Source organism: Streptomyces sp. TLI_053, from assembly GCF_900105395.1.
In the GTDB taxonomy this organism is placed as follows: domain Bacteria; phylum Actinomycetota; class Actinomycetes; order Streptomycetales; family Streptomycetaceae; genus Kitasatospora.
In genome coordinates this window covers 5433810-5491480 of record NZ_LT629775.1, presented here as the reverse complement: position 1 = coordinate 5491480, position 57671 = coordinate 5433810, and the positions used below count along the sequence as shown (strand labels likewise).

General features: G+C 73.8%; 52 protein-coding genes (2 of these 52 cut by a window edge). 29 read left to right on the top strand and 23 right to left on the bottom strand.

Annotated elements, in window-relative coordinates; translation table 11 throughout:
* Window positions 1–760, top strand: the 3' portion of a protein-coding gene (locus BLU95_RS22410) for an HAD family hydrolase (protein ID WP_093865048.1). The gene continues 287 nt to the left of window position 1, outside the view; the window shows 760 of its 1047 coding nt (coding positions 288–1047); its start codon lies beyond the left edge, outside the window; it ends in the stop codon at window positions 758–760.
* 131 nt (window positions 761–891) lie between these two features.
* Here BLU95_RS22410 and BLU95_RS42415 read toward each other — a convergent pair whose 3' ends face one another.
* Entirely contained in the window at window positions 892–1119 is a 228-nt protein-coding gene (locus tag BLU95_RS42415) for a hypothetical protein (protein WP_159424973.1), read from the bottom strand.
* 307 nt (window positions 1120–1426) lie between these two features.
* On the opposite strand from BLU95_RS42415, the gene BLU95_RS22405 reads away from it, so the two are divergent.
* Together BLU95_RS22405 and BLU95_RS22400 are read left to right on the top strand one after the other, a co-directional pair.
* Complete coding sequence (locus tag BLU95_RS22405; RefSeq protein WP_400755474.1) at window positions 1427–2203, top strand: ECF subfamily RNA polymerase sigma factor, BldN family; 777 nt, start codon at window positions 1427–1429, stop codon at window positions 2201–2203.
* Window positions 2204–2483: 280 nt separating this feature from the next.
* Window positions 2484–3839, top strand: coding sequence for a DUF5667 domain-containing protein (locus BLU95_RS22400; RefSeq protein ID WP_093861606.1), 1356 nt, complete (start codon window positions 2484–2486; stop codon window positions 3837–3839).
* A gap of 114 nt (window positions 3840–3953) precedes the next feature.
* On the opposite strand, the gene BLU95_RS22395 is transcribed toward BLU95_RS22400, so the two are convergent.
* From BLU95_RS22395 to BLU95_RS22370, 6 genes are all read right to left on the bottom strand, one after another.
* Window positions 3954–4967 (bottom strand): lysophospholipid acyltransferase family protein, encoded by a 1014-nt coding sequence (locus BLU95_RS22395; protein ID WP_093861605.1) that lies wholly within the window; start codon window positions 4965–4967, stop codon window positions 3954–3956.
* A 6-nt stretch (window positions 4968–4973) separates the two neighbouring features.
* Window positions 4974–6104, bottom strand: a complete 1131-nt coding sequence (locus BLU95_RS22390; protein WP_093861604.1) for an NAD-dependent epimerase/dehydratase family protein — start codon at window positions 6102–6104, stop codon at window positions 4974–4976.
* 227 nt (window positions 6105–6331) lie between these two features.
* A complete protein-coding gene (locus BLU95_RS22385) occupies window positions 6332–6430 on the bottom strand; it encodes a 30S ribosomal protein bS22 (protein ID WP_003948845.1) in 99 nt (32 codons plus the stop codon).
* Between the two features lie 190 nt (window positions 6431–6620).
* Window positions 6621–6830, bottom strand: a complete 210-nt coding sequence (locus tag BLU95_RS22380; RefSeq protein WP_045937940.1) for a helix-turn-helix domain-containing protein — start codon at window positions 6828–6830, stop codon at window positions 6621–6623.
* Window positions 6831–7079: 249 nt separating this feature from the next.
* On the bottom strand, window positions 7080–8276 hold the full coding sequence (locus BLU95_RS22375; RefSeq protein ID WP_093865047.1) for an acetoin utilization protein AcuC: 1197 nt from the start codon (window positions 8274–8276) through the stop codon (window positions 7080–7082).
* 69 nt (window positions 8277–8345) lie between these two features.
* Window positions 8346–8741 (bottom strand): HGxxPAAW family protein, encoded by a 396-nt coding sequence (locus BLU95_RS22370; RefSeq protein WP_093861603.1) that lies wholly within the window; start codon window positions 8739–8741, stop codon window positions 8346–8348.
* A 106-nt stretch (window positions 8742–8847) separates the two neighbouring features.
* Between BLU95_RS22370 and BLU95_RS22365 the strand changes: the two genes are divergently transcribed.
* Window positions 8848–9333, top strand: a complete 486-nt coding sequence (locus BLU95_RS22365; protein WP_093861602.1) for a MarR family winged helix-turn-helix transcriptional regulator — start codon at window positions 8848–8850, stop codon at window positions 9331–9333.
* 31 nt (window positions 9334–9364) lie between these two features.
* Here BLU95_RS22365 and BLU95_RS22360 read toward each other — a convergent pair whose 3' ends face one another.
* The gene (locus BLU95_RS22360) at window positions 9365–10564 is read right to left on the bottom strand and encodes an MFS transporter (RefSeq protein ID WP_093861601.1); all 1200 of its coding nucleotides are present in this window, start codon (window positions 10562–10564) and stop codon (window positions 9365–9367) included.
* Between the two features lie 407 nt (window positions 10565–10971).
* On the opposite strand from BLU95_RS22360, the gene BLU95_RS22355 reads away from it, so the two are divergent.
* Window positions 10972–11334, top strand: coding sequence for a peptidoglycan-binding domain-containing protein (locus BLU95_RS22355; RefSeq protein ID WP_093861600.1), 363 nt, complete (start codon window positions 10972–10974; stop codon window positions 11332–11334).
* A gap of 66 nt (window positions 11335–11400) precedes the next feature.
* On the opposite strand, the gene BLU95_RS22350 is transcribed toward BLU95_RS22355, so the two are convergent.
* On the bottom strand, window positions 11401–12057 hold the full coding sequence (locus tag BLU95_RS22350) for an HAD family hydrolase (protein ID WP_093861599.1): 657 nt from the start codon (window positions 12055–12057) through the stop codon (window positions 11401–11403).
* Window positions 12058–12079: 22 nt separating this feature from the next.
* Window positions 12080–12907 (bottom strand): pyrroline-5-carboxylate reductase, encoded by an 828-nt coding sequence (proC, locus tag BLU95_RS22345; protein ID WP_093861598.1) that lies wholly within the window; start codon window positions 12905–12907, stop codon window positions 12080–12082.
* A 254-nt stretch (window positions 12908–13161) separates the two neighbouring features.
* Between proC and BLU95_RS22340 the strand changes: the two genes are divergently transcribed.
* Window positions 13162–13596 (top strand): hypothetical protein, encoded by a 435-nt coding sequence (locus BLU95_RS22340; RefSeq protein ID WP_093861597.1) that lies wholly within the window; start codon window positions 13162–13164, stop codon window positions 13594–13596.
* Between the two features lie 109 nt (window positions 13597–13705).
* Complete coding sequence (locus BLU95_RS22335; protein ID WP_093861596.1) at window positions 13706–15037, top strand: SCO2583/SCO2584 N-terminal domain-containing protein; 1332 nt, start codon at window positions 13706–13708, stop codon at window positions 15035–15037.
* A gap of 19 nt (window positions 15038–15056) precedes the next feature.
* On the opposite strand, the gene BLU95_RS22330 is transcribed toward BLU95_RS22335, so the two are convergent.
* The 5 genes from BLU95_RS22330 to BLU95_RS22310 all read right to left on the bottom strand — a co-directional run bounded on the left by BLU95_RS22330 (window position 15057) and on the right by BLU95_RS22310 (window position 20940).
* Window positions 15057–15584, bottom strand: coding sequence for a hypothetical protein (locus BLU95_RS22330; protein WP_093861595.1), 528 nt, complete (start codon window positions 15582–15584; stop codon window positions 15057–15059).
* Window positions 15585–15666: 82 nt separating this feature from the next.
* Window positions 15667–17511: a dihydroxy-acid dehydratase gene (ilvD, locus tag BLU95_RS22325; RefSeq protein WP_093861594.1), complete on the bottom strand. Its 1845-nt coding sequence runs from the start codon at window positions 17509–17511 to the stop codon at window positions 15667–15669.
* A gap of 166 nt (window positions 17512–17677) precedes the next feature.
* Window positions 17678–18466: a class I SAM-dependent methyltransferase gene (locus BLU95_RS22320; RefSeq protein ID WP_093861593.1), complete on the bottom strand. Its 789-nt coding sequence runs from the start codon at window positions 18464–18466 to the stop codon at window positions 17678–17680.
* A gap of 32 nt (window positions 18467–18498) precedes the next feature.
* Complete coding sequence (locus BLU95_RS22315) at window positions 18499–19326, bottom strand: sugar phosphate isomerase/epimerase family protein (RefSeq protein WP_173862281.1); 828 nt, start codon at window positions 19324–19326, stop codon at window positions 18499–18501.
* A gap of 651 nt (window positions 19327–19977) precedes the next feature.
* The gene (locus BLU95_RS22310; RefSeq protein ID WP_093861592.1) at window positions 19978–20940 is read right to left on the bottom strand and encodes a Ppx/GppA family phosphatase; all 963 of its coding nucleotides are present in this window, start codon (window positions 20938–20940) and stop codon (window positions 19978–19980) included.
* Between the two features lie 325 nt (window positions 20941–21265).
* On the opposite strand from BLU95_RS22310, the gene BLU95_RS22305 reads away from it, so the two are divergent.
* Window positions 21266–22090, top strand: coding sequence for a DUF3109 family protein (locus BLU95_RS22305; RefSeq protein WP_093865045.1), 825 nt, complete (start codon window positions 21266–21268; stop codon window positions 22088–22090).
* Window positions 22091–22150: 60 nt separating this feature from the next.
* On the opposite strand, the gene BLU95_RS22300 is transcribed toward BLU95_RS22305, so the two are convergent.
* Window positions 22151–23320 carry an NADH-quinone oxidoreductase subunit D gene (locus BLU95_RS22300; protein WP_093861591.1) on the bottom strand — a complete coding sequence of 390 codons (1170 nt, stop codon included), beginning with the start codon at window positions 23318–23320 and terminating at the stop codon, window positions 22151–22153.
* Window positions 23317–24372, bottom strand: coding sequence for an SAM-dependent methyltransferase (locus BLU95_RS22295; protein WP_093861590.1), 1056 nt, complete (start codon window positions 24370–24372; stop codon window positions 23317–23319). The genes BLU95_RS22300 and BLU95_RS22295 overlap by 4 nt, the downstream gene beginning before the upstream one ends.
* 139 nt (window positions 24373–24511) lie before the next feature.
* Here BLU95_RS22295 and BLU95_RS22290 point away from each other — a divergent pair, with 139 nt between their 5' ends.
* The 18 genes from BLU95_RS22290 to BLU95_RS43350 all read left to right on the top strand — a co-directional run bounded on the left by BLU95_RS22290 (window position 24512) and on the right by BLU95_RS43350 (window position 46135).
* Window positions 24512–25741 (top strand): sensor histidine kinase, encoded by a 1230-nt coding sequence (locus tag BLU95_RS22290; protein WP_093861589.1) that lies wholly within the window; start codon window positions 24512–24514, stop codon window positions 25739–25741.
* A gap of 97 nt (window positions 25742–25838) precedes the next feature.
* Window positions 25839–26531: a response regulator gene (locus BLU95_RS22285; RefSeq protein ID WP_093861588.1), complete on the top strand. Its 693-nt coding sequence runs from the start codon at window positions 25839–25841 to the stop codon at window positions 26529–26531.
* Window positions 26532–26826: 295 nt separating this feature from the next.
* Window positions 26827–27690: a Rossmann-like and DUF2520 domain-containing protein gene (locus BLU95_RS22280; RefSeq protein WP_231978819.1), complete on the top strand. Its 864-nt coding sequence runs from the start codon at window positions 26827–26829 to the stop codon at window positions 27688–27690.
* Complete coding sequence (panC, locus tag BLU95_RS22275; protein WP_093861586.1) at window positions 27690–28595, top strand: pantoate--beta-alanine ligase; 906 nt, start codon at window positions 27690–27692, stop codon at window positions 28593–28595. Before BLU95_RS22280 ends, panC begins: the two co-directional genes overlap by 1 nt.
* Window positions 28596–28713: 118 nt before the next feature.
* On the top strand, window positions 28714–29163 hold the full coding sequence (gene panD / locus BLU95_RS22270) for an aspartate 1-decarboxylase (RefSeq protein ID WP_093861585.1): 450 nt from the start codon (window positions 28714–28716) through the stop codon (window positions 29161–29163).
* Window positions 29164–29178: 15 nt separating this feature from the next.
* Window positions 29179–30852 carry an L-aspartate oxidase gene (locus BLU95_RS22265; RefSeq protein WP_093861584.1) on the top strand — a complete coding sequence of 558 codons (1674 nt, stop codon included), beginning with the start codon at window positions 29179–29181 and terminating at the stop codon, window positions 30850–30852.
* A 5-nt stretch (window positions 30853–30857) separates the two neighbouring features.
* A complete protein-coding gene (nadC, locus tag BLU95_RS22260; RefSeq protein WP_093861583.1) occupies window positions 30858–31850 on the top strand; it encodes a carboxylating nicotinate-nucleotide diphosphorylase in 993 nt (330 codons plus the stop codon).
* 57 nt (window positions 31851–31907) lie between these two features.
* Complete coding sequence (locus BLU95_RS22255) at window positions 31908–32702, top strand: type III pantothenate kinase (protein WP_093861582.1); 795 nt, start codon at window positions 31908–31910, stop codon at window positions 32700–32702.
* 84 nt (window positions 32703–32786) lie between these two features.
* Window positions 32787–33557: a hypothetical protein gene (locus tag BLU95_RS22250; RefSeq protein WP_093861581.1), complete on the top strand. Its 771-nt coding sequence runs from the start codon at window positions 32787–32789 to the stop codon at window positions 33555–33557.
* Between the two features lie 240 nt (window positions 33558–33797).
* Window positions 33798–35582, top strand: coding sequence for a hypothetical protein (locus BLU95_RS22245; RefSeq protein ID WP_093861580.1), 1785 nt, complete (start codon window positions 33798–33800; stop codon window positions 35580–35582).
* 99 nt (window positions 35583–35681) lie between these two features.
* On the top strand, window positions 35682–37238 hold the full coding sequence (gene lysX / locus BLU95_RS22240) for a bifunctional lysylphosphatidylglycerol synthetase/lysine--tRNA ligase LysX (protein WP_093861579.1): 1557 nt from the start codon (window positions 35682–35684) through the stop codon (window positions 37236–37238).
* Window positions 37239–37242: 4 nt separating this feature from the next.
* Window positions 37243–37365: a hypothetical protein gene (locus BLU95_RS45190; protein ID WP_286158571.1), complete on the top strand. Its 123-nt coding sequence runs from the start codon at window positions 37243–37245 to the stop codon at window positions 37363–37365.
* Window positions 37366–37505: 140 nt separating this feature from the next.
* Window positions 37506–37967, top strand: coding sequence for a BlaI/MecI/CopY family transcriptional regulator (locus tag BLU95_RS22235; protein WP_093861578.1), 462 nt, complete (start codon window positions 37506–37508; stop codon window positions 37965–37967).
* A 9-nt stretch (window positions 37968–37976) separates the two neighbouring features.
* On the top strand, window positions 37977–38513 hold the full coding sequence (locus tag BLU95_RS22230) for an amino-acid N-acetyltransferase (protein ID WP_093861577.1): 537 nt from the start codon (window positions 37977–37979) through the stop codon (window positions 38511–38513).
* A gap of 91 nt (window positions 38514–38604) precedes the next feature.
* Entirely contained in the window at window positions 38605–38955 is a 351-nt protein-coding gene (locus tag BLU95_RS22225; RefSeq protein WP_093861576.1) for a histone-like nucleoid-structuring protein Lsr2, read from the top strand.
* Window positions 38956–39625: 670 nt separating this feature from the next.
* Window positions 39626–42145: an ATP-dependent Clp protease ATP-binding subunit gene (locus tag BLU95_RS22220; RefSeq protein ID WP_093861575.1), complete on the top strand. Its 2520-nt coding sequence runs from the start codon at window positions 39626–39628 to the stop codon at window positions 42143–42145.
* A 344-nt stretch (window positions 42146–42489) separates the two neighbouring features.
* Window positions 42490–44844: an immune inhibitor A domain-containing protein gene (locus BLU95_RS22215; protein WP_093861574.1), complete on the top strand. Its 2355-nt coding sequence runs from the start codon at window positions 42490–42492 to the stop codon at window positions 44842–44844.
* A gap of 391 nt (window positions 44845–45235) precedes the next feature.
* Window positions 45236–46135, top strand: a complete 900-nt coding sequence (locus BLU95_RS43350) for a M23 family metallopeptidase (RefSeq protein ID WP_093861573.1) — start codon at window positions 45236–45238, stop codon at window positions 46133–46135.
* 130 nt (window positions 46136–46265) lie between these two features.
* Here BLU95_RS43350 and BLU95_RS22205 read toward each other — a convergent pair whose 3' ends face one another.
* Complete coding sequence (locus BLU95_RS22205; RefSeq protein WP_093861572.1) at window positions 46266–46892, bottom strand: TetR/AcrR family transcriptional regulator; 627 nt, start codon at window positions 46890–46892, stop codon at window positions 46266–46268.
* 252 nt (window positions 46893–47144) lie between these two features.
* Here BLU95_RS22205 and BLU95_RS22200 point away from each other — a divergent pair, with 252 nt between their 5' ends.
* Window positions 47145–48773: an MDR family MFS transporter gene (locus tag BLU95_RS22200; protein WP_093861571.1), complete on the top strand. Its 1629-nt coding sequence runs from the start codon at window positions 47145–47147 to the stop codon at window positions 48771–48773.
* A gap of 87 nt (window positions 48774–48860) precedes the next feature.
* On the opposite strand, the gene BLU95_RS22195 is transcribed toward BLU95_RS22200, so the two are convergent.
* Window positions 48861–49835: an HhH-GPD family protein gene (locus BLU95_RS22195; RefSeq protein WP_093861570.1), complete on the bottom strand. Its 975-nt coding sequence runs from the start codon at window positions 49833–49835 to the stop codon at window positions 48861–48863.
* A gap of 182 nt (window positions 49836–50017) precedes the next feature.
* Between BLU95_RS22195 and BLU95_RS45185 the strand changes: the two genes are divergently transcribed.
* Complete coding sequence (locus tag BLU95_RS45185; protein ID WP_159424972.1) at window positions 50018–50959, top strand: hypothetical protein; 942 nt, start codon at window positions 50018–50020, stop codon at window positions 50957–50959.
* A 120-nt stretch (window positions 50960–51079) separates the two neighbouring features.
* On the opposite strand, the gene disA is transcribed toward BLU95_RS45185, so the two are convergent.
* Window positions 51080–52186, bottom strand: coding sequence for a DNA integrity scanning diadenylate cyclase DisA (disA, locus tag BLU95_RS22180; RefSeq protein WP_051741604.1), 1107 nt, complete (start codon window positions 52184–52186; stop codon window positions 51080–51082).
* 142 nt (window positions 52187–52328) lie between these two features.
* A complete protein-coding gene (gene radA, locus BLU95_RS22175) occupies window positions 52329–53828 on the bottom strand; it encodes a DNA repair protein RadA (protein WP_093861567.1) in 1500 nt (499 codons plus the stop codon).
* 187 nt (window positions 53829–54015) lie between these two features.
* Between radA and BLU95_RS22170 the strand changes: the two genes are divergently transcribed.
* On the top strand, window positions 54016–56163 hold the full coding sequence (locus tag BLU95_RS22170) for a BACON domain-containing protein (RefSeq protein ID WP_093861566.1): 2148 nt from the start codon (window positions 54016–54018) through the stop codon (window positions 56161–56163).
* Between the two features lie 75 nt (window positions 56164–56238).
* Here the strand turns inward: BLU95_RS22170 and BLU95_RS22165 are convergent, their stop codons facing one another.
* Together BLU95_RS22165 and BLU95_RS22160 are read right to left on the bottom strand one after the other, a co-directional pair.
* A complete protein-coding gene (locus tag BLU95_RS22165) occupies window positions 56239–57579 on the bottom strand; it encodes a DUF1254 domain-containing protein (protein WP_093861565.1) in 1341 nt (446 codons plus the stop codon).
* Between the two features lie 37 nt (window positions 57580–57616).
* A protein-coding gene (locus BLU95_RS22160) for a DUF1254 domain-containing protein (RefSeq protein WP_231977734.1) crosses the window boundary here: on the bottom strand, window positions 57617–57671 show its end. 1298 nt of this gene lie beyond the right edge of the window; only the last 55 of its 1353 coding nucleotides appear in the window; the start codon falls outside the window, past its right edge; the stop codon is at window positions 57617–57619.

Below are 57671 nucleotides of genomic sequence, written 5' to 3'. Positions count from 1 at the left end.
CGCCTTCTTCGACTGCGACAACACCATCCTGCGCGGGGCGGCGATCTTCTACCTCGGGGTCGGCCTCTACCGCCGGGGCTTCCTCACCCGCCGCGACATCGCCCGCTTCGCCTGGCAGCAGGCCTGGTTCCGGCTGTACGGCGCCGAGGACCCGGACCACATGGCCGACGCCCAGCACACCGCCCTGGGCCTGGTCGCCGGCAAGCGCACCGCCGAGCTGGAGGCGCTCTGCGAGGAGGTCTTCGAGGACGTCATCGCCGACAAGGTGTGGCCCGGCACCCGCGCACTGGTCCAGATGCACCTGGACGCCGGCCAGCGGGTCTGGCTGGTCACCGCCGCGCCGGTGGAGGTCGCCCGGATCATCGCGGCCCGGCTCGGCATGACGGGGGCGCTCGGCACCGTCGCCGAGGCGCGCGACGGCGCGTACACCGGCAGACTGGTCGGCGAGCTGCTGCACGGGCCGGCCAAGGCCGCCGCGGTGCGGTCGCTGGCCCGGCGGGAACGGCTCGACCTCGACCGCTGCGCCGCGTACAGCGACTCGGCCAACGACATCCCGATGCTGTCGCTGGTGGGCCACCCCTACGTGGTGAACCCGGACGGCGCGCTGCGGCGGCACGCCCGGGCGCAGGGCTGGCGGGTCCGGGACTTCCGGACCGGGCGGAAGGCCGCCCGGGTCGGGCTGCCGGCCGCCGCCGCGCTGGGCGTGGCCGCGGGCGCCGTCGCGGCGTGGGCGGCGCTGCACCGCCGGCACCGCGCCTGAGCGGCTCGGCCGGGCGGAGCGACCGGGGCACCGGACGGCGGACCGCGACGGACCGCGGCGGGTCGGAGCGGACCGCCGGGCGGAGCGGGCCGCGGGGACGGGCGTCCGGGCCCCGCGCGGGGTCGGTCCGGTCAATTCGCGCGCTGACGATGCCGCCCGTACGGGCGAACTCCCGCGCGTCGCGGGCCCGTCCGGCCGCGCCGATCGAACTCGCCAGCCAGTGACCGGATCTGATCGTTCGCCAGCTCGACAAAGTCGGGGGTTATCGGGCCCCAGAACCGGGAAACCGCCCGCCGGACCACCGAATTGGTCACCAGGCGCACTCGTTCTGTCACGTTGAGCCAGGCGATCGCCGACATGTTCGGTCACTGTCGGCCGGATATTCGTCCAATGCGGATCCCAAACGACCACTTCGACCACACGGTGTAGCTGTCATTGCACAAAGCGTTATTCTCTCCTGGATGCACGTCACCCAACCGCCCCAGCGCGACCCGGGGGGCGCGGACGTGCTCTCCGCGCAGGCGGAGGTGATCCGTCCACAGTTCTGCCTCTGGGAGTCCCGTGTACCCACCCGTCCGGAACGACGCGCCTGCACCCTCCCGCCCGTCGTCCGCGCCCCTGCGCTCCCGCACCAGCCTCCGCGGCCGCCCGGTCCCGCCCCGGCAGATCTCCACCGGCCTGGACCTGCTGCGCACCCTGCTCCGCAGCCAGCTCGCCGCCACCCCCCAACTGGTGCCCGCCGGAGCCGTGTTCGGCCCGGTCCAGGACCGCCCCGGCACCCCCCTGCTGCGCACCACCGCGGCCGGCTCGGCCGGGGCCGGCACCCGGGGCCGGACCGGCAGCGCCGGCGGCCGCAGCCGCTCCCGCACCACCACCGGCCCCGGTTACGAGACCGAGCACAACCCGATCATGGAGCTGGTCGAGCGCGCCCAGGCCGGCGAGAGCGAGGCCTTCGGCCGGCTCTACGACCACTACGCGGACACCGTCTACCGCTACATCTACTACCGGGTCGGCAGCCGGGCCACCGCCGAGGACCTCACCAGCGAGACGTTCCTGCGCGCGCTGCGCCGGATCGGCACCTTCACCTGGCAGGGGCGGGACTTCGGCGCCTGGCTGGTGACCATCGCCCGCAACCTGGTCGCCGACCACTTCAAGTCCAGCCGGTTCCGGCTGGAGGTCACCACGGGCGAGATGCTCGACTCCAACGAGTGCGAGCGGAGCCCCGAGGACTCGGTGCTGGAGTCGCTCTCCAACGCGGCGCTGCTGGAGGCGGTCCGCCGGCTGAACCCGCAGCAGCAGGAGTGCGTCACGCTGCGCTTCCTGCAGGGGCTGTCGGTCGCCGAGACCGCCCGGATCATGGGCAAGAACGAGGGTGCCATCAAGACCCTCCAGTACCGCGCCGTGCGCACCCTGGCCCGTCTGCTCCCGCCCGACGCGCGGTGAGCCGCCGACGGTCCGGGGAGGCCCCCGGGGACGCGACGGGAGAGATAGTGCGCGGGCCGTCACCCTCGGGGACGGCCCGACACATCCGGGTGAACGGTCGGTCCGATGATCAGTCGTGCGTAACCGACCGCCCGCGCCGCTCGTTGGCCAGCTTGCAAGCCTCCACCAGGCGCGCGGTCAAGTCGATTTGCGACCTCTCACCCGATGGAGTGGCTTTGGCTTGCCGGGGCAACCGTCCGGCAGGCCGGGGTGTCGACAACGACGAAGGGAGGTGTGGCCCGTGACGGCAAACGTGCTGGAGCACCGGCGGGCGAAGGCCTTCGCCGAGGCGCTGGAGGCCCACCAGGCGGAGCAACGCGCTGCCGACGGCAACGGAACGGCCAACACCGCTATCGGCAACGCCGGTTCGGTCGCGATGGCCGAACTCATCGACACGGTCGGCGCGCTCGGTGCGCTGCCCGCCCCGGAGCTCGACCATGAGGTCCGGACCGTCCAACGCGCCCAGCTGATGGCCGCGTTCGAGCAGGCCTTCGCGGGCGGGCCGGGCGTCACCGTGCCGCGCCAGCGCCGCCACCGGGCCGTCCGCACGGCGCCGCGCGGACGCTGGAGCCGCCGGTTCGCGATCGGCGGGCTCGTGGCCGGCCTCGCCGTCGGCAGCTTCGCCGGGGCCGCGGCCGCCAGCGGCAACGCCCTCCCCGGCGACCCGCTGTACGGCATGAAGCGCGGGCTGGAGGGGCTGCGGCTCAACCTCGCGGACACCGACAGCGAGCGCGGCGAGCTGCTGCTCGACAACGCGGCCACCCGGCTCGGCGAGGCCCGCTCGCTGGTCGGCCGGTCCGGCACCGGCGGCTCGCTCAGCCCGGGCACCGTCGAGCAGGTCCGCAAGGCCCTCGACGACATGCACAACGACGCGCTCAAGGGCCGCGACCTGCTGCGCGCCGTCTACCGCAACAACGGCTCGCTCGACCCGATGCGCGCCCTGGCCGGCTTCGCCCACGACGAGGACGGCACCTGGGCGGAGGTCCAGTCCCGGCTCCCGGACCAGCTCGTGCCGCAGGCCCACCTGGTGGACCAGCTCTTCGACGACATAAGCCAGGACGTCGCGCCCCTGCGTCTGGTCCAGCCGCCCGCCAGGGGCGGGATGCCGGACGACGGCGGGGCGGGCGACGGCACCCGCGGGACGGGTGTGCAGGGCGGACCCTCCGCCGGCACCGCGCCCAACGGCAACCCGGCGGTCGGCGGGGTACCCGCCCAGGGCGGCGGCACCGGCGGGCCGGCCGGCACCTCGGTCGGCGGTCGGCCCGGCAGCACCCCGCAGGTCCCGCCGCAGGGCGGCGCGCCCGCACCGGCGGCGCCCGCGGCGCCCGGCGCACCGGCCGCGCCGGTGCCCAGCGGTGAGAGCAACGTCGTACCGGCCCCGGTCGGCGGCCTGGTCGACAACCTCACCAACGGGCTCACCGGGGCCAAGCCCTCGCCCAGCGCGGACGCCCCGGCTCCGGCCCCGGCGCCGGACCGGTCCCCGGCACAGCCGTCCGAGTCGCCCAGCGCGAGCAACGGCGCCGCCCAGCAGCAGGGCGTCGAGGTGCCCCCGCTGATCCCGGGCCTGCTGCCCGGTCTGCGGATCCTCGGCGGCTGACCCGGCCCGGAACGGCGGTGGGGCCCGGCGGACGTGCTGTCCGCCGGGCCCCACCGCCGTTCCGCCGGCTCCGGCGGGCGCCCGGTCCGGCGAGCCCGGTCCGGAGCGCCCGGCTCAGAAGAAGACCGAGCGCCGCCGCACCAGGAGCTGGTACAGCGTGTGCTGGATGGTCTCCCGGACCTCGTCGGCCAGGTCGAAGACCAGCATCGGGTCGTCCGCCGCCTCCGCCGGGTGCCCGTCGGTCGCGATCGGCTCGCCGAACTCGATGATCCACTTGGTCGGCAGCGGCACCGCCCCGAGCGGGCCCAGCCACGGGAAGGTCGGCGTGATCGGCACGTACGGCAGGCCCAGCAGCCTGGCCAGGGTCCGGAAGTCGCCGATCATCGGGTAGGTCTCCTCGGCGCCGACGATCGAGCACGGCACGATCGGCACCCGGGCCCGCAGCGCCGAGGAGACGAAACCGCCCCGGCCGAAGCGCTGGAGCTTGTACCGCTCGGAGAACGGCTTGCCGACCCCCTTGAAGCCCTCCGGCCAGACCCCGACCAGTTCGCCGCGCTCCAGCAGCGCCTGGGCGTCCTCGTTGCAGGCCAGGGTGTGCCCGGCCTTGCGGGCCAGCTCGTTGATCCCCGGCAGGACGAACACCAGGTCGGCGGCGAGCATCCGCAGGTGCCGGTGGTGCGGGTGGTGGTCGTGTATCACCACCTGGGTCATCAGCGCGTCCAGCGGGATCGTCCCGGAGTGGTTGGCGACGATCAGCGCGCCGCCCTCGGCCGGGATGTTCTCGATCCCGCGCACCTCGATCCGGAAGTACTTCTCCGCCAGCGGCCGCAGCAGCCCGAGCAGTACCTCCTCGGTGAGCTCCCGGTCGAAGCCGAACTCGTCCACCTCGTAGTCACCGGTGATCCGGCGGCGCAGGAAGGCGAGGCCGTCGGCGGCCCGGTCCTCCCAGCCCTTGCCGAACGCACGGGTCGCGGCGGCGCCGAGCCGTCCGGCCAGCGCACCGCCGACGGCGCCGGCCACCCGGTCGGCCAGGCCGGAACCGTCGGCCGGCGACTCGCTCCAGCTGGGGGCGGACTCGATCGGGATGACCTTCGCCTCGCCCGGCGCGTTCTCGGCGGCGGCACTCATGCGGGTTCAGCTCCTCGGTCGGTGCGGTCGGGCGGGGGCGCCCGGGGCGGTGGTGGCCGGGCCGGTGGTGCGGCCGGCCTCCGGGCCGAGCAGCGCGGCCAGTCCGTCGGTGACGGCGGTCAGCCGCCGGGGCGGCAGCAGGCCGGGCGACTGCGCGGCCGCGAAGTCCGCGAAGGCCTCCGGAGTGCTGAACACCGGGCGGTAGCCGAAGGCCTCGCGCAGCCGGGCGGTGTCCACCACCCGGCCGTGGGTCAGCAGCCGCAGGTGCTCGGGCGAGACGTCGACCAGCCGGGTCTGCCGGGCCAGTCCGGCGATCCAGCTGACCGCCGGCAGCAGCAGCGGCAGGGTCGGCCGGCCCAGTCGGCGGGCGCACTGGGAGAGCAGCAGCACCCCCTCCCCGGCGACGTTGACGGTGCCGGTGTTCACGGTGCCCGGCTCGGCCGGGAAGGAGGCCCGGGAGAGCACCTCGACCACGTCGTCCTCGTGCGCGAACTGCAGCCGGGGGTCGTAGCCGAGCACGGTCGGCAGGACCGGCAGCGCGAAGTAGTCGGTCAGCGGGGTGTCGGCGCCGGGGCCGACGATGTTGGCGAACCGCAGCACCGTGACCGCGACGTCCGGACGGCGCCGGGCGAAGCCCCGGACGTAGCCCTCCACCTCGACCGCGTCCTTGGCGAAGCCGCCGCCCGGCAGGGTCTTCGGCTGGGTCCGCTCGCTGAAGACGGCCGGGTCGCGCGGCGCCGAGCCGTAGACGCCGGTGGTCGACTTCACCACCAGCCGGCGCACCCCCGGCGCCTTCTGACAGGCGCCGAGCAGCTGCATGGTGCCGATCACATTGGACTCCTTCACCGCGGAGCGGTTGGTGGAGCCCAGTCCGGTGGCGCTGACCGCGAGGTGCACCACGGTGTCGACGCCGTGCTCGGCGATCACCCGCGCCACGGCGGGGCGGCGCAGGTCCAGCTGGTGGAAGCGGTACGGCGCGGCGGGCCCGTCCGGCTCGGCGAGCGCGCGCAGCGCCGGGCCCGGCGGCTGCACGTCCACGCCGACCACCAGGTCCACCCCCGGCCGGCGGCGCAGCTCGGCGGCGAAGCGGGCGCCCAGGTGCCGGCCGACGCCGGTGACGAGCACGACCGTTCCCACAGCGCTGCACCCCATTCCTCGGCCCGGGAGACCTGCGTGCACCGTACCGCGCCGCCGCGGCGGGCCGGGAAACGACCGGGCCGGTGACACCCGGACCGGGGGAAGGAGCGGAGGAAGGAGCGGGCCGGGCGCGGAGACCGGGCCCGGAAAACGGCACCGCCCGCCCCGGCCGGAGGGCCAGGACGGGCGGTGCCAAGCGCTGGGCGCGCGAGCGCGGCCGGGGGCGCTTACTTCTTGTTGCGACGCTGAACGCGCGTGCGCTTGAGAAGCTTGCGGTGCTTCTTCTTGGCCATACGCTTGCGACGCTTCTTGATGACAGAGCCCACGGAACAACCCTCGCTCACTGAGACTCTCGCCCGTGAGAGACGGAGTCCATACGACTGACGTGAGGGCCCAGCCTACCGTCCACTCGCCCAGGGTCGTAATCGCACCCCGGGAGCAGGCGAACCGCAGGCGAATCCGGAGCGAACGGAGACGGGGCCCACCGGTGGTGGACCCCGCCCGGACCGGCCTTGCCTACGCGCTCTCGAGCCGCACGTAGGACTCCTTGAGGTACTCGTGCACTGCCTGCTGGGGCACCCGGAACGAGCGGCCGACCCGGATGGCGGGCAGCTCGCCGCTGTGCACCAACCGGTAGACCGTCATCTTGGAGACCCGCATGACCGCGGCCACCTCGGCCACGGTCAGGAAGACGACGTCCTGCAAGGGGCGTTCGCCGGAACTCATGACCATCACCCGACCCTTACCCGTGTGCAAGGCACCGGCTTCCCCTCCGGTGACTCCACCGGCACACGTGTATCCCCAGAGTAGTTATGGGTGGTACCAGTGGGAAGAGGGAGAAGCCCAGTCCTCGTACGGTGAGGGATAAGCCGGTTGCAGTACGTAGTCGATCGGCGATCTGTACCGGTCGGCCTGCGCACGGAACGCGACCGGACACCAGGTCCTCACAAACGGACGGCGGCCTTCGGCATCCGGTCAGGGCAGCAGGCCGTGGTGCGGCAGGACGGCCCGGCGGGCGGCCAGGATCGCCTGGTCGAGGCGGTCGGCCGGATCGTATCCCGCGTCGAAGTCGCGCCAGACCGGACGGGCGCCGTCGGTCATCCGCAGCGGCGCGGGGCCCCGGGTCCGCCGGTAGACCTCGGCGCGCCAGGACTCCGGGGTCTCGGTGGCCGGGTCGACCGGCCGGCCCGCGGCGGTGGCCACCAGGTGGGTCCAGGCCCTCGGGACGACGTCGACGACCGCGTAGCCGCCCCCGCCGAGCGCGATCCACCGGCCGTCGGCGTGCTCGTGCGCCAGCCCGTGCAGTTCCTCGGCGATGGCCCGCTGGGCGTCCACCGTGACGGCGAGGTGGGCGAGCGGGTCCTCCAGGTGGGTGTCGGCACCGTGCTGGGTGACCAGGACCTGCGGGCGGAAGGCGGCGAGCAGCTCGGGCACCAGGGCGTGGAAGGCGCGCAGCCAGCCGGCGTCCCCGGTGCCGGCCGGCAGCGGGAGATTGGCGGCGGAGCCCTCGGCACCCGGGCCGCCGGTCTCGGTGCTCCAGCCGGTCTGCGGGAAGAGCGTGGCCGGGTGCTCGTGCAGCGAGACGGTGAGCACCCGGGGGTCGTCCCAGAACGCCTGCTGGACGCCGTCGCCGTGGTGGACGTCCACGTCGACGTAGGCGATCCGCTCGGCGCCGAGTTCGAGCAGCCGGGCGATGGCGAGCGCCGGGTCGTTGTAGACGCAGAAGCCGGAGGCGCGGTCGGGCATCGCGTGGTGCAGCCCGCCGGCGAAGTTGACGGCGTGCGGGGTCTCGCCGCGCCAGACGGCCTCGGCGGCGGCGACCGACTGGCCGGCGATCAGCGCGGAGGCGGAGTGGACGGCGGGGAAGGACCAGTTGTCGTCGGTGCCGAGGCCGTGCCGCGGATCCTGCCGGTCGGGGTGGGCGGCGGCGCGCTTGACCGCCTCGACGTACTCCGCGGTGTGCACCAGGCGGAGGGTGGAGTCGCCCGCGGCCGGCGCGGAGCGGACGGTGACGCCCGGTCCGCCGGCCAGGCCGAGGTCCTCGACCAGGCGCATGGTGAGCGACAGCCGGGTGGGGTCCATGGGGTGGCCCGGGCCGAAGTCGTAGGCGGTGACCGCCTCGTCCCAGAAGAGGTGCAGGCCGCAGGAGGGGTCGCGCTCGGCGTCGGGCATGGCCTCCACCGTAGTGGGTGGCGGCCGTGCGGCCCGGCAACGGGTCCTTGAACGCCCGCGGTACGGGAGTCAGACCCGGGCGCCCGCTCCCGGGGCGGGCGCGGCGGCGGGCGCGGCCGCGCCGACGGCGGCGCGGGTCGCGGCCGGGCCGGTGGCCCGGGCGGACCGGCGGCCGGCCAGCCGGCAGCCGAGGCAGTCGGGGTGGCCGTGTCGGCCGGCCGGGTCGGGGGTGCGCCAGTGCCGGAGCTCCGGCGGCCGCGGCCCGGTGGCCTTGCCCCGGCCGGCCAGGTGGAGCGCCCAGGCGGCGAGGGCCCCCAGCAGGATCAGCGCCGCGCCCGCCCAGAGTCCCAGCCCGGAGCCCGCGACGAAGGCGGCGCCCGCGACGGCGAAGCCCAGGGTGACGACGGCGGTGCCGGTCCAGCCGGCGACGGTGTGGCCCATGTCGTGATCGGCGTGTGCGCCCATGTGTCCTCGTTTGGTGTGATGGACGGGTCCGCCCGGGCTCCCGCCCGCGAACGGACTGATGTCTTATCTCACGAGGTAAGTAACTTAGATGCTAAGGAGATTTCCCGTGGAGGGCAAGCCGCGCCCCGAGGCGTCGCCCGAGCAGGCGCTCTACGCGATGGACCGGATGATCGCGCTCGCGCAGTTCGGCCAGCAGGACATCGCGGCGCGGCTCGGCCTGAACGTCACCGACCTGACCTGCATCGGCTTCCTGATCGAGGCGGCGACGGCCGGCGAGGCCCTCGCCGCGGGCGACCTCGCCGAGCGCGCGCAGCTGACCACCGGTGCGGTCACCGGCGTGATCAACCGGCTGGAGAAGGCCGGGTACGCCCGGCGCGAGGCCGATCCGGGCGACCGGCGCCGGGTGCGGGTGGTGCTGGAGGCGGCCGCGCAGGACCGGATCATGGAGGTCTACGGACCGTTCTACGGACGGATCAACGGCCTCTTCGCCGACTACACCCCGGCCGAGATCGCCGTGCTCACCGACTGGTTCAGCCGCGCGAAGGCGATCCTGGACGAGTCACTGACGGAGATCAGGGAGGCGACGCCCTGAGTCCGGCCCCCGCTCCCCCCGGCGGCGCGCCCTACGGCGTGCCCCGGACGGCGTCCCGAACGGCCGGACCGGCGGCCGGACCGGCGGACGGACCGGCGGGCGCCGGGGACGACGCCGCCGGGGCGAAGCGGTCCGCCAGCGGCAGCACCGCCAGCACCAGCAGCATCGGCGCCAGCAGTGCCCAGCGGTACGAACTCGCGTCCGCGAGTGCCCCCACCAGCGGCGAACCCACCAGGAACCCGACGTAGTTGAACAGATTGAGCCGGGCCACCGCGGCATCCGACTCGGCCGGGAACAGCCGCCCGCCGGCCGCGAACACCTGCGGGATGATCGCGCAGATCCCCAGCCCCAGCACGGTGAACCCGGCGATCCCGGCCCAGGCGGCGGGCGCGGCGGCGGCCAGCGCGAAGCCGAGCGCGGACAGCGCGGCTCCGGACCGCACCACCGGGACGGCACCCCAGCGCTGCACCGCGCGGTCGCCGAGCGCCCGGCCCAGCAGCATCGCGACCATGTAGCCGAGGTACGAGAGCTTGGCGACGTCCTCGGGGCTGCCCAGACCGTCGGTCAGGTACTTGACGCTGTAGTTGGAGACCGAGGCGTCGGCGATGTAGGCGAAGGCCATCACCAGGCAGAGCGGCAGCAGCGGCCGCCAGGGGATCGACCGGGCCGCGGCCGCGGCGGCCTCCCGCACCGCGTCGCCGAGTTCGGCCGGTCCGGCGAACCGGCGCCCGGCCAGCAGCGCGAGCGGGGCGACCACCCCGGCCGCCGCCCCGAACAGCACCGGCAGGCCGAGCCCGAAGTGCGCGCCGAGACCCGCGACGGCCGCGCCGACGATGCCGCCGAGGCTGAACGCGGCATGGAAGCCCAGCATCACCGAGCGCCCGTAGCGGTGCTGGAGCCCGACCCCGAGCATGTTCATACTCGCGTCCAACGCGCCGACCAGCAGACCGAACGCACCCAGGGCCAGGGCCAGTTGCCAGAGCTCCTCGCCCAGACCGGCGGCGGCCAGGGTGGCGCAGACCGCCGGCTGGACCACCCGCAGCACGGCCCGCGCGCTGGTCCGGCGCACCAGCCGCTCGGAGGCGATCGACCCCACCCCGGCCAGTACCGGCACCGCGGCCAGGAACAGCGGCAGCAGCGAGTCGCTCAGCCCGTAGCGGTCCTGGATCTCCGGGATGCAGGTGACCAGCAGGGCGAAGGTGACGCCCTGGAGGAGGAAGCTCGCGGCCAGTGCGGCCCGGCCGGCCCGGAGCCGCGGCGTGACCGGGACGCTCCCGCCCCCGCGCTCCCGTCCCCCGCGTCGCTCCCGGAACGGTAGGCACTCTCGGTAGGCACATCCACCTCACTACTGGCCGGTACGGCGGTCGGTGGCGAGAGCGTAGGCGCTGACGGGCGTTCGCGGGAGGGGGTGTGCGCGCGGGACGGCCGATCGGCGGCCCCGGACCCACCTGCGGCGTCGCCGCCGGCGCCGTCCCACAGCCGTCCCACAGCCGTCCCGGGACGGGGTGGGGACGGCTCGGGACGTTCCGGACCTTGGTCGTCGGCCCCCGGACGAGCAGAGTCGTCGCCAGTCCGGCACCGCGCCGGACGCACCGACCGTGTGCCGGCCCCGGCACGCGTTCACAGGGAGGGAACCCCATGCGCAGGATCATCACCGGCCTGGCCGTCGCCGGCCTCGTGTTCGCCGGCGGCGTCTCCACCGCCACCACCGCCTCCGCCGCGAGCAGCGGCCAGCCCTGCTCCGAGTGGAGCACCGCCGAGCCGCTGCTGAAGGCCGGTGCCACCGGTGACGCGGTGCGCGAGCTGCAGTGCGAGCTCAACCGCTCCATCCACCCGGACCGCGGCTACAAGCTGATCGCCGACGGCGTGTTCGGCCAGGCCACCCGCAACGCCGTCCTGTACTTCCAGAACTGTGTGCACATCCAGCAGGACGGCGAGGTCGGTCCGCAGACCTGGTCGAAGCTGGACTACTGGAACGTCCAGCCGAACTACGCCTGCTGATCGCTCACCATGAGAACGGGGTGGGGCACCGGCGCCGGTGCCCCACCCCCGGGCGGTCCCGGAGCGCTACCGGTCGAGCAGCGCGGCGGCCTCGGCGAGGTCCCCGATCAGACCGGTGGCGCCCGCCGCCGTCAGCCTCGCCGGGTCGGTGAGGGCGGTGTAGCCGTACACGTCCATCCCGGCGGCCCGGGCGGCCAGCACACCGTTGACGCTGTCCTCCAGCACCAGGCAGCGGGCCGGGTCGACGCCGAGGGTGCGGGCGGCGTGCAGGAAGAGGTCGGGCGCCGGCTTGCCGACACCGACGTCCTGCGCGCTGAAGATCCGCTCCTCGGGGAACCACCCGCGCAGACCGGTGACGTCCAGGGCGGTGCGGATCCACTCGTGGTGCGCCGAGGAGGCCAGGCAGAACGGCACGGAGCTCCGCCCGAGCTCCTTCAGCAGCGCCTCCGCGCCCCGCACAGCGGTGAGTTCGGCCCCGAACGCGGCGAACACCCGGGCGTGGAACCGCTCGTCGAAGCCCTCCGGGAGCCTCGCGCCGTCGTGGCGCTCGGCGATCACGTCGTGGATCCGGTGGGCCGCGGTGCCCATGAAGTCCCGGTAGGAGTCCTCGATCGTGGTCGGGTAGCCGAGTTCGGTGAGGTACTCGGCGAGCAGCCGGTTGGAGAGCGGCTCGCTGTCCACCAGCACACCGTCGTTGTCGAAGATCACCAGGTCGTAGGCCATGCGGCCGAGCCTACTGGGCGGCCTACCTGCCGCCGGAGGCCAGCTCCCGGGAGCGGTCCCGGGCCGCCTCCAGGGCGCTCAGCAGGGCCGCCCGCACCCCGTGGTTCTCCAGCTCGCGAATGGCCGAGATGGTGGTGCCGGCCGGCGAGGTGACCGCCTCGCGCAGCTTCACCGGGTGCTCCCCGGAGTCCCGCAGCATCACCGAGGCGCCGATCGCCGACTGCACGATCAGGTCGTGCGCGACCTGCCGGGGCAGCCCGAGCAGGATGCCCGCGTCGGTCATCGCCTCGACCAGGAAGTAGAAGTACGCCGGGCCGGAGCCGGAGAGGGCGGTCGCCGCGTCCTGCTGGGACTCCGGCAGCCGCAGCGCCTTGCCGACCGAGCGGAAGATCTCCTCCGCCCGCTCCAGGTGCGCCTCGGCGGCGTGCGACCCGCCGGAGATGACGCTCATGCCCTCGTCCACCAGGACGGGCGTGTTCGGCATCACCCGGACCACCGGGGTGCCGGGCGCCAGCCTGGCCTCGAACCAGGCGGTGGGGATGCCGGCCGCGGCCGAGATCACCAGCCGGTCGGGGGCGATGTGCGGCGCCAGCTCGTCCAGCAGGGTGCCCATGTCCTGCGGCTTCACCGCGAGGATCAGGGTGTCCGCGAGCTTGGCGGCCTCGGCGTTGCCCACCGCGCCGACCCCGTACCTGGCGGCCAGCTCGGCGGCCCGCTCGGGCCGGCGGGCCGTCACCAGGACGTCCGCCGGGTCCTTGCCGGCCCGCAGCAGACCGGAGAGCAGGGCCTCCCCGATCTTGCCCGTGCCGAGGAAGGCGATCTTCTGTCCGTGTGCCGCGCTGCTGGTCATGGCCGCTCCTTGCCTACGGTCCCGGGTCCCACTGCCCCGGCCATCCTCGCACCGCGCCCGGCCCCCGGGCGGCACCGTCCACTCTGCGGGCACCCCGCGCGGTGGCACCCCCGGAGGGTGTCCGCCGGGTCCCGCCGGGGCCGCCGGGGCCGTGACGCGAGCACCGCGGACACCCCCTAGGGCGAATCTCGGGGTTCTCCCCTATGGCCCGGCGGTGGGCGCGGGCGCACCGTGGAGGCATGGCACACGGAGAGATGTCCCGACGTGAGAACCGGCAGGTCGCCGTCGCCGCGGCGACCTTGGGCCCGTGGCGGACGGCCGCGGGGGTCGGTGCACTGGTGGGGGCGACGGACCTGGTGATCGATCTGATCGACGGGGACTGGTCGTCGAGCATGCTGGCCGGTCCGGCCGGCGTCGCCCTGTTCTTCTTCTTCCTGGTCGGCACGGTGGGCGGCCGGCTGCGCCGCGACACCACCGACCGGCGGCTGGCCGCGTGGGCGAACGAGCACCCCTGGCAGGCCGCGCTCCCGGCGGCGGGCGGACTGCTCCTCCTGAACACCCTGGTCCAGCTGTTCCTCGGCGACGCGGGCGTGTTCGAGGCGTTCTTCACCTCGCTGTTCCCGGCGGTCATGGTCCTGGGCGTGGCGGGGGTGGTCGGCTCGGTGAAGCGCGCCCGCGACAAGAACTGACGTTCCGGGAGGAAACGGGTGGTCGGCCGCCCGGCCCGCGCCGGGGGTGTTCACCCGGTGGTGCGGCCCCGATCGAACGTCCGTCGCACCCCGTCGGCATACTGGCGCGATGCCGATCGCCGAAGACCCAGAACCGCGCCCGTCCGGGCAACCGAAGGACGGGACGGACGGGAAGGACCCGTTCGCCGACCTCGTGCTCGACGAGGAGTTCGTCCGCGGCGCGACCGTCAAGGAACAGGCGGGCCGCACCCGGATGCTCGCGGCCCGCTGGCAGCACACGCCGCCGGTCGACCCCGGCGGCCGCCGGTCGGTGAACGACGGGCCCCGGCCGAAGCGGCGCTTCGCCCGCCGGCCGCGGCCGGTCGACCCGTGGGGCAACCCCCGGCCGCGCCGGGCCCGGGAGTGGCGGACGCCGCTGTTCGTGGTGCTCACCGTCGCCCTGGTGCTCGCCGCGCTGAACGTCGACGGTCTGCGGTCCTGGTACTCGACGCGGTTCGGCGACGGCTCCGGGTCCGCCGCCGCGCCCGTGCGGAGCGTCGCGCCCGAGTCCGGCCGGCCGACCACCGCGCCGCCCCCGGTCGACCCGGCGCAGCCGACCGTCGACCGCCCCTGGGCGGGCTCCCCCGCCGAGAACTGGCCCACCGGCATCGAGGTCTTCGGGCCCGATCCGAGCACCGTCACCAGGATCGGGGTGTTCGGCGCCGACCAGGTCGCCGCCCAGGTCGAGCTGGTCAAGCGGTACCTGGCGGCCGCCAACCTGGACCCCCGGACGGTGGCCGGCGGCCGGCCGGAGGCGGCCCTCGCCCTGCTCGGCCCCGAGGACCGGGCGGAGGCCGAGAAGGCGCTGGCCACGCCCTCCTACGACGACGACCCGCTGACGTGGTTCAGCCGCTTCGACGCGCGCGACGCGATCCCGGTCGGCGAGGTCTACCGCGTCCAGGGCTCGATCAGTGTCGAGGGCGACGGCAAGCGCGGCGTGCTGGTGCACACCGACTTCACCTACGTCTACCCGCTCCGGCCCGGCCCGGACGCCGCCGGGCGCGCCGCCGCGCCCAAGCCCTCGCTGTCCCCGCGCCCGCCGCGCGACCCCGCTCCCGGCGGGAACGCCACCGCGAAGCCGGTCGGCCTGGTCACCCCGGTGGCGGACGTGCCCGGGGACACCTGGACGACCCGGACCGTCGTGCGCCGGGCGGACACCTTCCGCTTCTACGACCCGGCGAAGTTCACGGTCGAGCGGGACCGGCTCTACTTCCAGCGGCACCTGTCCGAGTCCGGGAACAGCGAGTGCGGGGTGTACGACGGCTGGTACCACCCGCAGTTCGACCAGTTCGCGGCCGCCGAGGCCCCGAACCCCGACCGGTCCGGTCCGACCTCCGACCCGTACGACCGCCGGGGCGAGCTCAGCACGGACGGCCTCTGCGGGACCGTCAGCCGCAGCTGACCGGCGCCGGGCCGGTGGCTCAGCGCTTGCGCCGGCCCCGGCCCGGGCCCGTGCTGCCGGGCCGGCCGCTGCGGCCGGCCTGCCGCCGCTCGTGCTGGGCGAGCGCCTGCTCGTAGGCGGCCCGGTGGAGGGCCTCGCCGGGGGCCTCGCGCAGGGCGCGGAGGAAGTAGGCGAGCAGGGAGCCGACCCCGCCGATCACCCAGACCACGCCGAGCGACCTGTCCTCGGCCATCCAGCCGGTCAGCGCGTCCCGGCCCTCGGTGAGCAGCTTCCAGGTGCGCAGCGCGGCGAGCAGCGAGCAGACCGCGACGGCGGCGACCAGCAGTCCGTTGAGGAAGCCGCCGTTGTCGGCGACCTGGATGCCCTCGACGGCGAGGCGCAGCACGAAGGCGCCGGCCGCGGCGGCGAGCAGCGCCCCGACCGGGACGAGGACGCGGCGCAGCCGGTAGTCGCCGCCGCGCCCGACCCAGCTGGTGCCGAACCAGCGGATCGGCTCCGGCTCGGGGGCGCCGGCGGGCTGGGTGCTGGGGGTGCGTTCCTGGGTCACGGATCCGATTATCCCCGGTGGCCGGGAAAGCCGGAGGCGCCGTCCCGGTGGCCGGGACGGCGCCTCGTGGTCGCGGTGGGGGTCAGCCGAGCTTGCTGACGTCCCGGACGGCGCCCTTGTCGGCGGAGGTGGCCATCGCGGCGTAGGCGCGCAGGGCCTGGCTGACCTGGCGGTCGCGGTTCTTCGGCCGGTAGCCGTGGCCGGCCTCCAGGGCGCGGCGGCGCTCGTCCAGGACCTCGGCCGGGACCTCCAGCGCGATCCGCCGGCCCGGGATGTCGATGGCGATGGTGTCGCCGTCCTCGACCAGGGCGATGGTGCCGCCGGACGCGGCCTCCGGGGAGGCGTGGCCGATCGACAGGCCCGAGGTGCCGCCGGAGAAGCGGCCGTCGGTGACCAGCGCGCAGGCCTTGCCCAGGCCCCGGCCCTTGAGGAAGGAGGTCGGGTAGAGCATCTCCTGCATGCCGGGGCCGCCCTTCGGACCCTCGTAGCGGATGACGACGACGTCGCCCTCCTTGATCCGCTTGGCGAGGATCGCCTCGACCGCGTCCTCCTGGGACTCGACCACGACGGCCGGGCCGCTGAACGTCCAGATCGACTCGTCGACACCGGCGGTCTTCACGATGCAGCCGTCCTCGGCGAGGTTGCCGTACAGCACGGCGAGTCCGCCCTCGACGGAGTAGGCGTGCTCGACCGAGCGGATGCAGCCCCCCGCGCCGTCGGTGTCCAGCGACTCCCAGCGCTCGGACTGCGAGAAGGCCTCGGCGGAGCGGACGCAGCCGGGGGCGGCGTGCCACAGCTCGACGGCCTCGGCGGACGGCGAGCCGCCGCGCACGTCCCAGGTCTTGAGCCACTCGGTGAGCGAGTCGGAGTGCACGGTGTGCACGTCCTCGTTCAGCAGCCCGCCCCGGTGCAGTTCGCCGAGGATGGCGGGGATCCCGCCGGCCCGGTGCACGTCCTCCATGTAGTAGGCGCCGTTGGGCGCGACCTTGGACAGGCACGGCACCTTGCGGGAGATCGCGTCGATGGCCCGCAGGTCGAAGTCCAGCTCGGCCTCCTGGGCGGCGGCGAGCAGGTGGAGGATGGTGTTGGTCGAGCCGCCCATGGCGATGTCGAGGGCCATCGCGTTCTCGAAGGCGGCGCGGGAGGCGATCGAGCGCGGCAGGACGGAGTCGTCGTCCTGGCCGTAGTGCCGGTTCGTGATCTCGACCACGGTCCGGCCGGCGGCCTCGTACAGCGCCCGGCGGGCGGTGTGGGTGGCGAGCAGCGAGCCGTTGCCGGGCAGCGAGAGGCCGATCGCCTCGGTGAGGCAGTTCATCGAGTTGGCGGTGAACATGCCCGAGCAGGAGCCGCAGGTCGGACAGGCGTTCTCCTCGATGATCGCGATGTCCTCGTCGGAGACGTTCTCGTTCACCGCCTGGGAGATCGCGTCGACCAGGTCGAGCTTGCGCACCGTGCCGTCGACCAGGGTGGCCTTGCCGGCCTCCATCGGGCCGCCGGAGACGAACACCGTGGGGATGTTCAGCCGCAGGGCGGCCATCAGCATGCCGGGGGTGATCTTGTCGCAGTTGGAGATGCAGATCAGTGCGTCCGCGCAGTGCGCGTTGACCATGTACTCGACCGAGTCCGCGATCAGGTCGCGCGAGGGCAGCGAGTAGAGCATGCCGCTGTGGCCCATCGCGATGCCGTCGTCCACCGCGATGGTGTTGAACTCGCGGGGGATGCCGCCGGCCTGCTTGATCGCCTCGGACACGATCCGGCCGACCGGCTGGAGGTGGGTGTGACCGGGGACGAACTCGGTGAAGGAGTTGGCGACCGCGACGATCGGCTTGCCGAAGTCCTCGCGGGCTACGCCGGCCGCCCGGAGAAGCGCCCGGGCGCCTGCCATGTTGCGACCGTGGGTGACCGTACGGGACCTCAGCTCGGGCACTGTGCTCGACTCCTTCGGAGACTGGCTGGCGGCCCCGCTCGATCAGGAGGGTGCGGGACCACTGTGTCTGTCGAGCCTACGCCCGCCGTCCGGGCGGCGGACCCGGCGTCCGCGATGCGGTCAGCCGGGTGGCCGCACCCCGGGGCCGGGCCGCCCCCGGCGCGGGTCAGGACGGGGTGACCGCGACGGTCAGGTCCAGCACGTACGGCTCGACCACCGTGCCGTCCGGGAACTCCGCCAGCAGGGCCTCGCGCTCGACCGCCAGCAGCGGTGCGCGCTGCTCCGGGGTGAGGACGGCGAGGTAGGAGCGGGAGGTGAGGTCGGTGATCAGGTGGTCGACGGTGATCCGGCGCTCCCAGCGGAGCACGGCGTGCTCGGTCCGCAGGTCGTACGGGGCGAGGTGGGAGCCGATCTCGTTCACGGCGCCGTAGCCGTGGTAGCTCGTGGGCAGCGCGGCGGCGAGCCGCTCGCCCATCGCCCGCACCCAGGCCACGCCGCTGTCCTTCACGTTCCACCAGACGGCCAGCGCGCCGCCGGGCCGCAGCACCCGGATCGCCTCGGGCACCGAGCGCTCCGGGCGGGTCCAGTGGAAGGCCTGGGCGTAGGTGACGAAGTCCGCCGAGCCGTCGTGGAAGGGCAGCTCGTCGCCGCTGCCGCGGACCAGGCCGAGCCCGGGCGAGACGGCGAGGAACTGCTCGGCCATGCCCGCGGTCGGTTCCACCGCGAGCACGTCGGCGCCGCGGGCGGCCAGCAGCCGGGTCGAGATGCCGGTGCCGGCGCCGACGTCCAGCACCCGCGCGCCCTTCAGGCCGCGCCCGGCCAGCCGCTCCAGCGCGTCGAACAACTCCTGCGGGTACGAGGGCCTGGCCCGGTCGTACTCCGCCGCCACGCCGCCGAAGGACTTCGCCAGTTCACGGAAGTCGCTGCTCGGCCCGGGCCCGGTCTTTTCCGCCATGTGTCCCCCTGTGGACGGCAGTTCGTGTGCCGTCAGCGTACGCGCGCGGGGGTGGCCAGGTGCAAGCGGGTGAAGGCGAGGGCCTCGGCCAGGTCGGCCTCGCGTTCGGCGGGCGACGCGGAGCGGCGGGTGTTGACCTCCAGCACGACGTGGCCGTCGAAGCCGGTCCGGGCGAGGTGTTCCAGCAGTTCGGCGCAGGGCTGCTTGCCCCGGCCGGGGATGAGGTGCTCGTCCTTGCCGGAGCCGGAGCCGTCCGCCAGGTGGATGTGGGCGAGCCGGTCGCCCATCCGCTCGACCATCGCGAAGGCGTCCACCCGCGAGGTGGCGACGTGCGACAGGTCGATGGTGAAGTGCCGGTACTCCTCCTCGGTGACGTCCCAGCCCGGCGCGTACGCCAGCATCTCGCGGTCCTTGTAGCGCCACGGGTACATGTTCTCGACCGCGAAACGGACGTCCGTCTCGCCCGCCATCCGGTGGATGCCCTCGACGAACTCCCGGGCGTACTGGCGCTGCCAGCGGAACGGCGGATGGACCACCACCGCGCTCGCGCCGAGCTTCTCGGCCGCCGCGCGGGCGCGGACCAGCTTGGTCCACGGGTCGGTGCTCCACACCCGCTGGGTGATCAGCAGGCACGGCGCGTGCACCGCGAGGACCGGCATCCGATGGGCGTCGGAGAGCCGGCGCAGCGCCTCGACGTCCTGGCTGACCGGGTCGTTCCAGACCATCACCTCGACACCGTCGTAGCCGAGTTTGGCGGCCAGCTCGAAGGCGACCGCGGTGGTGGCCGGGTAGACCGAGGCGGTGGAGAGCACGACCTTGGTGTCCGGGATGTGCAGGGCCGGGTGCGGGGGCAGGACCAGGCGGTCGGTGGTGCGCAGCAGCGGCGGGCGGGCGGCGGCCTGGCGGGCGGCCTTGACCGACTTCACGGACTGGACGGCGGCCTTGGCGGCGCCGGCCGCCCGGGCGGTGCGGGTGGGCTCGGTGCCGGGGGCCTTGGGCCCCTTGCGCGTCCTGGCGGTCTTCGCCGCCCCGGCGGCCGCGGCGGGTCCGGTCGCACCGGTGGGCCCGGTCGTCCCGGTGGCCTCGGTCGCCTTGGTCGCCTTCGTGGCCTTGCCGGCCGCGCGGCTCGCGGCCTTGCGGGCGGCCTTCTCGGCGACGCCGCCGGCCGCCTCCCGGGCCGCCTGCACCGCCTTGACGCCCTTCGCCGGCCTGACGCCCTTGACCGCCTTGCCGAGCTTGCGGGCCGGCGCGGGAGCCCCGGGACCGGTGTCCGGGCCAGGGGTCGGGTCGGTGTCCGCAACGACGTCCGGAGCCACGTCCGGAGCGGGATCAGGTCCGGTGCGGCGCCCGGCGCGGCGCGGGGCGTCCGGCCGCGGCTTCCCGTCCCGGGGCGCACGGCCCTCCCGCGTCCCGTCCTCGTCCGCTGGTTGCGCCACGGGAGACAGCGTAAGCGGACCGCGCCCGGAACGGGGAGCCGGTCGGCGCGCGCCAGGCCGCCCCGCCCCCTGCGGTCAGGGGGTGAGCACGGGCCGGCGGCGGTCGGCCGGGCTGTCCATGGCGTCCAGCCGGCGCAGGATGATGCCCTCGCGCAGCGCCCAGGGGCAGACGTCCAGCTCGGCCAGGCCGAACAGGTCCATGGCCGCGTCGGCGACCAGCGCGCCCGCGAGCAGCTGCTTGGCGCGGCCCTCGGACACCCCGGGGATCTGCGCCCGCTCGGCGACGGTCATCGCGGACAGCCGGGGCAGCCAGGCGGCGAGGTTGTGGCGGGTGAGCCGGCGGTCCGCGTACGGGCCCGCGTCGGCCGGGGCGGCACCGGTCATCCGGGCCAGCTGCTTGAAGGTCTTGGAGGTGGCGACGGCGTGGTCCGGCGCGCCGAGCCGGGAGATCTCGCCGACGACGGTGGCGATCTCGGCCCGGATGTGCCGTCTGAGCTCGCGCAGCCGCTCGGGGTCGGCGACGTCGCCGGGCAGCCAGCGGGCGGTCAGCCGGCCGGCGCCCAGCGGCACCGAGCAGGCCACGTCCGGCTGCTCGTCCAGGCCGCAGGCGATCTCCAGCGAGCCGCCGCCGATGTCGAGGTTGAGCAGCCGGCCGGAGGACCAGCCGAACCAGCGGCGGACCGCGAGGAAGGTGAGCCGGGCCTCGTCCTGGCCGGAGAGCACCCGCAGTTCGACCCCGGTCTCCTCGGCGACCCGGCGGAGCACCTCCTCGCCGTTGGCGGCCTCGCGCACGGCCGAGGTGGCGAAGGGCAGTATGTCGACCACGCCCTTGTCCTCGGCGACCCGCAGCGAGGAAGCGATCATGCCGATCAGCTTCTCGACCCCGGACCCGCCGATCGCGCCCTGCTCGTCGAGCAGTTCGGCGAGCCGCAGCTCGGCCTTGTGGGAGTACGCGGGCAGCGGGGCGGCGCCCGGGTGGGCGTCGACCACCAGGAAGTGGACCGTGTTGGAACCTACGTCGAGCACACCGAGTCGCATAACCCTCCACGCTACGCGATCTCACGCCGAACGAGACCGGTCGTGCCGGTGTTCGTGCTGGTCCGGGTACTGATCGCGGCCCGGGGCGGTCGGCCCGCGCCGGACCGGGGCCCCGGTTCGAACGGCATTCGGCCGGTGTTGACCGGGCGTTCACCGGGCCCGGCGGTGAACTCGCCGTGAACCGCGCGACCACGGACGGTTCGCAGCTCCGCGGAGGCTCTACCCTTGCCGGGTGGCAGCAGCAGACACGTCCCAGCACAGCGGCACCCCCAAGGGCGGCAGGAAGAAGTCCGGGAGCGGCGGCCCGGGCGCCGTCGACCTGGCGATGCCGACCCTCCGCTCCGAACTCCGCCCCGAGGTCCCGCTCGACTTCCCGCGCGCCTGGGTCGAGTTCACCGACCCCGAGCACGAGGAGCAGGTCTTCCGCTGCGACCTGACCTGGCTGACCTCCCGCTGGTCGTGCATCTTCGGCCAGGGCTGCCAGGGCATCCGCGAGGGCCGGGGCGAGTCCGACGGCTGCTGCACCCTGGGCGCGCACTACTCGGACGAGGACGACGAGAAGCGCGTGGCCGGCCACGCGGCCCGGCTGACCCCGGAGCTGTGGGAGAACCACGCGCACGGCACCGACGCCAAGGGCCGGCTCAGGCTCGACGGCGGCATCACCATGTTCGACGAGGACGGCGACCGCCAGACCCGGCGGGTCGACGGCGCCTGCATCTTCGTGAACAGCCCCGGCTTCGCCGGCGGAGGGGGCTGCGCCCTGCACGCGCTGGCGCTCGCGGAGGGCCGCGAGCCGCTGGAGACCAAGCCGGACGTCTGCTGGCAGCTGCCGGTGCGCCGGACCTACGACTGGATCGACCGGCCGGACGACACCCGCTACCTCCAGGTCACCATCGGCGAGTACGACCGCCGGGGCTGGGGCCCGGGCGGCCACGACCTGCACTGGTGGTGCACCGGCAGCCCGGACGCCCACCAGGGCGCCGACCCGGTGTACGTCAGCTACCGCCCGGAGCTCACCGAGCTGATGGGCCGGGCCGCGTACAGGACGCTGGCCGGCCTCTGCGAGGAGCGGATCGCCACCAAGGGCGACCGAAAGGTGGCCCCGCACCCGGCCGACCCGGCGAAGCGGCCGAAGGCGCCGAAGAAGTGACCGGAGCGGGAGCGCCCCCGCGGCGCACCCCGGGGGCGGGCCCGGCCCGCCCCCGGCCGGCTACTTGTCGATGTCGCCGACGACGAAGAACATCGAGCCCAGGATCGCCACCATGTCCGCGACCAGCGTCCCCGGCAGCAGCTCGGTCAGGGTCTGGATGTTGTTGAACGAGGCCGAGCGCAGCTTCAGCCGCCACGGCGTCTTGTCGCCGCGCGACACCAGGTAGTAGCCGTTGACGCCGAGCGGGTTCTCGGTCCAGGCGTAGGTGCTGCCCTCCGGGGCCTTGAGCACCTTGGGCAGCCGCAGGTTGACCGGCCCGGGAGCGAGCGTGGCCAGCTTGTCGAGGCAGGCGTCGGCGAGGTCGAGCGCGTTGGCGGTCTGCTCCAACAGGCATTCGAAGCGGGCCAGGCAGTCGCCCTCCTCGCGGGTGACCACGGTCAGCACCTGCCGCAGCTCCTCGCTGCCGTACGCCAGGTAGGGCTCGTCCCGGCGCAGGTCGAGGTCCAGCCCGCTCGCCCGCGCGATCGGGCCGCTGGCGCCGTACGCCTCGGCCTGCGCCCGGGTCAGGACGCCGACCCCGGCGGTGCGGGCGCGGAAGATCTCGTTGCCCAGCACGAGGTCCTCGAAGACCGGCAGCTGGGAGCGGACGACGGCGACGGCGGCGCGGACCCGGCCGAGCCAGCCGGCCGGTAGGTCCTCCTTGAGGCCGCCGACCCGGTTGAACATGTAGTGCATGCGGCCGCCCGAGGCCTCCTCCAGCACGTGCTGGAGGTCCTCGCGGCCGGTGAAGGCGTGGAAGATCGGGGTGATCCCGCCCAGCTCCAGCGGGTAGGAGCCGAGGAACATCAGATGGTTGAGGACGCGGTTCAGCTCGGCCAGCAGGGTGCGGATCCACACCGCCCGCTCGGGCACCTCCATGCCGAGCATCCGCTCGACGCCGAGCACCACGCCCAGTTCGTTGGAGAAGGCCGAGAGCCAGTCGTGCCGGTTCGCCAGCATGATGATCTGCCGGTAGTCCCGGGCCTCGAAGAGCTTCTCCGCACCCCGGTGCATGTAGCCGATCACCGGCTCGGCGCTGACGATGCGCTCGCCGTCCAGCACCAGGCGCAGGCGCAGCACGCCGTGGGTCGCCGGGTGCTGCGGGCCGATGTTGAGCACCATGTCGGTGCCGCCCGCCCCGCCCGTGACGTTCTCGGCTCCCGCCCCGATGCCGACCGTGGTCTCCCTCATGGGGTCAGAGTCTGCCATCCCGGCAGCGCCCCGAGGCTCGGCGGTACCGGCATCCGGACGGCCTGCGAGAGCCAGCCGAATCCGCCCAGGCCCGCGGCGTCGGTGAGCTCGGCGCCCTCGCCCGCGCCGCCGAGCGCGCGCAGGTAGCCGACCGGGTCGCTGGAGGCGAGCGCCAGCGGGGGCCTGGCGCCGCTGACCCCGAGCGCCCGCAGCGCCTCCCGCTGCGTCGTCCACAGGCTGTGGAGACCGGGCGCGGCCGCCGCGTCCAGGGCCACGTGCGCGGTGACGTCGCACGAGCCGTCGGGCACCGGGGGCACCTCGCGGCCGGCCCGGAAGCCGGTCCGGGTGGGGAACGGCGGGCGGCGGCCCGCGGTGTGCCCGTAGTCGACCGCGACGGCCAGGCCCCGGTCCAGACCGGCCACCGCGTGCGCCCAGGCGGCGTCCCTGGGCGCACCGAACTCGACGAAGTCCCCGGGCCGTTCGGCCGGCCACCAGCGGGCGGCCCAGTCGGCGTCGGCGGGGTCCACGGGCCCGCCGAGCCGCTCCTCGCCGGTCGCCGGGTCCACTTCCAGGTAGCGCAGCAGCCCGTCCTCGCCGACCTCGCCGGTGTCCAGCGGCACGTTGTCCAGCCACTCGTTGGCGAACAGCAGCCCGGTGACGCCGCGCGGCACCTCGGCCGTCCACACCGTCCCGTCCCAGCTCCGCTCCGTCCACAGGCCTGTGGACGGAGCGGCGGGCGGCGCGTCCGGGCGGGCGGCGAGCTCCACCGCCCACACCCGCAGCCGCTCGCCCACCGGCTCCGGCAGTTCGGCCAGCACCCCGGCGACCAGTTCGCCCCGGCCGGCCCCGACGTCCACGAAGGCCAGCTCCTCCGGGCGGCCGAGCGCCTCGTCCACCTCCAGCAGCAGCCGGGCCACCGCCCGGGCGAACAGCGGCGAGGCGTGCACCGAGGTCCGGAAGTGCCCGGCCGGGCCCTCCGGCCTGCGGTAGAAGCCGCCGTCGGGGTCGTAGAGGGCACGCTCCGTGGCGGGCGCCCACCGCATCCAGGTCATGGGGCGGGACGCTACACACCCGGTCCGTACCCGCCCAATCCCTACGGCAGCGGCATGCCGGGCTCTCCGACCTAGGGAGTAGGGCGGATCGCCCTCCCGGCGGACCTGGGCACGGGGTGCGACTGCCTACGCTTGAGTCGTGCATCGACTCAACGCCTGGCTCCGCCGTCACCCGATGGTGATCGACTCCGTCTGGGCCGCGATGGTGCTCTTCGTCGGCGTGCTGCCGGAGGACGGGACCGGAAACAGCGGCTGGCGACTCGGGGTCCACTTCGCCGTCGCCGTCCTGCTTCCCCTGCTGATGGTGTTCCGCCGCCGCTTCCCCGACGCGACCGTGGCCGCCGCGGGCCTGATCGGCTTCACCCAGGTCCTCCTGGACGTCAACCCGGCGATCTCCAGCATCGCCTACCTGGTGTTCGCCTACACCGGCGCCGCGTTCGGCAGGCCGTGGACGTCCCGGTTCGCGCTGCTGGGCGGCCTGGCCGCGGGCCCGCTGGTGTACTGGCGGCTGCATCCGCAGAAGTTCGAGTCGGCCACCGACTCGGACGTCCACTACGTCAGCTACTCCGTTCCCGAGGCGCTGCTCATCATCGGTCTGATGACCACCCCGTTCGTCCTCTGCTGGGCCTGGGGCCGGCTGACCCGGGTGCGCCGGGCGTACCTGGTCGAGCTGGAGGACCGCGCGGCCCGGCTGGAGCGGGAGCGCGACGCCCAGTCCAAGGTCGCGGTCGCCGCCGAGCGGGCCCGGATCGCCCGCGAGCTGCACGACGTGGTCGCGCACAACGTCTCGGTGATGATCGTCCAGGCCGACGGCGCCGCCTACGTCCTGGACAACTCGCCGCAGCAGGCCAAGGAGGCGCTGGGCACCATCGCCTCCACCGGCCGGCAGGCGCTGGTCGAGATGCGCCGGCTGCTGGGCGTGCTGCGCAGCGCCGACAGCAAGGGTGAGGAGTACGTGCCGCAACCCGGCGTCGAGGAGCTGCCGGAACTGCTCGACCAGGTCCGCACGGCCGGCCTCCAGGTGGACTTCGCCACCTCCGGCCACCCGCGCGAGCTGCCGCGCGGCGTCGAGCTGACGGTCTACCGGATCGTTCAGGAGGCGCTGACCAACGTCCGCAAGCACGGCGGCCCCGATGTCCACGCCCGGGTCGCGGTCGACTTCGGCGAGCGCGAACTCGCGGTGCTGGTCGAGGACGACGGCCGCGGCAGCACCGACGAGCAGCTCGCGTCCGGCGGCCCCGACGGCCAGGGCCACGGCCTGATCGGGATGCGCGAGCGGGTCGGTATGGTCAGCGGCAGCCTCGACATCGGGCCGCGCCCCGGCGGCGGGTTCCGGATCCGCGCCGTCCTGCCGCTCAAGGCCGCCTGACCACGGCCGCCCGCCGACCCCGGACACCCGACCCGGACACCCCGCCGACGGACGCCACCGACCCCCGCTGTCCTCCCCGAGGAACTAGGAGCCACCCTTGACCATCCGCGTGATGCTGGTCGACGACCAGGAGCTGCTGCGCACCGGATTCCGGATGATCCTGCAGTCGCAGGGGGACATCGAGATCGTCGCCGAGGCCGGGGACGGCGCCCAGGCCGTGGACAAGCTCCGGCACACGGAGGTGGACGTCATCCTCATGGACGTCCGGATGCCGCGGCTGGACGGGGTGCAGGCCACCCGGCGGATCTGCCTGGCCGAGGACGGCAGCCCGGTGCCGAACGCCCCGCACGTGCTCATCCTCACCACCTTCGACCTCGACGAGTACGCCTTCGCCGCGCTCAAGGCCGGGGCCAGCGGCTTCCTGCTCAAGGACGTGCCGCCGACCGAGCTGGTGGCCGCGATCCGCGCCGTCCACGGCGGGGACGCCGTGGTCGCGCCGACCACCACCCGACGCATGATCGACCGCTTCGCCGAGGTGCTGCCGACCCCGCAGAGCGGCCCGGGCGGCGCCGACACCCTGGGCCCGCTCACCGAGCGGGAGCGCGAGGTGTTCCTGCTGGTCGCCCAGGGCCTGTCGAACGGGGAGATCGCGGCCAAGCTGGTGCTCTCCGAGGCCACCGTGAAGACCCACGTCGGGCGGATCCTGGCCAAGCTGGGTCTGCGCGACCGGGTCCAGGCCGTGGTGCTGGCCTACGAGGCCGGGCTGATCCGGGCCGGCGCCACCGACTGACCCCGCCGCCGGCGGGCGACCCGCCCCCGCCGACGGGCCGCCCGCGGCCCACCCGCGCTCCGGGCCCGGCCCGCGCCCGCTCCGGCCCGCACCCGGTCCGGAGCGAACCGCTCCGCGGGCCCGGTCCCGACCGTAGACTGGGCCGGTACGTCCGGTACCCCGGCAGTGGACTGGAACGGAACCCCTGGACAAAGGTGGACGCGTGAGTCCGTCCGACTTCGCCGACCGCGGCGAGTTCGCCCCGCTCGCCGACGGCTTCGGCGACCCGGCCGACCCCGGCAACCGCCCCGCCCGCCTGGCCGTCGGCGTGGTCGGCACCGGCCGGGTCGGCCCGGCTCTCGGAGCCGCCCTCCAGCTGGCCGGCCACAAGGTGGTCGCCGCCTCCGGGGTGTCCGCCGGCTCGCGCCGCCGGGCCGAGGCCCTGCTGCCGGGCGTACGGATCGTCACCCCGCCGCAGGTGCTGGCCGCCGCCGACCTCGTCCTGCTCACCGTCCCCGACGACGCGCTGGCCGACCTGGTCACCGGCCTCGCCGCCACCGGCGCCGTCCGGCCCGGGCAGATCCTGGTGCACACCTCCGGCGCGCACGGCGTGGCCGTGCTGGAGCCGGCCGCCGCGGCCGGCGCGCTGCCGCTCGCGCTGCACCCCGCGATGACCTTCACCGGCACCTCGGTCGACCTGGCCCGGCTGGCCGGCTGCCCCTTCGGGGTGACCGCCCCCGAGGAGCTGCGCCCGGTCGCCGAGGCACTGGTGGTGGAGATGGGCGGCGAACCCGAGTGGGTGCCGGAGAGCGTCCGCCCGATGTACCACACCGCCCTCGCGCACGGTGCCAACCACCTGGTCACGCTGGTCGCGCAGGCGATGGAGCTGCTGCGCACGGCCGGCGTCGCCGAACCCGGCCGGATGCTCGGCCCGCTGCTCGGCGCCGCCCTCGACAACTCCCTGCGCTCCGGCGACGCGGCCCTCACCGGCCCGGTCGCCCGGGGCGACGCCGGCACCGTACGGCGCCACCTGGCGCAGCTCAGTACGGTGTCCCCGGACATCCCCGCCGCCTACCGGGCGATGGCCCGGGCCACCGCCCAGCGGGCCCTGGCCCGCGGAACGATCGACGAGACGTCGGCGGCGGCGCTGCTGGACGTACTGAACGAGGAGAAGCAGTAATGGCACGCGGCAAGCAGCCGGGCAAGGCCCAGCACGCCCCGAAGGTCCACCGGGCCGTCGTCACCCGCACCGTCGACGACTTCGAGGCGGCGTTCTGGCCCGACGAGCAGCCGGTCGACAACGCGGTCGTGATGACGATGGGCGCCCTGCACGAGGGCCACGCCGCGCTGATCCGGGCCGCCCGCAAGCAGGTCGGCCGGGACGGCCGGGTCGCCGTCACCGTCTTCGTCAACCCGTTGCAGTTCGGCGCCGGGGAGGACCTCGAGCGCTACCCGCGCAGCCTGGACGACGACGTGCGGCTGGCCGAGGCCAGCGGCGCCGACGTGGTCTTCGCGCCGTCCGCCGACGAGGTCTACCCGAACGGCGAGCCGCAGGTGCGGATGGCAGCCGGCCCGATGGGCGAGCGCTACGAGGGCGCCACCCGGCCCGGCCACTTCGACGGGGTGCTGACCGTCGTCGCCAAGCTGCTGCACATCACCGACCCGGACTTCGCGTTCTTCGGCGAGAAGGACGCCCAGCAGCTGGCGGTCGTCCGCCGGATGGTGGCGGACCTGGACTTCGACGTGGAGATCGTCGGCGTGCCGACCGTCCGCGAGGAGGACGGCCTGGCGCTCTCCTCCCGCAACCGCTACCTCTCGGCGGAGGAGCGCACCCGCGCCCTGGCCCTGTCCGCGGCCCTGTTCGCCGGCCGGGACGCCGCCGCGCGGGGCCCGGAGGCCGTCCGCGAGGCCGCCTCGGCCGCGCTCGACGCCGCCGGGGGCGTCGACCTCGACTACCTCGCCCTGATCGATCCGCACGACTTCACCGAGGCGCCGGACGACTTCCGGGGCGAGGCGGTGCTCGCCGTCGCCGCGAAGGTGGGCACGACCCGCCTGATCGACAACGTCCGCATCATCGTCCGGTAGGCATCGCGCCGGACCGGCACACCCGACCCGCGGCACCCCACCGGAACGAACGCTCTCCCGCAGAGCGCCGGCCCGCCAGTACCCCCTAGGCATGCACTCACAGGAGGCGTGACCCGCAATGCTCCGCACCATGCTCAAGTCCAAGATCCACCGGGCCACCGTGACCCAGGCCGACCTGCACTACGTCGGCTCGGTCACGGTGGACGAGGACCTGCTCGACGCCGCCGACCTGCTCCCCGGCGAGCTGGTCCACATCGTCGACATCAACAACGGCGCCCGGCTGGAGACGTACACCATCGCGGGCCCGCGCGGCTCCGGCGTCATCGGCATCAACGGCGCCGCCGCCCGCCTGGTCCACCCCGGTGACCTGGTCATCCTCATCGCCTACGGGCAGATGGACACCGCCGAGGCCAAGGGCTACCTGCCCAAGGTCGTCTTCGTGGACGAGCGGAACCGGGTCACCGGCCTCGGCGGCGACCCGGCCGAGGCCGGGGAGGGCACCGGACTGCTGCGCGGCGACGCGGCGTACCGTGGCGACAACGGCGCGGCCGGCCCGGTCGCGCGCTAAGGAGCCACTGAAGTCATGTCCGTCACCCACCGCCTCACCGCCCCAGCGCCGGGCTGGACCGCCGACACCGATGTCGTCGTGGTCGGCTCCGGCGTGGCCGGGCTCACCGTCGCCCTCAACGTCCGCCGGGCCGGCCTGCGGGCCCTGGTGGTCACCAAGGCGATGCTGGACGACGGTTCCACCCGCTGGGCCCAGGGCGGCGTCGCGGCCGCCCTGGGCGAGGGGGACACCCCCGAGCAGCACCTGACCGACACCCTGGTGGCGGGCGCCGGGCTGTGCGACGAGGACAGCGTCCGCACCCTGGTCACCGAGGGCCCGGACGCGGTCCGCCGGCTGATCGCGCTCGGCGCGGACTTCGACCGGGGCGAGGACGGCGACGTCCTGCTCACCCGCGAGGGCGGCCACCACCGGAACCGGATCGCGCACGCCGGCGGGGACGCCACCGGCGCCGAGATATCCCGCGCCCTGGTCGAGGCCGTCCGGCGGGACCCGGACATCGAGCTGATCGAGCACGCCCTGGTGCTCGACCTGCTCACCGACGCCGAGGGGCACGCCGCCGGACTCACCCTGCACGTGATGGGCGAGGGCCAGCGGGACGGCGTCGGCGCCGTCCGCGCCCGCGCGGTGGTGCTCGCCACCGGCGGCATGGGCCAGGTCTTCTCGGCCACCACCAACCCGCCGGTCTCCACCGGGGACGGCGTGGCGCTCGCGCTGCGGGCCGGCGCCGAGGTCACCGACCTGGAGTTCGTCCAGTTCCACCCCACCGTGCTCTGGCTCGGCCCCGAGGCGGAGGGCCAGCAGCCGCTGGTCTCCGAAGCGGTCCGCGGCGAGGGCGCGCACCTGGTGGACGCGGACGGCGTCCGGTTCATGGTCGGGCAGCACGAGCTGGCCGAACTGGCCCCGCGCGACATCGTCGCCAAGGCGATCACCCGCCGGATGCAGGAGCACGACACCGACCACATGTACCTGGACGGCCGGCACTTCGGCGCCGAGATGTGGCAGCGCCGCTTCCCCACCATCCTGGCCTCCTGCCGCGCGCACGGCATCGACCCGGTCACCGAGCCGATCCCGATCGCGCCGGCCGCGCACCACGCCTCCGGCGGGGTGCGCACCGACAACAGCGGCCGGACCTCCGTCCCCGGCCTCTACGCGTGCGGCGAGGTGGCCTGCACCGGGGTGCACGGCGCCAACCGGCTGGCCTCCAACTCGCTGCTGGAGGGCCTGGTCTTCGCCGAGCGGATCGCCGCCGACCTGGCCGCCCGGCACACCGCCGGGGAGCTGCCCGAACGCGCCGTGGACACCGGAGCGGCCCGCGCGGCCCACCCGGTGCCGCTGCCCGCGCCCGAGGCCCGGGCCGAGATCCAGCGGCTGATGTCGCGCGGCACCGGTGTGCTGCGCTCGGCCGCGTCGATGGCCGCCACGGCGGAGGGGCTGGCCCTGATCGCCGGGCAGACCCGCGCCGCCGTCGCCGAGGAGAAGCCGGCCGACCCCCGGGTGGAGACCTGGGAGGCCGCCAACCTGCTGCTGGTCGCCGACGCCCTGGTCACCGCCGCCGCGCAGCGCGAGGAGACCCGCGGCTGCCACTGGCGCGAGGACTTCCCGGAGCGCGACGACGCGCACTGGCGACGCCATCTGATCACCACCCTCACCGCCTCCGGCGGACCCGTCAGCACCCTCGAGGAGCCGTAACCACCATGACCGACGCGACCGACGTGACCCACCTGCACGAGCACGAGCACGACGAGCTCCCGCTGGCCGGCGGCTGCGGCGACGGCTGCGCCTGCGGGGACGGCGAGGGCTACGAGACCGGCCTGGACCCCCAGCTCGCCGAGCTGCTGGAGGAGGCCGGGCTCGACCCGGTCGAGGTCGAGGACATCGCGACCCTGGCGCTGGCCGAGGACCTGGCCGGCGGCGAGGACGTCACCTCGGTGGCCACCGTGCCGGCCGACGCCGTCGCCACCGCCGACTTCACCGCCCGCGAGGCGGGCGTGGTGGCCGGCCTGCGGATCGCCGAGGCCGTCGTCTCGCTGGTCTGCGAGGAGGAGTTCGAGGTCGAGCGGCACGTCCAGGACGGCGACCGGGTCGAGGCCGGCCAGGTGCTGCTCTCGGTCCGCTCCCGCACCCGGGACCTGCTGACCGCCGAGCGCAGCGCGCTCAACCTGCTCTGCCACCTGTCCGGCATCGCCACCGCCACCCGTGCCTGGGCGGACGCCCTGGAGGGCACCGACGCGGTGGTCCGCGACACCCGCAAGACCACCCCGGGCCTGCGCGCGCTGGAGAAGTTCGCGGTCCGCTGCGGCGGCGGCGCCAACCACCGGATGGCGCTCTCGGACGCGGCCCTGGTCAAGGACAACCACGTGGTCGCGGCCGGCGGCGTCGCCGAGGCCTTCCGGGCCGTCCGGGCCGCCTACCCGGAGCTCCCGGTCGAGGTCGAGGTCGACACCCTGGAGCAGATCCCTCCGGTCCTGGAGGCCGGTGCCGAGCTGATCCTGCTGGACAACTTCACCGTCCCGCAGCTGCGCGAGGCGGTCGCCCTGGTGGCCGGCCGGGCCGAGCTGGAGGCGTCCGGCGGACTCACCCTGGCCACCGCGCGCGAGGTCGCCCAGACTGGTGTCCAGTACCTGGCGGTCGGCGCGCTGACCCACTCCTCGCCGATCCTGGACATCGGCCTGGACCTGCGCGCCTGACCGTCCGTCCGGCCCGTTCGCCCGTTCGCTCCCGGCCCTCGACGCAGAAAGCACCCGATGCTGCTCACCATCGACGTCGGCAACACCCAGACCACCCTCGGCCTGTTCGGCGGTGAGGAGGTGGTCGAGACCTGGCGGATCTCCACCGATCCGCGCCGCACGGCGGACGAGCTGGCGGTGCTGCTGCACGGCCTGATGGGCCCGCAGGGATCGGGGACCGCGATCGCGGACGCGAAGGTCGAGGGCCTGGCGATCTGCTCCTCCGTCCCCTCCGTGCTCCACGAGTTCCGCGAGGTGGCGCGCCGGTACTACGGCGACGTCCCCGCGGTGATCGTGGAGCCGGGGGTGAAGACGGGGGTGCACGTCCTCATGGACAACCCCAAGGAGGTCGGCGCCGACCGGATCGTCAACGCGCTGGCCGCCAACCACCTCTACGGCGGCCCCTGCATCGTGGTCGACTTCGGCACCGCCACCACCTTCGACGCGGTCAACGCCCGCGGCGACTACGTCGGCGGCGCGATCGCCCCCGGCATCGAGATCTCGGTCGAGGCGCTCGGCAACCGCGGCGCCCTGCTGCGCAAGATCGAGCTGACCCGCCCGCGCAACGTGATCGGCAAGAACACCGTCGAGGGCATGCAGTCCGGCATCCTCTACGGCTTCGCCGGGCAGGTCGACGGGCTGGTCGACCGGATGGCCCGGGAGCTGTCCAAGGACCCCGACGACGTCCAGGTGATCGCCACCGGCGGGCTGGCCCCGCTCGTCCTCGGCGAGGCCGGCTCCCTCGACGTCCACGAGCCCTGGCTCACCCTCATCGGCCTGCGCCTGGTCTTCGAACGCAACCGCCCGAGCTGACCGGGGGCGCGGCGCAGCGTCCGAACGTGGGGGCTCGGCGCGACACTACCGACAAATCGGATATTCCTCACGTAGTGTCAGTCCATGCCTACGCCACACGGATCGCGCGGCGGCATGGCCTTCAGCGCCGACGAAGTCCGCGTGCTGCGCCGCGCCCTCGCCCAAGCCCTGCACCCCGCCGTCCCCGCCCACCTCCAGCTCTCCGACCGGCCGCTGTACGCCGACCCGGTGGCCGCCCTGTGGGCCGAGGACGTCCAGGACGCACTGCGCCTGACCGAGGCGATCGACGAGGCCGTCCAGGAGGGGGGCCGGCTGCGCGCCTTCCTCCTCGCCGACCTCACCCGCTACCGGGCCGCGCTGCCCGGCAGCGCCAGCGGCTACCTGGAACGGCTGGAGGAGGCGGTCACCGACGGCTACCTCCCGGGACCGGAGGACCTCACCGCGCTGCGCGGACTGTCCCGCCAGCCCTGCGGCCAGCACGAGCGCTCCCGCCGCTCCCGGCTGGCCGGCCGCTGCCACGCGCTGGCCGAGGCCGCCGTCCGCGAGCGGCTCGCGCTCAGCACCGGCCAGCGCCACCTCGTCGCCGTACCGAGCCCCGCCGCACCCCCGAGCAGTCCCCTCATCCCTGTTGGAGGACGGATCCCGATGAGCAGCACCGAGCACCCCGCCGAGCAGCCCGCCGCCGGCCGCAAGGGCGCCCCCCGCGGCCCGCAGGACCAGCAGCCCGCCCGGCCGCACCGGATGCCGACCCCCGCCGAACTCTTCGGCCGCCGCCCCAAGGCCCCGGCGCACCCGGACCGGCCGGCCCACCCGGCCGCGCCCGAGGACCTGGAGCTGGCCACCGGCACCGGCTGAGCCCGCCCCGCCACCGCCTCCCGGGGAGGCCGCGCCGCACCGAGCGGCCCGGCCTCCCCGATCCATGTGTCGACAATTCCGTTCCCCGGGCGGATCGTTCGGGTCACAACTCGATAACCATCACCGCGCGCGCCGCCGGATCGCTCCCGTCCTGTACGAATTGATGGGCGATCAACCGGCTTGACGTCCGTCCGGCCGTCCATAGGGTCGCGGGGACACCCCACGATCAAGAGGATCCCCGTGAACTCGACCCGCATGCGCCGGGTGCTCGGCTCGGCCGCCGCGACGGCCGTCGCCGCCCTGTCCGTCGGCACGCTCGCCGTCCCCGCCCACGCCGCGGGACCGGCCCTCAGCATCGAGGTCGGCTCCCTGATCCAGGTCCCGGGCGAGCCGACGGCCCAGCCGCAGTTCGGCGAGAACGTCTTCCTCCGGGTCGGCCGGACCGGCACCGCCCCGGTCCCGGGCGCCAAGCTCACCCTCGACACCACCGGGCTGGACGGCGTCGCCACGCTCACCGCCTCCGGCGGCCGGTGCGCCACCGCGGCCCGGACCGTCACCTGCGACCTCAGCTACCTCAACAGCGACAGCATCAACATCACCGACCACCTGTGGCTCAGCGCCGTCCCCGGCGTCAGGGCCGGCACCAGGGGCGTGGTGCACGCCGCGCTGACCGCCCCCGGCGCCGAGTCCGCGAACAAGGACTTCTCGGTCGAGGTCGGCGGCGCCGCGTTCCGGGTCGCCGAGATCGCCCCCAAGGAGCAGGCCAAGGTCGGCACCACCTTCACCCCGGCCGTGCGGTTCGCCAACCGCGGCGGCGTCTCGGCCGCCCGGGCCGTCGTCGAGGTCATGATGCTGCCCGGGCTGAAGGTCGAGAACTGGCCGTCCAACTGCGAGTACGCCACCGACCCGGGCCGGCTCGGCCAGGAGGGCTTCGGCACCCCGATCGCGACCACCCACGCCATCTGCACCGTCGAGGGCGAGATCCTGCCCAACGAGCCGGTCCGGCTGAAAGGCGTCGACCTGACCGTCACCTCCGAGGCCCGGTACACCTTCGCGGACTTCATGGTCTTCGCCGACCCGGACGCGGCCGCCGCCCAGGGGCCGGCGCTGCGCCGGCGGCTGGCCTTCGAGCACGGCACCGGCGCGCCCGCCACCCTGGTCCGGGACTCCGCCGAGGGCATCCCCTCCGGCTACCCCGACATCAACGGCCACTTCACCGAGCAGGAGGTGCTCGCGGACAACGGCGCCGACTTCGCCCTGACCGGCACCTGGGCCCCGGACGCCTCCGGCCGTTCCGGCACGCTCACCGTCACGGCCGCCAACCGGGGCCCGGCCTCGATCTACGACCGCAGCGGCGGCGACGGCACCCCGTTCGTCCGGATCCAGCTGCCCGAGGGCGCCACCGTCACCGACCTGCCCAAGAACTGCCGGGCGGACAACCGCGTCCAGGGACAGCCGACGGACCGCCTGCTCAACCGGTACTCCTGCGACGCCTTCTCCTTCTTCATGGCGAACGGCGCCTCCAGCCGGCACGTCCTGGGCGTGCAGCTGGACGACGGCACCGTCCCGCTGTCGGCCACCGTCTCGTTCCAGAACCAGTTCAGCGACTTCGAGGAGGGCTACCCGAGCGCCCCCATGAGCTGGGACCCCGACCCGGACAACGACCGGATCAAGGTCGCGCTGCGCTCGCTCCCCGCGACCGTGCCCACCGGCCCGGACGCCGGGACCGGAGCCCCGGCCGAGCAGGTCGCACCGGTCGTCCCGGCCTCGGCGGCGGACGCCACCGGCAGCGGCACCGGGACCGGCACCGCGGCCGGCACGGCCACCACCACCGGCCGGAGCGCCGCCCGGACCGGGAGCACCGGGACCACCGACACGGTGGCACTCGGCCTCGCGGACGGCGGCGAGCTGGCCGACAGCGGCCGCCGCGACGCCGTCCCGCTGGCCTGGGCCTCCGCCACCGCCCTGACCCTGGGCGGCGCCGCGCTGCTCACCTCCCGCCGCCTCGGCCGCCGGCGCCCCTGAACCCGTCGCGCGGGGCGGGGGCGGCGCACCCCGCCCCCGCCCCGCGCGGCGCGGCAATCCCGTGGCGGAGCACCACCGCGGGCTGGCTACCCTGGTGGGGTGAGCGATCAGAGTCCCATCACCGCGACCGACGACCTTCCCGAGCAGATGCGCGTCCGGCGCGAGAAGCTGGACCGGCTCCGGGCCGCCGGCATCGACCCGTACCCGGTCGGCTTCCCCCGTACCAGCACCATCGCCGACCTCCGGGACAAGCACCCGGACCTGGCCCCGGACACCGCGACCGGCGAGCGGGCCGGCATCACCGGCCGGGTGGTGCTCTCCCGCACCGGTGGCAAGCTCTGCTTCGCGACCCTGCGCGACGGCTCCGGCGACCTCCAGGTGATGCTGTCCCTGGACAAGCTGGGCGAGGAGCGGCTGGCGGCCTGGAAGTCGGACATCGACCTCGGCGACCAGGTCGGCGTCGAGGGCGAGGTGATCACCTCCCGGCGCGGCGAGCTGTCGGTGATGGTGGACCGCTGGGAGCTCACCGCCAAGTGCCTGCGCCCGCTGCCCGACAAGCACAAGGGCCTGACCGACCCGGAGGCCCGGGTCCGCCAGCGGTACGTGGACCTGATCGTCAACCCCGAGGCCCGCGAGATCCTGCACCTCCGCTCCAGGGTGGTCCGCTCGATCCGCCGCACCTACGAGGAGCGCGGCTACATCGAGGTCGAGACCCCGATGCTGCAGCCGGTGCACGGCGGCGCCAACGCGCGTCCGTTCAAGACGCACATCAACGCCTACGACATCGACCTCTTCATGCGGATCGCCCCCGAGCTGTACCTCAAGCGGCTGGTGGTCGGCGGCGCGGAGAAGGTCTTCGAGATCAACCGCAACTTCCGCAACGAGGGCGCGGACTCCACCCACAACCCGGAGTTCACCTCGCTGGAGTCGTACGAGGCCTACGGCGACTACGACACCCAGGCCGAGCTGATCCGGGCCACCATCGTCAACGCGGCCCGGGACGCGCTGGGCACCACGGTGATCAAGGGCGTGGACCCGCACGGCGTGGAGCACGAGATCGACCTCGCCGAGCCCTGGGACGAGGTGAGCGTCTACCCCGGCATCTCCGCGCACCTGGGCACCGAGGTCACCCCGGAGACCGGCGTCGAGGAGCTGCGCAAGCTGGCCTCCGAGCACGGCATCCCCTTCGAGAAGGAGTGGGGCCACGGCCAGATCGTGCTGGAGATGGTCGAGCGCCTGCTGGAGGAGAACGCCGTCCGGCCGACCTTCATCAAGGACTACCCGACCGAGGTCTCCCCGCTGACCCGCCAGCACCGCTCGATCGCGGGCGTGGCCGAGAAGTGGGACCTGGTGATCTTCGGCACCGAGATCGGCACCGCCTACTCCGAGCTGATCGACCCGGTCGAGCAGCGCGCCCGCCTCACCGCGCAGTCCCTGCTCGCGGCCGGCGGCGACGTCGAGGCGATGCAGATCGACGAGGACTTCCTGCGGGCCCTGGAGTACGCGATGCCGCCCACCGGCGGCCTCGGGCTCGGGGTGGACCGCCTGATCATGCTGCTCACCGGCAAGAACATCCGGGAGACCGTGCTCTTCCCGCTGGTGAAGCCGGAGCCCAAGGCGTCCGCCGGTACGGCGGAGCAGACCGAGGAGGAGTGACCTGATGGACTACGTCAGCGCGATCGTCCCGCCGCTGGTCATGGCGATCGGCTTCGGATTCCTGGTGCGGGCCATCATCCGCACCCAGGGCGGCGCCCAGAAGGCCAAGGAGGACCTGGCCGACTGAGCGGCCGACGGCCCGTCCGGCATCCGCCGGACGCCCCCGCGGCACCCGCGCCGCCATTCCCGGATTCCGGGGGTGGCGGCGCGCCGGTTTCACCGCACTTCACAAGATTTGCCCCGTTCACTCCCTATCCTGGCCGCACTATGGTCCGGCAACTCGGCGAACTTGAGAACGCCATCATGACCCGGGTGTGGCAGTGGAACCGACCGGTCACGGTTCGCGAGGTCCTTCTGGATCTGCGGTCGGAACGGGAAATCGCGTACACCACGGTGATGACCGTCCTGGACAAGCTGCACCGAAAGGGCTGGCTCCGCCGGGAGCGCGTCGGCCGGGCCTATCGATATGAACCGGTCTCCTCGCGCGAGGCGTACACGGCCGCCCTGATGAACGACGCCTGGGCCACCGGCGACAATCCGGCCGCGGCCCTGGTGCACTTCTTCGGCCTGATGTCGCCCGAGCAACGGGAGGCGCTGCGGGACGCCCTGCGGGTGGCCGCTCTGTTCCCGACCGATCCGGCGGCCCCGGATTCTCCGGAGAGCGGGGCGCGGAGCGGACCGGAGAGCGGACCGGATACCGGGGAGACCGGATCGGCGCCGGCACGATAACGTCCCGCCATGGAGGTCACCATCCGCCGGGCGCGGACCACGGACGTTCGGGCAGTGCGCACGCTCATCGACACCTACTCGCGCGACGGGATTCTGCTCGACAAGCCCACCGTCACGCTGTTCGAATCGGTGCAGGAGTTCTGGGTCGCGGAACGCGACGACAACGGGACGGTGGTGGCCTGCGGCGCGCTGCACGTCATGTGGGAGGACCTCGCCGAGGTCCGCACGCTCGCCGTCGACGAGTCCTGCCGCGGCCACGGCGTCGGGCACCTGCTGCTGGAGAAGCTGCTGCAGACCGCCCGCTGGCTCGGCGTCCGTCGGATTTTCTGCTTGACGTTCGAGGTCCCGTTCTTCGCGAAACACGGTTTCGTGGAGATCGGAGAGGTCCAGGAAACCGATGATGGTACGACAGACCCGGCGGCGATCGCTACGGATGTCTATGAAGAACTTCTCCGCTCGTACGATGAAGGTGTTGCCGAGTTCCTCGACCTGGAGCGGGTGAAGCCCAACACGCTGGGCAACTCGCGCATGCTGCTGCACCTGTGAGCCGCCCCCGGGCGGTCAGGGGTTTGTGTTTTCCGGAGAAAGGCGCTTTCCTTTCCTTAGGCAATGGGTCGTTTAGCGGAAAGGGAAGCCCGTGGCACAGAGGGTGCAGGTCATTCTTGAAGACGATCTCGACGGCGGGTCGGCGGACGAGACGGTGACGTTCGCCCTGGACGGCGTTGCCTACGAGATCGATCTGAAGAGCGTCAACGCGGACAAGCTCCGCGATCTGCTGGCGCCGTACGTCGAGAAGGGCCGCAAGCAGAGCGGCCGCCTCGCTGGCCCCCGCCGCGCGGGCCGCAGCACCGCCCCGCGCCCGTCCGGCAGCGTCCCGGACACCGCCAAGATCCGCGCGTGGGCCAAGGAGCAGGGCCTGGAGGTCAACGACCGCGGCCGCGTCCCCAGCAATGTGCGCGAGGCCTACGAGAAGGCCAACGCGGCCTGATCCGGGCGAGGCCCGGCCGCCCGGACGGGTGCGGTGCCCCGGGCACCGGCCGGAGCGTCCACGGCACACGCGCGGGGCGCGGAGGGACTCCCTCCGCGCCCTGCGGCGTACGTCCGGACGGCGCCGCGGCGCCCCGGCGCGGGCGCGGCGGCCCGTTCGGGCAGCAGGCCGGGCACGGGCTCGGGCGGCAGAACGGTCACGGCCTGTGCAACGCTGGAGGGGCGAAGCGGTAACGCGGACACCACCGGGACGGCGTACCGGCCACCGCGGCCACGGCTGACCGACCGTCAGCGGCGGCCGACTTCTCGCCAGGCGAACACCGCCACCGCGGAAACTGCGCGAGAACCGCCCCGATACCGGGTATGAATGCAGATGGACGAGGTCCGTGACCCCGTCCGGGGCAGTACGCGTGACCGGTCGGACGCCCACCGGCTGCGCAGCGGCGGAGGTTGTTCGCCGATGGCGTAGCGGTATCCGGTGCATCCGGCCCCCGTGCGGGAACACCGTCTCCCAACATCGGGTTGGGACTGGTGTCGGCTGGTCGCGCAGCATGTCGCTCCCCGCGAGGGGAGCGAATCCGTGGGCCGCGCCGCTGAGCGGGACTAGCATGCGGAAGGACAGGGCGGGGACGGACCCCGAACTGCCCGACCGCTCTGAGGAGCGATAAACGATGTTCGAGAGGTTCACCGACCGCGCGCGGCGGGTTGTCGTCCTGGCTCAGGAAGAAGCCCGGATGCTCAACCACAACTACATCGGCACCGAGCACATCCTCCTGGGTCTGATCCACGAGGGTGAGGGTGTCGCCGCTAAGGCCCTGGAGAGCCTCGGGATTTCTCTTGAGGCCGTTCGCCAGCAGGTCGAGGAGATCATCGGCCAGGGCCAGCAGGCCCCGTCCGGTCACATTCCCTTCACCCCGCGGGCCAAGAAGGTCCTGGAGCTGTCGCTCCGGGAGGCCCTGCAGCTCGGCCACAACTACATCGGCACCGAGCACATCCTGCTCGGCCTGATCCGCGAGGGCGAGGGCGTCGCCGCCCAGGTCCTGGTGAAGCTGGGCGCCGACCTGAACCGGGTCCGTCAGCAGGTCATCCAGCTGCTCTCCGGTTACCAGACCCCCGGCGGCAAGGAGTCGGCCACGGCCGGCGGGCCCGCCGAGGGCACCCCGTCGACCTCGCTGGTCCTGGACCAGTTCGGCCGCAACCTCACCCAGGCCGCCCGCGAGGCCAAGCTCGACCCGGTGATCGGGCGCGAGAAGGAGATCGAGCGGGTCATGCAGGTGCTGTCCCGCCGCACCAAGAACAACCCGGTCCTGATCGGTGAGCCCGGCGTCGGCAAGACCGCCGTCGTCGAGGGCCTGGCCCAGGCGATCGTCAAGGGCGAGGTCCCGGAGACGCTCAAGGACAAGCAGCTCTACACGCTGGACCTGGGCGCCCTGGTGGCCGGCTCGCGCTACCGCGGTGACTTCGAGGAGCGCCTGAAGAAGGTCCTCAAGGAGATCCGCACCCGCGGCGACATCATCCTGTTCATCGACGAGCTGCACACCCTGGTCGGCGCGGGCGCCGCCGAGGGTGCCATCGACGCCGCCTCGATCCTCAAGCCGATGCTGGCCCGCGGTGAGCTCCAGACCATCGGTGCCACCACGCTCGACGAGTACCGCAAGCACCTGGAGAAGGACGCCGCGCTGGAGCGCCGCTTCCAGCCGATCCAGGTCGCCGAGCCCTCGCTGCCGCACACCATCGAGATCCTCAAGGGCCTGCGCGACCGCTACGAGGCCCACCACCGGGTCTCGATCACGGACGCCGCCCTGGTCGCCGCCGCCACCCTGGCCGACCGGTACATCTCGGACCGCTTCCTGCCGGACAAGGCGATCGACCTGATCGACGAGGCCGGCTCCCGGATGCGCATCCGCCGGATGACCGCGCCGCCGGACCTGCGCGAGTTCGACGAGAAGATCGCCGACGTGCGCCGCGAGAAGGAGAGCGCGATCGACGCGCAGGACTTCGAGAAGGCCGCGTCCCTGCGCGACGACGAGAAGCAGCTCCTGCAGGCCAAGGCCAAGCGCGAGAAGGAGTGGAAGGCCGGCGACATGGATGTCGTCGCGGAGGTCGACGAGGAGCTCATCGCCGAGGTCCTGGCCACCGCCACCGGCATCCCGGTCTTCAAGCTGACCGAGGAGGAGACCTCCCGGCTGCTGCGCATGGAGGACGAGCTGCACAAGCGCGTCATCGGCCAGAAGGACGCCATCAAGGCGCTCTCCCAGGCCATCCGGCGCACCCGTGCGGGCCTCAAGGACCCGAAGCGTCCCGGCGGCTCGTTCATCTTCGCCGGCCCGTCCGGCGTCGGAAAGACCGAGCTGTCCAAGACGCTCGCCGAGTTCCTCTTCGGCGACGAGGACGCGCTGATCGCGCTGGACATGTCGGAGTTCTCGGAGAAGCACACCGTCTCCCGGCTCTTCGGCTCGCCCCCCGGCTACGTCGGCTACGAGGAGGGCGGCCAGCTCACCGAGAAGGTGCGCCGCAAGCCGTTCTCCGTCGTCCTCTTCGACGAGGTGGAGAAGGCCCACCCGGACATCTTCAACTCGCTGCTGCAGATCCTGGAGGACGGTCGGCTGACCGACTCCCAGGGCCGCGTGGTCGACTTCAAGAACACCGTCATCATCATGACGACCAACCTCGGCACCCGGGACATCTCCAAGGGCTTCAACCTGGGCTTCGCGGCCCAGGGCGACACCCAGACCGGGTACGAGCGGATGAAGGCGAAGGTCGGCGAGGAGCTCAAGCAGCACTTCCGCCCCGAGTTCCTGAACCGCGTCGACGACATCGTGGTCTTCCACCAGCTGTCCGAGGAAGACATCATCCAGATCGTCGACCTCATGATCGACAAGGTGGACGAGCGGCTCAAGGACAAGGACATGGGCCTGGAGCTCAGCGTCGAGGCCAAGAAGCTGCTGGCCAAGCGCGGCTACGACCCGATCCTGGGCGCCCGGCCGCTGCGCCGGACCATCCAGCGCGAGATCGAGGACCACCTCTCCGAGAAGATCCTCTTCGGCGAGCTGCGGGCCGGCCACATCGTGGTCGTCGGCGTCGAGGGCGAGGGCAAGGACGCGAAGTTCACCTTCCGCGGCGAGGAGAAGTCCGCGGTCGCGGACACTCCGGCCGCTGTCGCCTCGCCGGGTCCCGACCTGACGAAGTAGCAACATTTAACAGACAACATCAACGGTTAGGGCCCCCGGCGTTCGCGCCGGGGGCCCTGACCGTTTTCCGTGCCCCGGTCGAAACTGTGACCCGAACCACGAACCGGCAGGTCGCTGGCCTGAACGGGGGCCGGTGCGGGTGCGATCGAAGCTGCGGTCATCTTTAATGGCAATGCTGTTGACAGCACGTCAGCTGATACGAAGTTGCGGAGGATAGCGCTGTGGCCATGTCACGGTCAAGGTCTATCTTTTCCGTCCACGCTTGGATCAAATGTCGTCCACCTGTCTTTCATTGGTTTACCGGAAGGCCAAGAGCCGGACGGTTTGGGGAGGACGTCACAACGTTGAAGATGACCAGGAAAGCCGCTTCGGCCGCCTCAGTCGTGGCGGTCATAGCCGCGCTCGGCGCGGGACTGCTCCCGAGCACGGCGGTCGCCGCCGGCGCCGCCCCCGTCCCGCAGGACCCGGCCGACGCCGTTCAGACCAGCACTGAGCACAACATTCCCGGCCCGCTGACCGAGAAGGTCGAGGCCGAGCAGAAGGCCGCCACCGAGCAGCTGCTCGCCGGCACCGCCCAGATCGAGCAGCACGGCGGCGGCTCCAGCATCAAGCTGGGCAAGGACAAGTACGTCGAGCTGGCCCGTGAGCGCACGGACAAGATCTTCACCATCCTGGTGGAGTTCGGCGACGAGGTGGACAACACCACCAAGACCCCGGACGGCAAGATCAAGTACGGCGGCCAGCCCGGCCCGCAGCGCAACCAGATCGAGAAGCCGGACGCCGCGACCAACAACTCCACCCTCTGGCAGGCTGACTACAACCAGCAGCACTACCAGGACCTGTACTTCAGCAAGACCGGCGACTCGCTGAAGACCTTCTACGAGAAGCAGTCCTCGGGCCGCTACTCGGTCGACGGTCAGGTCACCGACTGGGTGAAGATCAAGTACAACGAGGCCCGTTACGGCTCGGACTACTGCGGCCAGCACGTCTGCGCCAACGCGCAGGACCTGATCCGCGACGCGATCGACACCTGGGTCGCCGACCAGAAGGCCAAGGGCCAGACGGACGCGCAGATCAAGGCCACCATCGCGCAGTACGACCTGTGGGACCGGTACGACTACAACCACAACGGCAACTTCAACGAGCCGGACGGTTACATCGACCACTTCCAGATCGTGCACGCCGGTGAGGACCAGTCGGCGGGCGGCGGCAAGCAGGGTACTGACGCCCTGTGGGCCCACCGCTCGTACGTCTACGGCACCGGCGCCGGCACCACCGGTCCGGCCACCAACAAGCTGGGCGGCACCCCCGTCGGCAGCACCGGTGTCTGGGTCGGCGACTACACCATGCAGCCCGAGAACGGCGGCCTCGGTGTCTTCGCCCACGAGTACGGCCACGACCTCGGTCTGCCGGACCTCTACGACACCTCCGGCAGCGGCATCGACAACTCGGTCGGCTTCTGGTCGCTGATGTCGTCCGGCTCCTGGCTCGGCGAGGGCAAGAACTCGATCGGCGACATGCCGAACGACCTCGACGCCTGGAGCAAGCTCAAGCTCGGCTGGCTGAAGTACGACAAGGCCAAGGCCGGCACCGAGTCGACCCACCACATCGGCCCGGTCGAGTACAACAGCGCGCTCCCGCAGGCGCTCGTCGTCGACCTGCCGAAGAAGTCGGTCACCACCACCATCAACAAGCCCTACGCGGGTGCGAACGAGTGGTGGAGCGGCAGCGCGGACGACCTGAACGTCTCGCTGACCCGTGACCTCGACCTGACCGGCAAGACCAAGGCCGCGCTGTCGGCCAAGGCCTGGTACGACATCGAGCAGGACTTCGACTACGGCTACGCCGAGGTCTCCACCGACGGCGGCGCCAACTGGTCCGCCCTCGAGGGCACCTACAACGGCGTCGCGCTGCCGAAGGACCCCTCCGGCAAGGCCTCGCTGACCGGCAACTCGGGCGACAAGTGGGGCGACCTCGCCTTCCCGCTGGACGCCTACGCCGGCAAGGCCGTCAAGGTCCGCTTCCGCTACACCACCGACGGCGGTCTGCACCTCAAGGGCCTGGCGCTGGACGACATCGCGGTGACCGCGGACGGCGCCAACGTCTTCACCGACGGTGCCGAGAACGGTGACAACGGCTGGACCGCCAAGGGCTTCTCGCGGACCACCGGCTCGTTCACCAACGACTACAACCAGTACTACATCGCCGAGAACCGGCAGTACGTGTCGTACGACCGCACCCTCAAGGTCGGCCCGTACAACTTCGGCTTCGCCGACAAGCCGCTCTGGGTCGAGCACTACCCGTACCAGGCCGGTCTGCTGATCTGGTACTGGGACGAGTCGCAGACCGACAACAACGTCACCAACCACCCGGGTCAGGGCCTGATCCTGCCGGTCGACTCGCACCCGACCCCGCTGAAGTGGAAGGACGGCACGCTGATGCGCCCGCGCATCAACGGCTACGACTCCACCTTCGGCTCGCGCCGCACCGACGGTCTGACCCTGCACAAGGCGGGCGTCGAGACGGTCGTCCCGAAGGCCAAGGGTGTCGACGAGTTCTCCGACCTGAAGTCCTACTGGACCAAGGACAACCCGTACAGCAGCGTCATCGTCCCGAAGACGGGCACCAGCATCGAGGTCGAGAACGAGTCCTCGAACTACCTGGAGACCTGGATCCGCGTCCGCCCGGTCGACAACTGATCGAACCGAGCTCTGACGCCCGGTCCGTGACCAGGCACCGCTGAGCCGATCCGGCCCGCTCCCGCACCCGCGGGGGCGGGCCGGATTCTTTGTGTCCGGACGGTCCAAACACCACGGGCGGGTGGTGCTCCTCACAGCCCCCGGGGGCGGTACGAGCGGGAGTAGTAGGACGGCGGGGCGGACGGGCTCGGCCTTCGCCCCATGAACGGAGCATCCGATCGCATGATCCTTACTCCATCGGTTTGAATCTCCGGCCCAATGATGACTACACGCCGTAGTACGTCACACGGTTTGGGACTCCGCTCGGTGACGGTTACACCTGAGTGGTCCCCCACTCTGCACGCCCGAACGGGCTCAGCGTGCTGCCCCCGTACGTGTTCGTGAGGTTCCGATGTCTCCTGTCCCCCCGCTGGGGCCGACCCTGTGCCGGCTCGCCGACGCCTTCCTCAGGCAGACCGACCGGAACCGCTCCACCACCGCCGGCGCGGCCGGGGCAGCCGTCCTGACCGGCGCCCTGGTGCTCACCGCCGCGGTCAGCGCCTCGGCGCAGACCATCGCCCCGACCACCCCCGGCAGCTCGGTGTTCACCGCGCCGCACGGCGCGGCCCCGGCCCCGGCCCTGGTCCAGGTGGCCGGCCCCAGCGCGTACAACCTGCCGTCGGAGCAGTCCTCCGCCCAGGACTCGGTGGCGATCGCCGCCAATCTGCTGACCGCGCAGGCGGAGGCCCAGGCGCCGTCGGCCGACCAGGCACCGGCCGCCGACCAGGCCCCGGCCGAGGGGCAGTCGCCCGCCGCCGAGCCGGAGCCCGCCGCGCCGGAGGAGGCCCCCGCGCCCGCACCGGCGCCCGCGCCCACCCCCGCACCGGCCCCCGCGCCGGCCCGGCAGTGGTCCGCGCCGATCCCGGGAGCGCCGACCAGCAACCCCTACGGTGTGCGCAATGCCGAGTACGCGGCCGGGTACCACACCGGTGTGGACTTCGCGGTCTCCCCGGGCACCCCGCTGCTCGCGGTCGGCAACGCCACCGTGGTGTCGGCCGGCTGGGACGGCGCCTACGGCAAGGAGGTCGTCCTGCGGCTGGCCGACGGCCGCTTCGCCCAGTACGCGCACATGTCGGCGCTCGCGGTGTCGCCGGGCCAGAAGGTCGCGGCCGGGCAGCAGATCGGCCGCTCGGGCAACACCGGCAACTCGACCGGGCCGCACCTGCACTTCGAGATCCGCTCGGCCAACCAGTACGGCGCGGTGATCAACCCGATCGCCTACCTCGCCGCGCGCGGGGTCACCGACTTCTGATCCGTGGTGCGCCCGTGCCCCCGGTGCCTGCGGGCACCGGGGGCACCGCTGCGCGCGGCCTGCGCTGCGCGCGACCTCCGGTACCGGCGGCCTCCCGTCCGCGGCCAGGGGCGCCGGCGCCGCCGACCGGTCAGGCCGTCGGGGCGGGCCGGACGATCAGTCGGCAGATCTCCAGCGCCACGTGCTGGGCGGCCTCGATCGCCTCCTCGCGGGTGGCCTCGGCAACCGGGATGTCCCCGACGTAGCGGTCCACCTCGGGCCGCTGGTCCTGGTACAGCAGGAAGAGCGCCGAGTTGATGGTGAACAGGGACATCATCGCCCGCAGCCGGTCCTCGAAGCTCGCCCCGGGACCGTGCACCAACCGGACCAGGGCGATCATGCGGTCCCGGAACTCCTGACCGGCCTGCAGGTCGCGCAGCGCGGGCTGGTTCTCCTGGAAGAAGCGGAGCAGCGGCGCCCGCTCGGCCATCCCGGCCGCGAACCGGCGGATCAGCTCGTCCCGCACCTCGGGGGTCCAGGTCCGGTCCCGGCCCCAGGCGATCAGCTCGTCGAGCGGCGCGGCGGTGGTCGCCACGATGCCGTGGACGATGTCTTCCTTGGTCTTGAAGTGGTAGTAGAGCGCGGCCTTGGTGACGCCCAGCCGGTCCGCGATCTCCCGCAGCGAGGTGCGCTCGTAGCCCTGCTCGGAGAAGAGCTCCAGGGCGATCGCGACGATGCGCGCCCGGGTGTCGCTACGGGGGCTCTGCGTCGTGCCCATCGCCTGCCTCTGACTGCGTCGTGGTTCGGTCCCCGGCGACCCGCGGCAGCCGCGGCATGAGCGGCTGGCGCCCCTGACCGGCGACCATGGGTGCGCCCATTCTTCCTGCCCCGGAGGTCCACCGAAAAACTGGCTTGACGACCGGCTAGTGCACAACCTACCGTGCCCACGGTCCACAAACTAGCCGGGCGACAAGTAAGGGAACTTCCGCAGGCCCCATCGGTCGCCCGCCCCTGCCCGGGAGTCCCACCCATGTCACACCCCAAGGCCGGCACCGCGGCCCCCGAGAAGCAACCGGCCGAGGACGAGCAGCCCCGTTCGGCCCGCGAGATCCGCCTGGTCATGGTCGGCCTGGTGGTCACCATGCTGCTCGCCATGCTCGACGGCCTGATCGTCGGCACCGCGATGCCGACCATCGTCGGTGAGCTCGGCGGCGCCGAGCACCTCTCGTGGGTGGTCACCTCCTACACCCTGGCCACCGCCGCCTCCACCCCGATCTGGGGCAAGCTCGGCGACCTCTACGGCCGCAAGGGCACCTTCCTCACCTCGATCGTGATCTTCCTGGCGGGCTCGGCGCTCTCCGGCCTCTCCCAGGACATGACGGAGCTCATCGGCTTCCGCGCCCTCCAGGGCCTGGGCGCCGGCGGTCTGATGGTCGGCGTGATGTCGATCATGGGCGCGCTGGTCCCGCCGCGCGACCGCGGCAAGTACCAGGGCATGTTCGCCGCGGTGATGGCGCTCGCCACCATCGGCGGCCCGCTGGTCGGCGGCTTCATCACCGACCACCTGAACTGGCGCTGGACCTTCTACATCAACCTGCCGCTCGGCGCCGTCGCGCTCGCCGTCGTCGTGGTCACCCTGAAGCTGCCGAAGGTCCGCAGCAAGGCCAGGATCGACTACCTCGGCGCGGTGCTGCTCACCACCGGCATCACCTCGCTCACCCTGATCACCACCTGGGGCGGCCAGGAGTACGCCTGGGGCTCGAAGCAGATCCTCGGCCTGGGCGCGCTGGCCGCGGCCTCCCTGATCGGCTTCTGCTACGTCGAGCAGCGGGTCGAGGAGCCGATGCTGCCGCTGTCGCTGTTCAAGAACCTGAACTTCACCCTGGTCTCGATCATCGGCTTCGTGGTCGGCTTCGTGATGTTCGGCTCGACCGTCTTCCTGCCGCTCTACCAGCAGACCGTGCAGGGCGCCTCGGCCACCAACTCCGGCCTGCTGCTGATGCCGATGATGTTCGGGATGCTGGTCGTCTCGCTGGTGGTCGGCCAGGCGGTGACCAAGACCGGCAAGTACCGGATCTACCCGATCATCGGCACCGTCGTGATGACCGCCGGCATGCTGCTGCTGTCGACCCTCTCCACCGACACCTCGGGCTTCACCTCCGCCTGCTGGATGGTGGTGCTCGGTGCCGGCATGGGCTTCCTGATGCAGATCACCATGCTGGTCGCGCAGAACAGCGTCGAGCTCAAGGACATGGGCGTGGCCAGCTCCACCGCCACCCTGTTCCGCACCATCGGCGGCTCCTTCGGTGTCGCGCTGTTCGGCGCGCTGTTCAACAACCGGGTCACCGAGACCATGAACGAGCGGCTCGGTTCGGCCGCCGGTGCGGGTTCCGCGCAGGGCGGCGACCCGGCCCAGCTGAGCCCGGGCGCGCTCAGGGCGCTGCCCGCGCCGGTCCAGGACGCCTACCACCACGCGGTCGCCAACGGCATGCACACCGTCTTCCTGTGGGGTGCGGCCGCCGCCGTGATCTCGGTCGCCGCCGCGGTCTTCATGCGGGAGGTGCCGCTGCGCGGGGCCGGCGGACCGGCCGCCGACACCAAGGACGGCGAGGCCGGCAAGGGCGCGGCGGTCGGCAACACCGAGGCCGTCGCGATCTGACCCGGTCCACCACCGGAACGCACCGGGCCCCCGCTCGCCGAACCGGCGGGCGGGGGCCCTCGTGTCGTTCCCGGGGCCGGGAGCCCGCTAGCGGGGGAGCCGGTAGACGCCCTGCTCGACCGGTTCGACCAGTCCGTCGGCGACCAGCCCGTCCAGGGCGCGGGCGCGCTGCACGGCGTCCGGCCAGACCTCGTCGAGCCGGGCCTGCGGCACCTCGTCGTGCGCCTCGCGGAGCACCGCGAGCAGCTTGCCGCGGACCTGGCGGTCGGTGCCCTCGTAGGTCTGGCCGCGCCGGGCCGGGCCCTCGTAGGGCGGGCGGCCGGCCCGCTGCCAGGCGCAGGAGGTGAACAGCGGGCAGTCCCCGCACTCCGGACCGCGGGCCGTGCAGACCAGCGCGCCCAGCTCCATCACGGCGACCGCCCAGGTGGCGGCCGTGCGGTCGGCGGCGGGCAGCAGCGCGGTCGCGGTCCGCCGCTCGGCCGCCGTGGTGGCCTGCGCCGGGTACTCGTCACCGGTCACGGCCCGGGCGAACACCCGGCGGACATTGGTGTCCAGCACCACGTGCCGCTGGCCGAAGGCGAAGGAGGCCACCGACGCCGCGGTGTACTCGCCGACCCCGGGCAGCGAGAGCAGGGTCGCGTGGTCGTCCGGGACCTCGCCGCCGTGCTTCTCGGTGATCGCCACCGCGGCGCCGTGCAGGCGCAGCGCCCGACGCGGGTAGCCCAGCCGGCCCCACATCCGGACGGCCTCGCCGGGCGCCTCGGCGGCCAGGTCGGCCGGGGTCGGCCAGCGCTCCATCCAGGTCTCCCAGACGGGCAGGACGCGCTTCACCGGGGTCTGCTGGAGCATGAACTCGCTGACCATCACGGCCCAGGGCGAGGCGTCCGGCGTCCGCCAGGGCAGCTCCCTGGCGTTGGCCGCGTACCAGTCGAGGACGGTCGCGTGCAGGACCGGCAGCGGCAGCCCGAGCTTCGGCGTCGCCCCGGCGGGCGCGTCGGGGCCCGGCGGTGCGGCGGGGCCGGCGGGTGCGGGAAGGACGGGGGTGACGGTGTTGGCAGCCATGGCCCTTCGATCCTCCCACGCCCGACCCGGCCACCGAAGTGGATCATCGGGTTCCGCTTCAGCGTGCAAAACACCCCATTCAGCCTCGCCCGAACGGCGCAAATGGCGGATCATGTGAAGGAAGGGGTGACTGTGCGGTGTTGGTGCGTCAAGGGGCACACACTGTCTCGTAGAGTTTGGGCGTGCCCTCTCTCCGTCAACCCGTAGGACCGCTGCCGGCCTCGATCTACTGGCGTCGGCGCGTCGTCGTGATCGTCGCCGCCGTCGCGGTCGCCGCCCTCGTCATCTGGCTGATGACCGATCAGGGCGGGGGTGGCGACGGAGCGAAGGACAAGGCCGCACAGGCCGTACCGACCCAGTCCCAGAACCAGACGCCCGCCCAGGCGATCACGCCGGGCGCCTCGCCGAGCGGACCGGCCAACAACTCCCGGCCCGGCAGCGGCAGCGGCGGCGGCAGTGCCTCCGGCGGCGCGGTGGGCGGCTCCGGAGGCGGGGACGTCAGCCTGAGCACCGGCGGCACGACCGGCGGCGGCGCTGCCCCGGCACCCGCCACCGGCGGGGCGGCTGGCGGCGGAGCGGCGGGCGGCGCCGGCGGCACGGGCGGCAGCGGCGCCACGGGCGCGGGCGGCTCGGGCGGCGGCACTCCGGCCGGTACCGGCGGTGCGGGCGGCAACGGCGGCCAGCCTCCGGTGAACACCACCGAGATCATGGCCCTGCCGGTCTGCGCCTCCTCCCAGGTGACGCTCAATCTGGCCAGCGCCCAGAACTCCTACCAGCCCAAGGACAAGCCCAAGCTGGCGCTGACCATCAACAACTCCTCCGCCACCAACTGCCGGGTGGACCTGGGCCGGACCGCCTCCGCGATCACCGTCACCGCCAGCAACGGCGAGCGCATCTGGTCCTCCGGCGACTGCCCGGCCGACCGGAACAGCTCCTGGGTCCAGCTCCCCGCCAACGGCGGGCTGACCGAGACCTTCGGCTGGGACCGGGTCCGCAGCAAGCCGCAGTGCGCGACCGCCGACCCGGCGCCCGCCCCGGCCGGCAACTACCTGGTGGTCGCCGACCTCACCGGCCTCTCCGGCGGCCAGGCCTCGGCCCGCTCCCCCATCCGCCTGGAGAACTGAGGCGGGTCCTTCGGACCACGCGCAAGGCCCGGACCGTGGGAACGGTCCGGGCCTTCCGCATGCTCCGCGCCTTGCGGGTCCGGGGCCGGGCCCCGGGTGGCCCCGGGGCCCGGCGTCCGATCAGACGTAGCGCTCCAGGATGGACGATTCGGCAAGGCGGGACAGGCCCTCCCGGACCGAGCGGGCCCGGGTCTCGCCGACGCCCTCGACCGTCTGCAGATCGTCGATGCTGGCGGCCAGCAGCTTCTGCAGTCCGCCGAAGTGCTCCACCAGGCGCTCTATCACCGTGTTGGGCAGGCGCGGGATCTTGGCCAGCAGCCGGTAGCCGCGCGGCGAGACCGCCGAGTCCAGCGACTCCGGCGTGCCCGAGTAGCCGAGCGCCTTGGCCACCGTCGTGAGGTCGAGCAGCTCGGCGTGGGTCAGCGCCTCCAGGTCGGCCAGGACCTCGGTGACGGTCCGGCCCTTCTTGGCGGCGCGCTCCGGGAAGTAGTCCCGGGCGACCAGCTCGCGCTCCGGCTCAACGCCCGCGATCAGCTCGTCCAGCTGGAGCGAGAGCAGCCGGCCGTCGATGCCGAGCTCCAGCACGTAGCCGGCGATCTCGGTGGCGATCAGCCGGACCATCTCCAGCCGCTGCGCGACGGCGGTGACGTCCCGGACCGTCACCAGGTCCTCGATCTCCAGTGCGGAGAGCGTGCCCGCCACCTCGTCCAGGCGCAGCTTGTAGCGCTCCAGGGTGGCCAGCGCCTGGTTCGCGCGGGACAGCACGGTGGTGGAGTCCTCCAGCACCCGGCGGGTGCCGTTGACGTACATGGCGATCAGCCGCATCGAGTGCGAGACCGCCACCACCGGGAAGCCGGTCTGCCGGTTGACCCGCTCGGCGGTGCGGTGCCTGGTCCCGGTCTCGTCGGTCGGGATGGTGGAGTCCGGCATCAGGTGGACGCCGGCCCGGACGATCTTGGTGATGTCCTTGTCCAGCACCACGGCACCGTCGAGCTTGCACAGCTCGCGCAACCGGGTCGCGGTGAACTCGACGTCCAGCACGAAGCCGCCGGTACAGATCGGCTCGACGGTCTTGTCGAAACCGAGCACGATCAGACCGCCGGTGTTGGCCCGGAGCACCCGCTCCAGACCGTCACGCAGTGCGGTGCCGGGGGCGATGGCGGTGAGGGAGGCCCGCAGCAGGGCCTCCTCGCGGGAGGACTTGTCCGCCCGGTCGCTGGCTGCCACGTGACTCCTCCGGTCGACCCCGTACCGGGCGCCTCGTGCGGCGGGCGCCGGCCTGCGGTCTGTTGCTCTGTCGCTTAGTACTGCCTTATCACCAATGAGACAGGGGAAAGTCTAACTGCGTGCGGCAACGACAGGGCTTGGGTCAGCGCAGTTCGTCGGAGTCGAGCGGCTCCCACCCCTCCATGACCTCCTCCGGGTAGGCCGCCGGCCGGTGCGCCCGGGGGGCCGGCGGCGCCGACGGGGCCTCACCCTTCGGCTTCGCGGCGGCCCGACGGCGGCCCGGGAGCGCCCGCAGCGCCTCGCCGATGTCCGCCACCTCGACCACCTTCATGCCCGGCGGGACCTTGCCCGGGTCCGGCGGGACGAGCGCGTGGGTGAAGCCCAGCCGGTGCGCCTCGGCCAGCCGCCGCTGCACACCCGTCACCCGCCTCACCTCGCCGGCCAGGCCGACCTCGCCGATCGCGACCAGGTTGCTGGGCAGCGGGGTGTCCGAAGAGGAGCTGGCGACCGCGAGGGCGATCGCGAGGTCCGCCGAGGGCTCGGAGAGCTTCACGCCGCCGACGGTGGCGGTGTAGATGTCCTGCTTGCCGAGCTTGACCCCGCCGTGCCGCTCGACCACGGCGAGGATCATCGCGATCCGGGGCGACTCCAGACCGGAGGTGGTCCGCCGGGGCGAGGGGATCTGCGAATCGACCATCAGCGCCTGCACCTCGGCGACCAGCGGGCGCTTCCCCTCCAGGGTCACGGTCAGGCACGTCCCGGGCACCGGCTTGTCACGCCTGGTCAGGAAGAGGCCGGAGGGATCGGCCAGGCCCTCGATGCCCTCGTCGTGCAGCTCGAAGCAGCCGACCTCGTCGGTCGCGCCGTAGCGGTTCTTGATCCCGCGGATGATCCTCAGCCGGGCGTGGCGGTCGCCCTCGAAGCTCAGCACGACGTCCACCAGGTGCTCCAGCAGGCGGGGGCCCGCGATCTGGCCGTCCTTGGTGACGTGGCCGACCAGCAGGGTGGCCATGCCGCGGTCCTTGGAGGCCCGGATCAGCGCGCCGGCCACCTCGCGGACCTGGGCCGGGCCGCCGGGCGCGCCGTCCAGCTCGGCGGAGGCGATGGTCTGCACCGAGTCCAGGATCAGCAGGCCGGGGTCGACCGCCTCGATGTGGCCGAGCACGGCGCCGAGGTCGGACTCGGCGGCCAGGTAGAGGTGGTCGGAGAGCGCGTTGATCCGGTCGGCGCGCAGCCGCACCTGGCCGGCCGACTCCTCACCCGTGACGTAGAGCGTGCGGTGCCGGTCACTGGCGGCCTTGGCGGCGACGTCGAGCAGCAGGGTGGACTTGCCGACGCCGGGCTCGCCGGCCAGCAGCACCACGGCGCCCGGAACCAGGCCGCCGCCGAGCACCCGGTCCAGCTCGGGCACGCCGGTGGAGCGGGCCGTCGCCACCTGACCGTCCACCTGGCCGATCGGGCGGGCGGGCGAGCTGACCGGCCCGGCGGCCGTCGTCCGGATCGGCACCGCGCCGTACTCCTCGACCGTGCCCCAGGCGTTGCACTCCGGGCAGCGGCCGACCCACTTGGGCAGCTGGTTGCCGCACTCGGTGCAGCGGTAGGCCGGGCGCGGCTTGGCGGTGGTCTTGGTACGGGCAGCCATGCGGTCACCGTAGCGCCCGGGTACGACAACGCGGGGGGCGGCCGGGCCGGGGACGGCACGGGCACGGGCGCGAGGGCGGGAGCCGGAGCCGGAGCCGGTCCACGAATGAGCGATGTTGTTACCCGAAAGAAGTACAACCGGGCGGAATGGCCCGGGCCGGGCCGCCGCCGTCTCTACCGTCGGACGGGTGACGACGAGTACCGAAGGGCCGCGCGACGCCGTCCTCGCGGCGTACGAGCGACAGGTCGACGGCCTCTTCACCTACTGCCTCTCGGTGCTGTGCGAGCACGAGGCCGCGGCGGCCGCCCTGCGGGAGGTACGCGAGCTGGCGGTGCGGCACGGCGCCCGGCTGGCCGAGCCCGGGCTGCTCCGGGCCTGGCTCTACTCGCTGGCCCGGTACTGCTGCCTGCGGCGGCTGGCGGACGGCCCGCAGGGCGGTCCGGAGACCGGTACGGCGGGCCCCGCGGGTGCGGTGGGCGCTGTGGGTGCGGCGGGGCGTGCGCGCGGGAGCTGGGCGGCGGGGACGGCCGGGGACCGGGCGGGCGGGGACGGCGAGGGCGGGCCCGAGGCGGTCCGGCGGCGGCGCGAGCTGGCCTCACTGGCCTGGCCCGAGGCGGCCGGCACCGATCCCGAGCAGCGCGAGGCGCTGGAACTGGCCGTCCGCCACCGGCTCAGCCCGATCGAGGTGGCCGCCGTCCTGGGGCAGCCCTTCGACACCGTCCGGGTACTGCTGGCCTCCGCGCGGGCCGAGGTCGACCGGACCAGGGCCGCCCTGCTGGTGCTGGGCGTGGGCAGCTGCCCCGAACTGGACCGGCTCGGCGGCGCCGGGGCGGAGAGCTGGCGGGACTGGGTGCTCGGCCCGGCGCTCCGCCGCGAGCTGGTGCGGCACGTGGTGGACTGCCCGACCTGCCGGGGGACGGCGGAGCGGGTCGCGGGCGAGGTGCCGCAGGGCCCGGCCCTGTCCGGACTGCCGGTGCTCACCGCGCCGGCCGGGGCGGGGTCCGGTCCGGGGGGCCCGGGCGCCGCGGCCGGCGGGTCCGGCGGGGCCGGCTCCCCGGCGGGCGGGTCCGGCTCCCCGGCGGGCACCCTGGTGTTCCTGCCGCCGGCCACCCGGGAGCCGACCGGGCGGCGGGCGGGCACGCCCGTCCCGGTGACCGAGCCGGGGCTCCGCTTCGACCAGGGCGGGTTCCCCCGCCACCGCGCGCCGGACACCGGACGCGGGCCCACGGTGCGGCGCCGGGTGGTGACCACCGGGGTGCTGGCCGCCGTCCTGGCCGCGCCCGTGGTCGCGCTGTGGGCCGGGCACCGGAGCGGCGGCGGGCCGGGGGCGGCCGCCGCGGTCTCCTCGGTCCGCGTCGAGGAGGACGGGCGGCCGGCGGGCGGGAGGCGCCCCGGGGGCGCGGCGGACGGTACGGCGGGCCGGGGCCCGGACGCTCCGGCCGTCCCGGTGGACGGCACGGTGCTCGGCGCCGTGATCGGCGCGGACGGGGGGACCGGCGGGGGCGGCGGGATCGGCGGGGCACCGGCCCGGGGCGCCGGACCGGCGGTGGCCGGGATGGAGCTCGCCGGGGCGGGCCCCCTCGGTGCAGAAACGTTGCTGCCCGGGATCCAGGGCCCGCTGATTCCGGTCCCGGCCCACGGTGCCACCCCGCTCGCCAGCCCCACCCTGGTCGCGGCACCGGCCCCCGCCGGCGGGGCGGCGGTCGTGCCGTCCGGCCCGGACGGTTCCCCGAACGGGGCGTCCGCTCCCTCCGGTCTGCTGACCGTCGAGGCCGGCGACTACGGCAGCCGGACGGTACTCACCCTCACCAACTCCGGCGGCACCGAGATCCGCTGGCACGCCGTGGTGGACGCGTCCTGGCTGCGGCTCAGCCGCGACTCCGGGACGCTCGCGCCCGGGCAGCGGATCACGGTGATCGTCAGCGTCGACGAGGACCTCGCCCCGGCGACCCGCTGGACCGCCCGGATCGCGCTGCCGCCCTCGCAGGCCGTGGTCACCCTGGAGGGCGGACCGCAGCACCGCGGCGGGTCCACCCCGGCCCCGTCCGAGCCGGGCACCGGCGAACCGACCGGCGCGCCGAGCCCCGCCCCCACCGGCGGACCGGCCCCGTCCGGCACCCCGGCACCCACCGCTCCGCCGACGACCGCCCCGGCCCCGACGACGACCCCGACCGGCGGCGCGACCGGGGGCGCGACCCCCACCGCGACGCCCGTACCGACCACGCCGCCACCGACCTCCGCACCGAGCCCGACCGGACCGGCGACCCCGTCCCCGGCCCCGGCCAGTGCCGCTCCGTCCGAACCGGCCGCCTCCACCGGCCCCGCGCCGCACTGAGCCGTGCTGAGCCACCGAGCCGTGCTGAGCCACCGAGCCGCGCCAGCCGCCCGGGGCGGGACGTCCGGCGCCCGCCTACCGCCGGCGCAGCGGCGGGAGGCGGTACGACCCGTCCAGGGCCGCCGGGCCCGGCCGGTAGAGCCGCAGCACCGCGGTGAACGGGCCGTCGGGCACGGGCAGCCGGTTGGCGGCCCGGTCCGGGTCGGCGGGCCGTTCGCGGCACAGCCGCAGGGTCAGACCGCCGTCCGGGTCGCGGACCAGGCCGGGGGTCCGGTCGCCGATCGCGTACCGGCCGCCCGGGTCGGGCACCAGTCGGTGGCCGGGCAGGCCGTACACGGTGAGGGACCAGAAGGCCGCCACCGGCGGCAGGCCGCCCGGCGGGAAGCGGAGGGAGTACTCGTGGGCGCCGTCCAGCGGGCGGCCGTCGGCGTCCTCGCTGGTGGCCGCCGACAGCGCCTCGTAGGCGTGGCTGCCCCAGAGACCGGCCCGGGCGGCGGCGGCCCGGCTCAGGTAGGCGGCGCGGCGGTCCACGATCCGCCACTCGGGGCCGTCCAGGGTGCCCGGGCCGAGGAAGTCGACGTTGTGGTCGACCAGGTGGAGCGCCGCCCGCCATTCGCCGGCCGGGTGGTCCTCGGGCGGGCGGGTGGCGTCCTCGACCCGTTCGCGTCCGGCGGCGAGGCCGGTCGCCAGCGCGAACGTCCACTCCGGGACGGCCGCGCGGTACGGCGACGGCCCGGGGTCGAGCAGGCCGAGCGGCGCGAACCGCTGCTGGTAGTCCCGGTCGGGCCCGGCCGGGGGGAAGGCGGCCGCCCAGACCCGGAGCCGTTCGAAGAAGGCCAGCCGCTCGGGCACCTCCGGGTCCGGGGCCGGCAGTCCGGCGGCGATTCCGCCCGGCTCCATCGGTTCGAGCACCAGCCCGGCCTGGAGCGCCCGCACCCGGGGCAGGTCGTCCGGGCCTTCGCAGGCGAACCGGCCGACGAGGACGGCGACGGTCGTCGGTGCGACGATCACCCGGTCGGGGTCGGTCGGGGTGCCGTGCCACCCGGGCGGGACGACCAGCCAGGTCTGGGCGGCGGTGCCGGTGGCGCGGCTGCCGAGGTAGGCGAAGTTGGCGGTCCACGCGTCGACGAACTGCAGCACGTAATAGGCCGGTCCGGCCTCGGGCACCCGCAGCAGCTGCGGCCCCTCGGAGAGGTCCAGCGGGGCGACCGAGTAGAGGACGTCGACGTTGGCGCGGCCGAGGTCGTCCTCGGGGCCCGCGGGGCGGGCGGCGTGGGCGAAGCGGTTGAACGGGGCGGGCGGCAGGACGCCCGTACCGCCGTTGACGAAGCGGTCGAGCATGGTGAGGCCGGCCACCAGCGGATAGCCGTAGACATAGGCGTCGGCGGCCATCGCCTCCAGCTCGGGCTGGGTCATGGGGGCGTCCTTCCCGGGCCCTGCGGCGGCCCTCGGGTCAGCACGGGTCGAGCGGGGGCGGTGTCCAGCGGCCGTCGAGCACCGCCTCGTCC

Coding starts and splice junctions, on each gene's coding strand:
- BLU95_RS22340 (WP_093861597.1), top strand. CDS start 13,162: ATGTCCCGACGTGAGAACCGGCAGGTCGCCGTCGCCGCGGCGACCTTG.
- BLU95_RS22165 (WP_093861565.1), bottom strand. CDS start 57,579: ATGACCCAGCCCGAGCTGGAGGCGATGGCCGCCGACGCCTATGTCTAC.
- BLU95_RS22355 (WP_093861600.1), top strand. CDS start 10,972: ATGCGCAGGATCATCACCGGCCTGGCCGTCGCCGGCCTCGTGTTCGCC.
- panD (WP_093861585.1), top strand. CDS start 28,714: ATGCTCCGCACCATGCTCAAGTCCAAGATCCACCGGGCCACCGTGACC.
- BLU95_RS22350 (WP_093861599.1), bottom strand. CDS start 12,057: ATGGCCTACGACCTGGTGATCTTCGACAACGACGGTGTGCTGGTGGAC.
- BLU95_RS22300 (WP_093861591.1), bottom strand. CDS start 23,320: ATGAGGGAGACCACGGTCGGCATCGGGGCGGGAGCCGAGAACGTCACG.
- BLU95_RS22395 (WP_093861605.1), bottom strand. CDS start 4,967: ATGAGTGCCGCCGCCGAGAACGCGCCGGGCGAGGCGAAGGTCATCCCG.
- BLU95_RS22230 (WP_093861577.1), top strand. CDS start 37,977: ATGGAGGTCACCATCCGCCGGGCGCGGACCACGGACGTTCGGGCAGTG.
- BLU95_RS22335 (WP_093861596.1), top strand. CDS start 13,706: ATGCCGATCGCCGAAGACCCAGAACCGCGCCCGTCCGGGCAACCGAAG.
- BLU95_RS22295 (WP_093861590.1), bottom strand. CDS start 24,372: ATGACCTGGATGCGGTGGGCGCCCGCCACGGAGCGTGCCCTCTACGAC.
- BLU95_RS22310 (WP_093861592.1), bottom strand. CDS start 20,940: ATGCGACTCGGTGTGCTCGACGTAGGTTCCAACACGGTCCACTTCCTG.
- BLU95_RS22265 (WP_093861584.1), top strand. CDS start 29,179: ATGTCCGTCACCCACCGCCTCACCGCCCCAGCGCCGGGCTGGACCGCC.
- BLU95_RS22205 (WP_093861572.1), bottom strand. CDS start 46,892: ATGGGCACGACGCAGAGCCCCCGTAGCGACACCCGGGCGCGCATCGTC.
- BLU95_RS45190 (WP_286158571.1), top strand. CDS start 37,243: ATGGACTACGTCAGCGCGATCGTCCCGCCGCTGGTCATGGCGATCGGC.
- BLU95_RS22195 (WP_093861570.1), bottom strand. CDS start 49,835: ATGGCTGCCAACACCGTCACCCCCGTCCTTCCCGCACCCGCCGGCCCC.
- BLU95_RS22320 (WP_093861593.1), bottom strand. CDS start 18,466: ATGGCGGAAAAGACCGGGCCCGGGCCGAGCAGCGACTTCCGTGAACTG.
- proC (WP_093861598.1), bottom strand. CDS start 12,907: ATGACCAGCAGCGCGGCACACGGACAGAAGATCGCCTTCCTCGGCACG.
- BLU95_RS22255 (WP_093861582.1), top strand. CDS start 31,908: ATGCTGCTCACCATCGACGTCGGCAACACCCAGACCACCCTCGGCCTG.
- radA (WP_093861567.1), bottom strand. CDS start 53,828: ATGGCTGCCCGTACCAAGACCACCGCCAAGCCGCGCCCGGCCTACCGC.
- BLU95_RS22305 (WP_093865045.1), top strand. CDS start 21,266: ATGCCGACCCTCCGCTCCGAACTCCGCCCCGAGGTCCCGCTCGACTTC.
- BLU95_RS22200 (WP_093861571.1), top strand. CDS start 47,145: ATGTCACACCCCAAGGCCGGCACCGCGGCCCCCGAGAAGCAACCGGCC.
- BLU95_RS22250 (WP_093861581.1), top strand. CDS start 32,787: ATGCCTACGCCACACGGATCGCGCGGCGGCATGGCCTTCAGCGCCGAC.
- BLU95_RS43350 (WP_093861573.1), top strand. CDS start 45,236: ATGTCTCCTGTCCCCCCGCTGGGGCCGACCCTGTGCCGGCTCGCCGAC.
- BLU95_RS22235 (WP_093861578.1), top strand. CDS start 37,506: ATGGTCCGGCAACTCGGCGAACTTGAGAACGCCATCATGACCCGGGTG.
- BLU95_RS22370 (WP_093861603.1), bottom strand. CDS start 8,741: ATGGGCGCACACGCCGATCACGACATGGGCCACACCGTCGCCGGCTGG.
- BLU95_RS22220 (WP_093861575.1), top strand. CDS start 39,626: ATGTTCGAGAGGTTCACCGACCGCGCGCGGCGGGTTGTCGTCCTGGCT.
- BLU95_RS22375 (WP_093865047.1), bottom strand. CDS start 8,276: ATGCCCGACGCCGAGCGCGACCCCTCCTGCGGCCTGCACCTCTTCTGG.
- BLU95_RS22380 (WP_045937940.1), bottom strand. CDS start 6,830: ATGAGTTCCGGCGAACGCCCCTTGCAGGACGTCGTCTTCCTGACCGTG.
- nadC (WP_093861583.1), top strand. CDS start 30,858: ATGACCGACGCGACCGACGTGACCCACCTGCACGAGCACGAGCACGAC.
- BLU95_RS42415 (WP_159424973.1), bottom strand. CDS start 1,119: ATGTCGGCGATCGCCTGGCTCAACGTGACAGAACGAGTGCGCCTGGTG.
- panC (WP_093861586.1), top strand. CDS start 27,690: ATGGCACGCGGCAAGCAGCCGGGCAAGGCCCAGCACGCCCCGAAGGTC.